Genomic DNA, 57,671 nt, shown 5'->3' with positions numbered 1-57,671 from the left:
TGCGCTGCGGAGAGTTCATCAGATCGAATGCCTGCCCGACCAGCACCGGCGCGACCGAGAAGAGCGCGGCCTCGGAGATGCTCGCAAACACCACCACGATCGGCAGCCAGGGATAGCGCACGAGGTGCGCTATAATCCAGCGTACCGGCGAGCGGTAGTCGTAGCGATACGTTCCGGCGATCGTAAATTCGCTGTTAACCAACAACAGCCTCCTTGTCCACTTGCTTGATTGTTGGCATACAAGAGCCGATCCGCGCGTGCTGAGTTGCATGTCACCGGATCGGCCTAGAATGCAGCGGAGCCGTCGAATGTTGAGATGAGAGCGGCTAGGACTCGGTATGTGTATGATACCCCTATTCATGCGCAGCCGCATCCACCTTTCGGACAACTTAAGGTATCCCTTTGGAACAGCCACCTACCCGCGCTCAACTGTGCTGACTTGAGCATAGCTGCGCGGTGTGACAGCTACCGCCACACACAGCAAAGCGCTGTTCGGCGGTTGCGAGCCATGCTATGATAAACAAGCGATACCAATCAAACTTCGATTTTTACAACCGTCCGGTTGTGCTATAAACTCTTAGATCAATCAGAACACGTACAGGCTGTACGCGGAGCAAACCATATGCGAACACAAGTCACTGAAATGGTTGGTGGCGAGCCGTACCATTACTATCCCCTTGGGCAATACGTCGTCCGGGCGATCGGGGTTTGTGGAGAGCGGCCAACGTTCAAATATACACGCATCGAAATTACAGGCGTGCTTGAGCGCCTGACGGCTGGTGAAACAATCGACGACATCGTGCAAGGATTTCAAGGTCGCGTCTCGCGTGAGGCAATCGAGGAGGCAGCCCACATTATGACAACACACTAAGTGTTTACCGAGGTTAGACCCAGCCGCATGATCGTCCTTCCTTCCTATCGATCATCCTAACGTACAAACGCTGGCTGAGTGATCGGCGCTGCTAAACCAAGTACATGCTACCCTCAAACCTGGCCCGTACACCTCGATCTTGTCTGCCGTGTGACAAGCGTTATAAAGGTTGATCTATGCTGCATCGTGCGATCCGCTTCGCTATTTTGTGCCTGGTCGAGCTATTCTATCCCCGCATCGAGATCCGGGGCCGCGAGCGCGTGCCGGAGAGCGGCCCGGTCATCTTTGTGCTCAACCATCCCAACGGCCTGCTCGATCCGCTGCTGCTGATGGTGCAGATCAGGCGTCCGATCTCGTTTCTCGCCAAGAGCACCTTTTTTGCCAATCCGCTGGGACGGCTCTGCATGGATGCGTTCGGCGCGCTGCCGGTCTTTCGACAGCGGGATCGCGGTCTTGCGGGCGGGCCGCGGGGCAATAGCCTGGCGAGCAACGAGACGACCTTCGCCCGCTGTCGGGGGCTGCTCCGGCAGCAGAAGGCCCTGGCGCTCTTCCCCGAAGGCACGACGCACTCGGAGACGCGATTGCTGCCGCTGCGGACAGGCGCGGCGCGGATCGCGCTGGGCGCAGCGGCGGAGGCTGACTGGCAGCTTGACGTGCGGATCGTGCCGGTCGGGCTGTGGTACCAGCGCAAAACACAATTTCGCTCGGCGGCGCTGCTGGTCGTCGGAGAGCCGTTCGGCCTCGCCGAGTACGCGGCCACGTATGCAGCACAGCCGCGCCAGGCGGTCCAGGCGCTAACCGAGCGTATCGGCGCGAGTCTCGCTACGGTCGTGTTGCAAGCGGAGAACGCGGAGCTGCTGACGGGCATGCCGATGATCGCCGCCTGGACCACGCCGGGCGGGCCGCCGCTCAGCCTGACGCAGCAGCACGAGCGGGCCGCAACCTTGCTCGCGGCCTACCGGCGGCTGGTCGCGACCGATCCGGGGCGGGCGGCGGCGCTGGCGCAGCAGGCGCGGCGCTACGTGCGCACGCTCCGCACGCTGGGCATCGACGATCCGTGGGATCTGGAGCTACCTGCGGCACGGCCCCGACGAATCATCAGGCAGATCATGTTCTTGCTGCTGAGCCTGCCGCTGGCCCTGGCGGGATCGATCCTGAGCTACGGCCCGTACCGGCTATCCGGCTTCGTCTCGCCGCCGATGGTTGGACGCCACGATACGCTGCTCGGCACCGGCAAGCTGATCGTCGGATCGGCGCTGGTGCTGCTCGGCTGGCTGCTCGCGGCGATCCTGGTCGGTTTCTTCTGGGGCTGGCTTGCGGCCATGCTGCTGTTCCTGGCAGCGCCGCTGCTGGCGTACTGCGCGCTGCGCTGGGGCGAAGCCTGGCGCGAGCTGCGCGAGGCGCTGGAGTCGAACTGGATCAGAGCGCGGCACCGCACGCTGGCCCAAAACCTGATCGCCCGGCGGCAGGCGCTGGCAGCCCAGATCGTCGAAGCGCTCCAGGTCGCAGCAAGCCCATCGCCGGAGATGCTCTCGGAGCCACCGATTGTAGCGGCGCAGCGGCCAGAGGCGGCGTAGCCAAGATCGACAGGTCCAGGCAGCCGACACTCCCTGAGTCTTTCTGCGCGCTACTGCTGGCCGCCCTTGGAAAGCTCACGGATATGGGTGACGACCTGCCAGATCTGCTCATCGCTCAGATCCTCGCCAAACGCTGGCATGACCGTGCCGGGCTTGCCGCTCTTGATCCAGCCGAAGATCTCAGCGTCGGTGTGCGTCACGAAGTGCTGCTGCGTGAAATCGGCGGGCAGCCCCGGCAGCGAGCGCGCCGCGGGTCCGTCGCCGCGCCCGGTTTCGCCGTGACAGCTCACACAATTCTGCTGGTAGATCTGCCTGCCAGCCGCCAGCACCTCAGGCGTCGCGCTCAGCGGATTCTCGGTTGCGGTAGCGCGCGCAAAGTAGTATGGCAGCGTCGTGGCGATAAACGCGCCGCCGATCAGCGCGAGGCTGCTCATCTGAAGCCGCCCCTGCCAGCGTCGGTGGAGCGGCAGTTGGCTGAGCGCCGCCGCCATCAGCGCGATCACCAGCAGCACCGCCCAGAGCGCAGGCCCGGCGCTCGGCGCGGAGTCACGCTTCAGCGTGGTCGTATCGACCGTAAAGGTATGGCGCAGATCGTTCATGCCGCTCGCGCGCACGATCGTCTCGACACTCCACGCGCCCTGCATCGTCAGCAGCGCGGCCCGCCCGCCCCAGCGCCCCGGCTCGACCTCTCGCAACTGGATCTCTTGCTCGCCCATGCCGTGCGCGGGCATCGACGCGCGGACAAAGACCTCCGGCTGAACGCCTGCGGGAAGGTCCCGCACATCGACCGCATAGATGTCGCCCGCGACATTGCCGCGAACAACCTGTAGCGTCACGGCTGCCTCGTCGATCGCGGCGCTGGCGATATACCCCGGCGCCTGACTCAACACATCCCGCGCCGGTGTCGCGCTGGTCAGCACCCCGACTGCCAGCAGCAGCGCCACGCCTGCCCCAATTTCGATCCGCACGCTTCGCCGCAGATGCGCCAGGCCGGCAGGTAATCCCCGCTCAGCATCATCCACCACGGGCGCGACACGCCAGCGGTTATACCCGCCGAGCAGCAGCAGCAGCAGAAACAGGCCGAGCTTGATCGTCAGCGCCAGGCCGTAGGTCGTCGTCCACAGCTCGCGCACCTGCCCGATCTGCTGAAGCGCCGCGTAGCTGCCGGTCGCCGCCAGCACGATCACGGCGGCGGTCGCCAGAGCGGTGAAGCGCGCGACCAGCAGCGTTGGGCTGGCCCGCTGCGTGTCCTGGTCGCTCCGTCGCATGAGGAGCAGACCCAGCAGCAGCGCTGGCAGCGCACCGACCCAGGCGGCGGTCGCCAGCAGATGGACGAAATCGAAGGCAATCGCGAGGCCGGTAAAGATGCTGCTGACCGCTGGGTTATCCTGCGTGCGCGGCGCGGCGCTGTGGCTCAACAGGCTGATTGTCAGCAGCGCGGCGCAGCCAAGAGCCAGCGTGAGCGCCCGGCGGGATCGAAGCTCCGGCCAGAGCGCTACAACCAGCGCCAGCACCAGCCCAAGACGGAGCGCCAGGATCAGCCCAACGCGCGAGCCGCCAATCAAGTCCATAACCCCTAGCCCGGTCCTGCTCGCCGCCAGGGCCAGCATCCCGATCGTCCCCAGCAGCGCAAGCAGGGCCGCTCCGATCTCCAGCCAGCGCAGCATCGCCCGGAGCCGCTCTGAGACAGCATCGCCTGCCGCGATCGGCTGCCAGACCAGCCAGCCAAAAATCGCGCTGCCGACAACCAGCGATAGGCCCAGCACCGTCAGCCAGCGGCTTGCTACGTCCAGGGCGGGCGGGAGCGCCTGCGGATCGGGCGGGGGCGGCGGGAGCAGCAGCGGCGCGTTTGCTGCCGCCGGATCGCCGATCGCGAACGGCACCACACCCTCCAGCGTATGCCCATCCGCCGAAGAGAGCGTGCGCCATTGCAGCACATACTGCCCTTCGGGAAGCGCGGGCAGGTCGAGCAGCAGCACATACGAATCGTCGGGCGCGACCCGGCTCTGCGCGGTGCTGACGGGGCCGCGCTCCACGTTGAGCAGCACCACGCGGCTATACGACGCTTCCAGCGGCTCGCTAAACCGCAGCCGTGCCGTCGCTGGAGCCTGCGCGATCACGTCGTTCGCCGCTGGAGTCGACTCGACCAGATTAGCGTGCGCTCGTGTGCTGTACGGGAAAAAGATCGAAAGACAGAGGAAGCTGCCAACCAGCACAAAGATCAATCGTCGCATCAAAATATCACCAACAAACCTTTATCGAGGACAAACCGGCTCGTGCATATGATCAATCCCTCGACCGGTCTATAACTCGGAATCGGGTGCGCGGCAGTGCTTTGTTCCTGCCGCACACGTACCAGCCGGATTGACAAGAAACTGCTGCTACCGCGACGACCGCGCGATCGAGGGATCACTCACCACGGCGGATGCGCGACGACCGCGCAGCGCCATGAACGCCACGGTCAGGCTGATCAGGCCAAGCAGCAGACCGCCGCTGCCCAGCAGCGTCGCGGTGCGCAGCCCGGTTTGAGCCTCCGTAAGTTGGCTGCCAAGCTCGGCATTGAGGGGAACCTTGGCCGGAAATTGCAGCGCGGCGGGAGCCTGAACCTCGTTGAAGCCGCCGGGCTTCGACGTAAACTTCTCGTCGATCTGCGCGCCTTCGAGGTCGCCAAAGAAGCCGAACGTGTACGCGCCCGACTTTGTGGGGTAGAAGTGAGCCTTATAGTGGCCCGGATCTCGGAAGACCGGCGTCAGCTCCATGTCGCGCTGCTCCGCGCCGAAGACAAGCTGCGCCTTGAGTGTCTTCTCCAGATTCTCGACCGGCCGCTTTGTCTCGGCGTTGGTGATTCGCACCGACAGTGCGTTGAGCTCGCCTTCAAACGCGGGCTCGCTCAGAAAGCCGACAATAAACTCGTACTTGCCAACCTCACGACGTTCGTGGGCCGAGGCTTGCGTAGCGCCGAACAGTCCGCCGACAAGCAGGGCGACCAGCATCAGGGCGCGGGCATAGTGTGCGTGCTTCATAAGGTTACTTCAATAGCTTATGTGGACCGTCGGATCAGTCCAACGATCAAGGATATGAACGACGAGGTACGGGCGCAGCGCGCCTGGAAAAACGTAGCCGACTATCCGAAGCTATTGGCGATACGGGGAGGATCGCGGGGTGGCGGTAGTGAAAGGAGGCGGAGACGCGGTGCCAGATCCAGCCGCCGCAGACCGATGGCAAACATCTGCGGTATGAGGCTGATCGCCAGTACCACGCCGATCGTCAGCGCGCTGGGCAGCAGCTCCGACGACTGGCCCATCAGATCATCACAGAGCGCATGATCGCCGCGCTCGCTGGTCGAAACTACCCGTCCATGGTCATCTGCGGCACGCACAGCGGGCACATGATGCGACGCGCGCGAGTCATGCGCGGCGTGTGTCTGCCCGGCGATGACACAATGGACAAAGCAGGCCCACGGCCCGCTGCCGACCAGCATGCCGATCAGCAGGCACAGACCTACGGCCCGGAGCGTTCGCGCGAACCACTGGTAGCCGATCTTGGGTAGCTCAGTTGTGAGTGGGTGAAACACAGCGGCTATATGATAGCAGAATCCAGCTAAGCGATCACTGATCCATTGTAGTGAGTAGTTAAAGAAAGTAAACTAAGAATTTACTGAGAACCGGCTTCACCCGATCGCAGATGTCGTTCTGTGGCATCTGCGATCGGGCAGAGCGATGCGCGGGCGCTAGAAGGCGCGTTTCAACAGGGCCAGCGCGCCCTGCTTCCACGGCACCCGATGCGAAATCCCCGATTGCGACTCGAACTGCGCGCGGTTTTCGATATACCACTTAAAGTTCCGCAGCAGCGCATCTTTGTTCGAATACTTCGGTCGAAAGCCCAGTTTGCGCTCGGCCTTCTCGATCGACACGAACGAATCCTTGGACGCCGTCTCATAGACCCACTTGTAGAGCGGCGAAACCCGCAGAAACTCAAGCAGCCGCAGCCCCCAGATCGCCGGAGCCGCCGGGAAGCCGATGATCCGCTTGCCAAAGCCCGCGTAATCCAGCACCGCCTGATAATCCTGTTTCATCGTGCCGAACTCCGCCGCGCCGATGTTGAAGGTATCGTTAACGACATCGTCGGGCAGCGTCATCGTCAGATAGATCGCCTCGCACAAATCCTCCACGTCGAGCAATTGGTAGCGATTGTTGCCGCTGCCGATCATCGGGAAGTTCCGCCCATCAAGCGCCCAGTCGTACAGCAGCGCGAACACGCCCAGCCGCTCTGGCCCAATAAACGATTTGGGCCGCAGAATCGGCACAACCAGGCCCCTGGCGCGATAATCCAGGCAGACCATCTCGGCCTGAATTTTGGCCTGCCCGTATGGACCCACGCCCTCCAGCCGATCGTTCTCATAGAGCGGATGGTGATCGGGAATGCCGTACACCGCCGTCGACGAGATATGGATCGCCCGCTGGACATTGTGATGCAGCGCGACTTCCAGCACCGTGCGCGTGCCGATCACATCGGTCGTGTAGATATCGTCCTTCGAGTAGAGCGGCAGCGCGGCAGCCGTATGGACGACGAAGTCCACGTCCTGCATCGCCTGATCGACCGTCGCCATGTCGCGAATATCGCCCTTAATCGCCGTGATGCGGTCGCGCATATCGGGATACGTGAACTCCTCAAGATCCAGCGACACCACATCATAGCCGCGCGCGACAAGATACCGAATCAGATTGATACCGAGAAACCCCGCCCCGCCGGTGACGAGTACCTTTTGTTGCGCCATTAATATGCCTCCATAGCACGATCTCCGTGATATATGCAATGGTGCCCGATATGGTGAGCACCCAGGTAACAGCCCCAGACACCGCGATCCGCGATGTCATGTTAAACCAAGTTGAACATTTTATCACAGCTCAATGACTTTACGTTTAGTACTGAGCATCAGATAGTACCAATCCACGTCTTGACGGTCGAATAGTCCCTATGGTATAGTCTGATCAATAAAGAGGAATAAACTTGTGAACGATACCACTCGCCAATATATTTACTATTATTCCTACTTTAGCGGAGCAGGGAGAACTGCGGCACGCTGGTAGAAGGTGCTCACAACTGTGTGAAGCAAGGAGCGTGTGGCAGTATAGCCCACGCTCCTTTATTAATCCTCTCGCCCCACCAAAGACGCTGGCCGAGAACCTCTCGCTATCAAAGACGCTGGCCGAGAACTCTTACCACTAACCGCCTACTCCCATCGAGCATCTTTACTCACCGGAGGCTAGGATGACCATGTATTGTCGTGGCATTCGTGGGGCTACCACCTGCGAAGCCAACACCCCCGAGGCAATCCTACAAGCGACCAGAGAGCTGCTGGTGCTGCTGGTCGAGGCGAACGACATCAATCCCGAAGACATCGGCAGCGTGATTTTCTCCGCCACTCCCGACCTCAATGCCGAATTTCCGGCTCTTGCCGCTCGCGCGCTCGGCTGGCATGATGTTGCCCTCATCTGTACCCACGAGATGCAGGTTCCCAAAGCGCTACCCCGCTGTATTCGGATTCTGATCCATTGGAACACGCCGAAATCTCAGGCCGAGATCAAGCACGTCTATATCCGTGGCGCGACAGCACTACGGCCTGAGCGGGGGGTTGAGCTAGCGCCTGCGATCTAATACCCAATGCGCGCTGCGCCAGAATATTAGGCCCGGCAGAGGCATTTACTTAGATATGTGCCCCAGGCAGCATCGCTTTATCCCAACGCGCGTCCCTGATCAGATTGCATGTTTTGGGCTGTAGCCGTCGATGGCAACAGCTCGGCCCATCATAAACAGAGCTTAAATTAAGAATCCATTAAAGGAGCAAACAGATGATCATCGCAATGAAAGCTGGAGCTACTGCCGTACAGGTCGCGGAAGTGTTACGTCGCTTGGAGGAGATGGGCCTTTCCGGGCAGGTGTCGCAAGGCGAAGAGCGCACCGTGGTCGGCGTGCTCGGCACGCCGATTCCATCCGGCCTGGGCGCGGCCATGGAAGCTCTGCACGGCGTCGAAAAAGCGCTGCGTGTCAGCAAAGGGTACAAGCTCGCCAGCCGTGAGTTCCAGCCAGTCCCGACGATTGTGCGGGTCCGCGATATTGAGATCGGCGGTAACGAGGTGATTGTGATGGCTGGCCCGTGCTCGGTCGAGAGCGAAGAGCAGTTGCTGCGCACCGCGTACGGTGTGCGCGATGCGGGCGCGAAGCTGCTGCGCGGCGGCGCGTACAAGCCCCGCACGTCGCCCTACGCCTTCCGGGGAATGGGCGAGCGCGGCCTGGAGCTGCTGGCAGAGGCGCGGGAGCAAACCGGTCTGGCGATCATCACCGAGGTGATGACGCCGTCCGACGTGGCGCTGGTCGGTCAGTACGCCGATGTCTTCCAGATCGGCGCGCGCAACATGCAAAACTACCTGCTGCTCGAAGAAGTCGGGCGGACCAACACGCCGGTGCTGCTTAAGCGCGGCCTGTCGGCGACGATCGAGGAGTGGCTGCTGGCGGCGGAGTACATCATGGCGGCGGGCAACAAGCAGGTCATGCTCTGCGAGCGGGGCATTCGCACCTTCGAGACGGCCACGCGCAATACCTTCGACCTCAACGCGGTAGCGTATGCCAAGCGCATGACGCATCTGCCGATCATCGCCGATCCGAGCCACGGCACGGGCAAGTGGCGTCTGGTGACACCTATGTCGCTGGCGTCGATCGCGTGTGGCGCTGACGGATTGATCATCGAAGTCCATCCCGATCCCGATCGCGCAGTTTCCGACGGCTCGCAATCGCTCACGCTGGAGAACTTCGAGCGGCTCATGGAGCGTGCCAGTGCGGTTGCCCAGGCGGTGGGTCGCTCCACCACCTACGAGCAGATCACGCTGCAATAGTCGGCCTTTAATTGCAAGATGGCAAACGTAACGTGATTAATGTTTCAATCATTGGGCTAGGCTTGATCGGCGGTTCTCTGGGCCTCGCGCTCCGAGAAGCGCCGGTTAAGGTCGTGGTCTGCGGCTGGGATCGTGATCCGGCAGCGGTGACAGGCGCGTACGAGCGCGAGGCGATCGACCGTCCGGCATTCACGCTGCCCGAAGCGCTCGACAGTGCGGATCTGGTCGTCGTGGCAACGCCCGTCACGGTGGTGCAATCGATCTTTACGTCGATCGCGCCGCATCTCAGGCCGGGCACGATCGTCAGCGACGTAGCAAGCACTAAAGCGCAGGTGATGGCCTGGGCCGAGGATCTGCTGCCGCCTGACGTCTCGTTTGTCGGCGGGCATCCGATGGCCGGATCGGAGCGGCACGGCATCGGCGCGGCACGAGTCGATCTGTTCCGCAACGCTGTGTACTGCCTCACGCCGCACGAGCGGGCAGCGCCTGAGGCCGTGGCGACGCTGGAAAAGCTGGTAGCCAGCATCGGAGCGCGTCCGCTCTGCATCTCGGCGGAGGCGCACGACAGCTATGTTGCCGCAGTGAGCCATCTGCCCTTTTTGCTCAGCGTTTCGCTGGCGCAGCTTACCACCGCCGATCAGCAGTGGCCCCGTATGCGCTCCGTCGCCGCGACCGGCTATCGCGATCTCACGCGGCTGGCATCGGGCGATCCGACCATGCATCGCGATATTTGTCTGACCAACGCCGAGGCGATCCGCCCGTGGCTGCTCAGCATGGCCGACTTCCTGCGCGGCCTGGCCGACAGCTTGAACGATCCGGTCGCGCTTCAGATGCTCTTCGAGGCGGCCAAGCAGCAGCGCGATACGTGGCTGTACGAGCGCGAGGAGCCCGAACGCGAGCCTCGGCTGGTCGAGCAGTGAGCAACGTTTGGGACACGTCGGATGGGGCGTATTGCGATACGCCCCACAGCAATGCTGTGCCCTGGGTGATCTGCCTCTACAGGATCACAGCTCCTCATCCAGCGCGGCAGGCGCGGGCTCGGCCTCGCCGTACCAGAGCCGCTGCATCTCCTCGCACGTCAGCAGCAGATGGTCGAGCGTGCCCTCGGCCTCGACCCGGCCATCCTTGAGCACGATGATATGATCGGCGCGTCGTAGGGCCGCGCGCCGATGCGACACGACCAGGCACGTGGCCTGTCGGTGCTCGAAGAGCCGCTCCCACAGCACCCGCTCAGTCTCAACATCAAGCGCGCTGGAAAGATCGTCAAAGACCAGCAGCTCGGCGTCGCGCACGAACATGCGCGCCGCTGCGGCTCGTTGAATCTGGCCGCCGGAGAGCTTCACGCCGCGCGTTCCGACCACCGTTTCCAGGCCGTCTTCCAGCGCGGGAATATCCTGCTCCATCACCGCCAGCCGCACGGCCAGATCGAGGTCGGCGCGCTGCTCCGGCAGGCCCATCAGGATGTTATCGCGCAGCGTATCGCTGAAGAGACGCGGCACCTGGGGCGTGTACGCGCTGCGCGGCGGCACAAAGAACGAGGCCGGATCGTCCACCAGCGTATTGTTCCAGCGGATCGTGCCCGATGCTCTGGGCAGCAACCCCAGCAGCACGCGCAGCAGCGTCGTCTTGCCTGCGCCGATGCGCCCGGTGATCACGGTACATGATCCGCGCTCCAGGCGCAGGCTCACGCCCTCAATGCCACGGCTCGATCCTGGGTAGCGGAAGGAAAGATCGTCGACCGTCAGCACGTCGAGGCGATGCGCGCCGGTTTTGGGCGTGTGCGGCACCTCCGGCAGCGGCCCTTTGATATAGGTCGGCGTGTGCTCGACCAGCGCGGCGGGCGCGGTGCCCTCCAGCAGCGCCGTCAGCCGGTCGATCGAAACCGATGCCTGCTTATGACGGGCCAACTGTCGCCCGACCCAGCGCGGAAAGCCCGCGATCCAGCCGATATAGCCCGCGAAGAGCGTAAAATCGCCGATCGTAAAGCTGCCCGCCTGTATCGCCTGAGCCGAGAGCAGCAGGATCAGGCCGATGCCTAGGTTCGCCGTGTTCAGATTGAACGAGTCTAGAATCTCGGTGAAGAGCCGGTCCTTGAGCGCCGCCTTCTGCCGCGCCGCACTCAAACGATCGAAGTGGTCGATCGCATGGTCCTCTGCCGACGCGACCTTGAGCGCCTGCACGCCGCCGAATATCTCGCCGATAAAGCCGGTGATCCGCCCCGTCGTCTGGCGGTTGGCGCTGCGGTAGCGCTTGATGCGCGTGCTCATGATATGCGTCACCGCGACGATCCCGACCAGCGGCAGGAGCACCACGACAGTGATCAGCCAGTTGATCCGCATCATGATCGCCAGCGCGATCAGCGCGAAGATACCCTGACCTGCCAGATCGAGATAGTTGTCGAAGTAGATCATGAACTCCTCGACATCGTCGCGGAAGCGGCTGACGATCTCACCCGGCGAGTCGGGCAGCACGCGCGATCCCGGCCCCTGCACGATCCAGCGCATCACGTTGCCGCGCATCAGCGCGTGGGCAGCAAACCAGAAGGCGATCCAGACGAAGAGCGCCAGGGCGAATGTGAGAATGCGCATGCCCTCGCTGCCAACCACCAGCGCCAGCAGGGTCCACACGCCGAGCGTCGCGGGCGCGTCGCCGGTCAGGGCGTTAAAGATCTCGCGCGTCAGCAGGCCGGTCGCCAGCGGCAGCAGGTAGAACGAGAGCCACAAGATAAAGCTGATAGTGTAGTGCCAGGGCCGCCAGCGGATCAGCCGCCAGCCGCAGATTAATGGATTCATGCCAGCACCTCCGCCATGCCGGTCTGTAACAGTTTGAAGAAGCGCGACTCGGGATCGTCGGCTAGCTGCGCCCGCGCGCCGTGCTCGACGATCCTGCCGCGCTCCAGCAGCAAGATCTCGTCGGCGCGCTGTACCGTGCTCAGACGATGCGCGATAATGATGCAGGTGCGACGGCTGCCATCAGGGCGCAGCAGCTTATCGATCGCCCGCTCGATCCGCGCTTCCGTGGCCGGGTCGAGCCGCGACGACGCCTCATCGAGGATCACCAGGCCGGGATCTTTGAGAAACACCCGCGCGAACGCCAGCAGTTGCGCCTCGCCCGCCGAGAGGCCGCCGTTGCCGGATGCCAGCTCGGTATCCAGGCCGCCGGGCAGGGATTGGAGCCAGGGCATCAGCTCAAGATCCGCTAGCGCCTGCATAATCCGGTCGTCCGAGATCGTGGGGTCGAAGAGCGTGAGATTATCGCGGACGGTCGCCTGGAAGAGCTGCACATCCTGCGTGACGATCCCGATGCGCTGGCGCAGATCCGACAGCCTGGCGTCGCGCAGATCGACATCGCCCAGGTGGATCGTGCCAGCGTCGATGTCGTACAGCCGGAACAGCAGCCGGGTCAGCGTGGTCTTGCCGCTGCCGGTACGGCCCAGCAGGCCCAGCACCTTGCCCGGCGCAAGCCGAAAGGTTATCTCGTCCAGCACAGGCGCGTCGTCGCCGTAGCCAAACGTCACGCCCGCGAACTCGACCGCCAGCGGACCCGCAGGAAAGGCCGCGCCGGGGCCGTCGGCGATCGTCCGCTGGATCGCGAACATCTCGCGCACCCGCCCGATGCTGGCGCTAGCCCGCTGAAACTCCTTGAGCTGCTCGGAAATCTGCTCAAGCGGGCGGCGCAGCATCTCGGTGTACTGGAAGAAGAGATAGACCGTGCCGATCGAGATCGCCCCCGCGCTGTAGAGATACGCGCCCATACCGAGCGCTAGCGCGTAGCCGAGCGCGAAGAGGCCCATCGTGAGCATCCAGACCGTCGAACTCATCATCACCGCGCGCAGACCCTTGTGCGCTACGTCGCGCATGGCCTGGTACAGCCACCGCATCACATAGCCGCCCGCGCTGTTGGCCCGCAGATCGTCCAGCCCGGCCAGACGCTCTTCCAGAAAGCCAAACAACTGAGCGTGCGCCTGACGGTCGGCGGCCATGCTGGCGACGGCGAAGTTGCGGCTGCCGATCAGGACCAGGAGCGCGAAGAGCGTAAAGGCCGTGAGCGCCGCGCCGATGCGGGGATCTTCCAGAAACAAGACGATCAGCACGCCGATCAGGAGAATCATGCTGCCGAAGATCTTGATCACAAGCTGGGAGAAAAAGGTGGAGAGCGCGGTCACGTCGCCGTCGATGCGCTCGATCAGCTCGCCGGGCGTGCGCGTGTGATGAAACTGCATATCGAGATGCAGGCTGTGGCGAGCCAGATCGCTGCGCAGGCGATTGGTTGCGGTCCAGCTCACCTGCTCGCCGAGATACGTCGCGCCGACCGCGACGGCCTGCGAGACGAGCGTCACGACGATAAACAGAGCGGCCAGGCCGATCAGATCGCGGATCGTCCCCGCCGTGCCATGCGCGCCGGTTGCGCCGTCGATGAACGAGCGCAAGATCTGCGGATTGAGCAGTTGCAGCCCGATGCTGCCGAGCAATAATACTGTCAGCGCCGCAACTTTGATCCGCTGCGGCCTCACGTAGGTGACAAGCAAGCTCCGGTGGTGACTCAGCGAATTGTCCATGCCTTGTCCTTTCGTCGCCGTCGTTCTGCCGGGGACGCACAAAAGCCGTGGATCTCGAAGCTCCCACGGCTCACGGCAGCGCGCTGTACCATCGGCTAGCGCAACAAAAAGACCGTGGGAGCTACCGAAGTGCCCCACGGCCAGTGATGACATTGTGATACAGGCTACGTCTGGCGGGCGCACTTCTCCCATGTATGAGCGAATGGCGGTGTCGTCATCGCCCATGCACATACGGTTGTCGGGATTGCGCTCATCAACAGCGTCTCCTTATCGGCTAACTGTCAGCGAGTATAGCAGCGGCTATCGGCCATGTCAATCAGGCAAAAGTCGGAGAATTGGAGTTGCGGCCCTCATCCCCGACCATCAGCCTAGCGCGTCCGAGCCACACGCCCGCCGCCCGCAGCCGCTTGCTGCCCCGGCACGACGCACGTCTCGGCGACGAGCAGCTCCAGCGCGGCGTCGGCCTCGATCCGGCCTGTCTTCGACCAATGATCCAGCTCCAGCAGCCGATCGTGAAGCTGGAGCAGCGTATCGGACTGGAAGCGCGCCGCCTGCTCGACCGCCTTGCGCACCACGAACGGCTTCTGGCCCAGCTCCGACGCGATGGAATCGGGGCGCATGCGCTGATCGGCCAGCTCCTTGACCTGCAACAAAATGCGTACCTGGCGTGCGATCATAAACAGTAGATAGGTCGGAGCCTGGCCCTCGTCCAGCAGATCGTGCAGCAGCTTCAGCGCGGGGCCGAGCTGCCGGGCCGCGAGCGCATCCACGAACGCAAAGACCGAGCTTTCGCCGGTATCCTGCACCAGCAGCCGCACGTCGTCACGAGCGATCGTGCCGCCGATTCCGGCATACGCCGCCAGCTTATGTAGCTCGTTGAGCAGCGAGCGGCTGTCGTTGCCCGCAAGCTCCACCAGCAGCGCGCCCGCGTCGGGCATGAGCCGCACATCGAGCAGTTTCGCCCGCTCCTGAAGCCAGCGCTGAAGATCCGCGCCCTCCCTGGGCAGAAACTCGCGGACGGTCGCGGCCTTCTTGAGCGCGGTGTAGAGCGCTGAGCGCTTATCGAAATCTTCGCGCTCGACAAAGACCAGATCGGTCGTCTCCGGCACGCGCGGCAGGTAGGCCTTGATCGCGTCGCGCAGATCGCCGGACTTGATCTGCTTGAGCGCATCCTCGACAATCACCAGTCGGCGGTCGGAGAGAAACGGGATCGCCTCGCAGGCCGCAGCCAGCGCATCGACCTTGAGCCGGCGTCCTTCTAAAACGGTCAGATTGAGATCGGTCAGATCGGCGGGAATGGAGGCTTTGAGCGCCGCGAGCGCCTCTGCCCGCGCAAGCTCATCGGCGCCATAGAAGAGATAGAGCATAGCGGCGATCCTTGGGTAGGTGACGCGCACAGACCATAGAAAAACCCCACCTGAAGCAGGTGAGCGTGTTTTGAAGCCTACCTCACGGTAGGTGGGTGCCAGCCGTCAGGTGCAGTGGGCGAACCACATTCCCGTCCGAGTCTGAGCTCCCCTTCAAAACCAATGTAGACTCAAAACATTGGACTCACCTGCGCACAGCGTAGGGTAGTGCTATTGTACCGACCCAGTTACGAAAAGGCAACACTTGCGCCGCACGATCAGATGTATGATAGCTTGAGCCCCAGATTCCTTTGCTCAGCTATGAGTCGAAAGCTGGACGCCAGTCGGAAAGGCGGCAGATCGGCACCGCGCGGAAGGGCGTCGAACCTGATAGCCAGCTCATCCCCATCCAAGCCCCATATCACACGGCTATGATCGGCTTCGACGTGCAAAAGGCATATAGTGCTCCTGTCGCAAACAGAAGTCATCACAGGAGGACAACCATATGAACGGTCAGTCTCGTCAAGCATGGCGGCGCTGGGGCGCAGCGGCCCTGATGGGCTTCGCCGCCCTAGCCGGAGTCGCGCCCGCGCGGGCCGGGCTGTGGGACGGCAATCACCGCTTTCAGTTCGCCAATGAGACATTTCTCAACGTCTGGCGCGCCAGCGATCAGGCCGTCATGAACGGCACTGCCAAGCGCTCCTACACCTGGGGTCCAGGCCCCTGGTTCGGCTACAAGGAATACTACCAACAGTCGCCCAACGGCCTGCGCCAGGTCCAGTACTTCGACAAAGCGCGCATGGAGCTGAACAATCCCAACAATGCCACCGTGCAGGGCGTCACCAATGGCCTGCTGAGCGTCGAGATGGTGTCGGGCCGCGTCAAGATGGGTGATGGCACCGGCGAGGATCAGAATATCCAGCGCCAGCCCGCCAACGTTCCGGTCGCGGGCGATCCCGGCACCACCAACCCGAACGCGCCGACCTATGAATCGTTCAGAGGCGTCGCGACCGTCGACAACGGCTACCGCGATCCCGACCGGACCGGCCAGCGCGTCGGCGCGGTGCTGGATAAGGCGGGCAATCGTACCAACAACGCCGATCTTGCCCGCGATCCGGCGACCGAGATCGTGACCTACAACACGATCACCGGCCATAACGTGCCGCGCGTCTTCCGCGACTTCATCCAGAACGGCCCGGTCAACGGTCTGTTTGCCTTCGGCTACCCGATCACCGACGCCTACTGGGTGCGCGCCAGGGTGGGCGGCGTCGAGAAGGACATTCTGGTCCAGCTCTACGAGCGGCGCGTCGTCACGTACACGCCGTCGAATCCGGCGGCCTTCCGCGTCGAGATGGGCAACGTCGGCCAGCACTACTTCCAGTGGCGCTACCCGCACCTGGGACAGCCCTGGCAGGGCGGCCTCGACAATCCGCCCGATCTGCCGATCGCCTTTGCCTCGCGGCTGGCCTCCGCCGACCACTGGGAGACGTTTCTGATGGACGCCAACGGCTTCAACCTGCGGCAGATCACGAGCGGCACGCAGGAGACGGTGCCCTACTCGTGGCGGCGGAGCTACGTGGAGGGCGAATCGCCCCGGCTTATGACCGACTCGCGCCGTGACGGCGGGCTGCGCCAGCTCTTCAGCATCAACCTGAACAATGGCGCGGATGTGAAGCAGCACACGGCGGGCAGCGAGTTCGGCAGCAACGCCTTCAACGCGGCTGTCTCGCCCGACGGAACGCAGATCGCGGTGATCCACCAGCCCGGCAACCTGTCGTCGATCGCGATCATGCCGTTCGGCGCGGAGCGCGTCACGCCCAGCGTCGCCATGCCGTACCGCGACAACTGCGTGTATCAGTCGCCAAGCTGGCTGGCGGACGGATCGGGGATCGTCTTCGCAGCGAACTGTGAGGGCAAGTTCGCGATCTACCGCGCCGACATTCAGTACACCTACACGCCGAGCGACCAGTACATCCCGGCGAATCTGGTCAACATTCGTCCGATCGTCAAGCAGGCCAATGCCGACAACTACTTCCCGCGCGTCTCACCCAGCGGCGGCAAGATCCTCTTTGCCTCCAACCGCAACGGGCAGGGCGATGTGTATGTCGCCAATATCGACGGCAGCGGCGAGCAGCGGCTGACGACCAGCGGCGCGGACGACGGCGCGGCCTCGTGGGCCAGCAACGGCTTCGAGATCATCTTCGACTCGAATCGCGACGGCGACTACGAGATCTACAAGCTGAGCATCGACAACCCGGCGCGCGTCACGCAGTTGACCAACAACACGGTCGATGACCGCTGGCCGCTCTGGCACCAGTAGCGCAAGCACGTTCAACCTTTGTACGCAAAGAGGCGATCATGCAAGGGCGACCTGCATGGTCGCCCCTTGCGGATCGGCGGCTCCGCCCGTATCATGCGGCGTATGCACTTTTTACACGTCATTCAGCGCTACTATCCCTACGTCGGCGGCTCCGAGGGCTACTTCAAGGAGTTGAGCGAGCGGCTGGTCGCGGACGGGCATCGGGTCACGGTACTCACAACCGACGCCTGGGATCTGGATCATTTCTGGGCAGCGCGCCGCAAGACGATCTCCGAGCCTGAGACGATCCATAACGGCGTGTGCATCAAACGCTTTCCGGTGCAGCGCGCGCCCGGCCCGCCGATCGGCTACCCGATCCTGCGGCGGCTGATGGTCGAGCTGGGCCGCCTGCCGGGCACCACGCCGCTGCTGAACCGAATGGCGCTGCTGACGCCGCGCGTCCCGGCGATGTATCGCTACCTGGCGACGACCAGCGAGCGCTTCGATCTGGTCCACACCACCAACATCACGCTCGATTTCACGATCCTGCCCGCTCTACGCTTCGCGCAGCGCCGAGGCATTCCGCATCTCTGCACGCCATTCGTCCACCTGGGAGAGCCCGGCAATCGCCAGATCGTGCGCTACTACAGCCAGCGCCATCACCTTGCGATCTTACGTCAATCAAAATATGTGATGGTCCAGACCGAGCTCGAAGGCGATTACCTGCGGCAGCGCGGCGTGCCCCAGGAGAAGCTGCGCACGATCGGCTGCTGGGTGCGCCCCGAAGCGCTGGTCGGCGGCGATGCCCAGCGCTTCCGGCGCGAGCACAACGTCGGCGGCCCGGTTGTCCTGGCGATCGGCGCTGCGGCGTTCGACAAAGGCACGATGCACACGATCGCGGCCATGCAGCGGCTCTGGCAGGGCGGCAGCGACGCGACGCTGGTGCTGATCGCCGCGACGACGCTGGCGCAGTTCGAGCAGTTCTACTCAGCGCTGCCGGAGTCGACCAGACAGCGCATGCTGCTGCTGCGGGCCGCGCCGCATCAGACGAAGCTGGATGCGCTGGCCGCCGCCGATCTGTACGTCATGCCCTCGCGTACCGATTCGTTTGGGATCGTGTATCTGGAAGCCTGGATGTACAATCTGCCGGTGATCGGCGCGCGGGCAGGCGGCGTGCCCGCCGTGATCGACGACGGGCAGAACGGTCTGCTGGTGGATTTCGGCGACGTGACGGGGCTGGCCGAGCAGATCCGGCGCTTGCTTGCGGATCGCGCGCTGGCCGAGCGGCTGGGAGCCTGTGGTCGGGCCAAGGTGCTACGTGAGCTGACGTTCGATCGAAAGTATGCCTCGATCCGCGCCGTGTACGAGGAGGCGCTGGCGGAGGACCAAGCGCCGAGAACCGAGAACTGAGAATCAAACAAAGAACAAACGAACCAAACGCTCAACTTCGTTGTTCCTTGTGCTATCGCGTGTTCCCTTGTTCCTTTATTCCCTTGTTTCTGCGTTTCCTGTTTCTGCGCTGCCTTATCCCCGCACGAGGCGCTAATCGTTCATCGAGAGCAGCGTAGGGCCGTCCAGCAGCACAATCGGCTTATCTTTGGCCCAGCGCGCCGCGCCCTCTTGAAAATCCATCGAGGTGATGACCACGCCCTTCTTGACGCCCTCTGCCTTCATGCGCTGCGCCAGCTCCTGGGCAAAGCCGGGCTTGACTTTCTCAGCGGTGGTCACGCGCAGCAGCCACGGCTCACCCTCGTAGCTTACCTGGAAATCGAGCCGCTCCTTCTCGAAGCGATAGTCGTTGATCAAGAAGCCGTGCTTGCGGAACAGATCGGCGACGTAGCCGCCCAACTGCGGCAGCGACAGCGCGCGCAGATCGTCAATGGAGCGCACCCGACCAGGCCGATCGAGCCGCCCGCCGCGCTTCTCGTTTTCTTCGCGGGCCGCGCGGAGCCGCTGCTCGCTGCGCGACGCGGTGATCACGCCCAGCGCCGGAAAGATCGGCAGCGTCAGGATCGCGATGAACAGGATTTGCGCCGTCTCCTCGGCGAGTACCTGACGAGTTGACAGGATGATCGCTCCGGCAACAGCAGCCGCAATCGTCGCGATCAGGCTCAGGAGCACGGCGTGCCAGACGATATGCCGCTGTACACGACGGCCCACAAGAATGCCAGCCGTCACCGGCAGCAGCCCGGCCAGGATTTGCAGCGGGCCGCCGTCCACGATCACAAAGATCCAGAGCGCGCCCAGGCCAAGCCCAACGACCAGCAGAGTCAGCCAGTCCAGCTCACGGAGCACCTGGCCGAGCGGCGGCCTGGCTGCGCGCGGCGCTTTCTCTTTCGCCGCTGCCCGCGCGCGCTTCGCCGGAGCTTCGGTCGTATGATCGGTTGTCTCAGGTGTTTCGTCCATCACAGGTGGTTGAGTTGGCATGCCATCCTCAAAAATAGCGTCAGCAACCATGCTGACGCGCAAAGAAAGATCGTTATGAGTTGAGTAGCGTTACGGTGTCGTATTGCGCAGCGCATCCATCGCCTCGCGCAGCTTGCCCACGTCGTTGAATGCGCGGTAGACCGAGGCAAACCGGATATAGGCCACCTCGTCGACCTCGCGCAGCCGATCCATCACCAGATCGCCGATGACCACCGTGGGCACCTCCGGCAGATCGCAGGCCATCAGCGCGGCCTCGACCTCATTCACGATCCGCTCGGCGGCGTCGGGCGCGATCGGTCGACGATAGAGCGCGGTCTTGATCCCGCCGAGCACCTTCTCGCGCTCGTACGGCTCACGATTGCCGCTCTTCTTGACGACCAGCAGCGACGGCGGCTCGATTCGCTCCACCGTTGTAAAACGCCGTCCACACGCCTCGCACCGCCGCCGACGCCGAATCGTGGCGCCCTGATCGAGCTTGCGTGTATCCAGCACTTGTGTATCGTTCGCCTGGCAATATGGACAGCGCATACACAGGTATTATAGCACACCGGCTTTCCTTGACGATGCCCATGTCATCCGTTATACTTTCATGCGTCGGGGTGTGGCGCAGTTGGTAGCGCACAGCGTTTGGGACGCTGGGGTCGTAGGTTCGAATCCTATCACCCCGACCAGCCTGCGGGAGTAGCGCAATGGTAGCGCATCTGCCTTCCAAGCAGATGGTTGCGGGTTCGAGTCCCGTCTCCCGCTCCACAGCACGCCAGATAGGGACGACGTAGCGCTACGTCGTCCTTTTTGGCGTCTTTTCCCCACTGGAGCCTCCACACGGGGCGGAAAACTCGAAAACGCACAACTCAAAACCGAAAACCGGAGATTACGTCAAGCGTCAGAGATGGCGAAGCAGAGACAGCGGAAGGGTGTACGGATCTCCTGGAGAAGACCGCCGATAAAAACCCTTTCATGATCCGATGTGGCACTGCTGTTCGGCAGAGATAAACCGGCGGCGCCGCGATGTCCGTCCCGAACAATCTGGATCGTGCGCAGGTGGCACGCGCTCTGCGCCTGCCAGCAGCAGCGCCAGTACGCGGCGGCGCAGCGACAGCGGGATCGGGCTTGCTAGCGCCGTCTGCGGCACGCGCCACGGCTAGGGACGCCTCCGCGAAGCGAGCGCGGGATGGGGAGATCGTGGGATAACAGGTCTTTGCAGCCGTCTATCAACACCGCCTGGCCCCCTCACCCTCCCCACGCACCAACCACCCCGATCCCGGTGATCGGGGTGGTTCGTTACTGTTGACGCCACCCGCTCTACAGACGCGCCTGCACCACACCGGCAGATCTCCATCGCGGATGCGATCGCACCGGAGCTATCCCGCACGGTGAGCATCATGCTGACATATGTATCGGGATCGCAGCTACGCATCGTATGAGTCGCCGTCGAGAATGAGCTGAGCCAGGTCGGGATAGCACCTCTCGACCTGCTTGCCGCTTGGAAGCGGCGGGGTGAATGTCTGCTGCATAGATTCCTGGGCCTCCTCATGGGTGATGGTCGAGCCGCAGGAGCGCAGGAGGCGCGCTCCCTCGCTCAGTCCCGGCAGATCAGCAAGCTTAGGCCAGTGCTGTACCGGTTTCCCGCCGAGCAATCCCGAAGACCTTCCCGCTGGTCGGATGCGGAATCTCCTGGCCGCCGCACTTGGCTTGAGTCGTCGAGTTCAATGCCAAGGACTGGTCGAGGGGTGACGGGATCGCACAGGAGAAAATCAATATGTTTTTGGGCAATCCGATTTAAGGCCGCCCGGTTTTCATGGGGACGTGCCACAAAAAACATCGGCAGGCCGGGCTTTCATACAGATGATGGCTCGACCTTGGACCGCCTGAGCGAGAACCTGATAAATCGCACCCTCAGTTGGCGATAGAAACTGATCGCGGACGCCTGGACCTGGCGTTCCGTGCTACCAGCCCAGCCACCATAAGGTGCCGACGCCCCCCGCATACACCATGCCGAAGTAGAAGAGTAAGCGGGTAGCCGACAGACGTCTCCGAGAACCGCCACGCATCAAGGCGCGCGCTCGCGTTTGAATATCAAGGGTCGTCCGCTGTGCCGCTTCCAGTTCGCGTAAGTAGGTCCGTAAAAAGTCCGTGTAGATGTTGAACCGGGAGAACACCAGATAGGCAAACCAGTAGATAATTAAACCAGACAGGCGGGCGACGTGGGGCAGGGGTTGGCGCAACTGCTCCTGGAACGAAAAGCCAAAGATCGCAAAGCTGACGCTGAGGAAAAAGGTGGCAACGGTCCAGCGCGTATTCGTATGACCTTGCTCGATCTCCCAGATTTTCAGGTACGTCTCGTCATCGATCTGGGGCTGCGGAGGAAACGAGCTGCTGGGCAACGTGTCATGGCGAGGAAGGGTTGGGTTGTCTGTACCTGCCAATACGTCATGTAACACCTGCGAGTCCTTCATAGGATGTGTGCTCCTAAGCTGGCTTAATCATGATTGTATCCGATGGGGCAAGGGTGCAATGTATGGTACACCCCAGCCCGCCCACCAGGATGGTTGGCCTACAGCATCCGATTCTCATTCCCGGTGGCACCGTGTTCAGCGCGTGTGGCAGCCCTCCATCACGTCGCCCGGCGCAGATCACGGAACCTACTCCCCCACGATCACCGGCCAGCGCACCTGACGCTGGCCCCGCCGCCCGCCCTCGGACGCAGCCTCATTTGCCAGGACCGCGTCCGCGCGACACGTTCGCTGCCGGTGGCGATGGCCGTCACTCGTCCACCGTGAAGCCAAGTTTGACGGTCACTTGCCAGTACGCGATGCCGCCGTTCTCGATGTAGCCCCGCGTTTCGACCACTTCAAACCACCGCATGTTGCGGATAGTGGCCGACGCTCTACTGAGGGCGTTCGCAACCGCGTCTTCGATCCCCGTCTTTGATGAGCCAACCAACTCGATCACCTTGTACACGTGCTCGCTCATACTGGCCTCCGTTACTCCGCAGGGTTACGCATCACCCACCCGCTGTGCGGCTGTCGAGGATGCTAGCGTAAGATGCCACGAGGTGCATGCTGCCGTGAGTATAGCCACGGACGCGGCACCTGTCGAGTCGGGTGGCGCACAAGAGGATGGGCATGAATCAGGGCGTCCCCACCACCGCGCTTGGGGAGGATACACTACGGCGGGAGCGCGTGAATCGGCGGATGGCGTGGGACCGACACCGCTCAAGGTCGGACAGCGACTCTGGTCGAAAGTTCGGTTGCACGCGCCGTCCCCCCCACTACAATGGGCGTATCTCGGAAGCTCTGTGTCCATCGCACGGACGTGTGGTGGGAGGCTATGGAGGAACGCTGATGTTCACAGTACAACGAACGGTGGTCGTGGCGGTAACGGTGCTCACGTTGCTCGTGGTGGGCGTGGTGGCGGGAGCCCCCGCCTATGCGACCCCTGGGAGCGGTGCCATTCGGATCAGCGATTCGAACTGCCATGACGACGATGGCTATACGGCATGCATGACGGCTGAGGGCGTGGCGAATGAAACCTTTACGCCCGCCGGCCATGCGATCTACACCGGGCAGGTCCGTGCGACCTTCCGCCTGACCGACCCGGCTGGGGCGCTCGTGTATGAGGGAGAGTCCACGTCCCACTTCCAGCGGCTGGAGAAAGACGAACTGCTGCACCTGCTCAGCCAGCAGATACGTTCGACCACGACGCGGGCGGACGGTGTCACGTGTACCTTCACCTATACCATGCATCTGGTCAACGGAGAGATTCAATTCGATCGCAGCGAAACGGAATGCCAGTGAGCGTGCTCGTTCGCGCAGACCTTTCGGGTGCGCGGACGAGCTGGTTCTGATGCAGCGGTCATCCAGCGCATGATGCGCGCGTCGTTGCAGATGTGCGCCGCCGCTTACTCCACCGCTGGTGCCGGTCGCAGCGTGTCCACCTGAATCATGATCGCCGTCATCCCCGTCTCGCTTCCTTTCGCGTGCAGCTCGCCACGGGGAAAATAGGCGGCGTGTCCAGCCGACACCGCGACCCGTACGCCGTCGGGACCGCTGACCCAGCCCGCGCCGTCGACGATCAGAAAGAGCTGCCCAAAGCCCGTCGGATGCGGTCCAATAGCGCCGCCCGCTTCAAACCGGACACAATAGATGTGGGCGTGACCCTCGCCGTCTCCAAGATGCACGCTGGATGCCCCAATGCTAGCAAACTGGGTAATCGTGGTGGCCCGGTCCGCCGAGAAATCAAGCATGCGCATACCCCACCTCACTCATCCAACATCCCACCGGCGTGCGGAGGGCGGGTGCATCGAGAAACCCGCCGAACGCCACACCGCAGCATTCGCGCGTGGTTTCCAGCACGTTCTTCGGCGGCAGCCGCACCGCACGCCCTCGAGCTCCATGCAGCGTCACACGCCCTCACTCCCCGCGACGCTCCCCCTGAACGATCGCTATGATCCAGGGTGTATGTTCGTCATAGTGGTGAGCGGTGTTGCCCAAAATGTACTCGTAGATCAGGCTGCCTTCCTGTCCCGTAAAGGGTGCGACGAAGTGCTCATAGGGTGCCGACAGGTCGCTGTCGGCAAGGGCGTCCACCGCTGCGGCCACGCGCTCGTGGGCCGCGACGAGCTGGGCGCGGGCGGCAGCCGGGGTCAGGTGATGGTGCTGGCGTTGGATCTGGGCGTTGAGGACATCGTACTCCGGTTCTGTGTCATCGGCAGGGTCAAGCACCAGGCCCATGGCGGCCCAGCGATCGTCACGACGGAGCAGCGCCGCAATCCCGTCGGCCCAGACGGCCAGATGGGTGAGATGATCGCGCACCGACCAGCCGGCGTCGTCGTGGGGGATGAGCAGGTCATCATCGGAGAGCGCATCGATAACCGCTAAGAATTGGGTCAAGCTGGCGTCCATCTCGGCGCGCAGCGCGTGTTTGGTTGGGAGGGCATCGCCATCACGCATCACGGAGGCTCCTTTTGCATAGTAGCGGGACGCGCACGGGGCTGGTTTCGAGAACATCAAACCGCGCCGCCGCGACCAGTATAGCAGGATACGCCACCGAGCCTGCCGACCGACAGCGCTTTTTGCCAATCGTGTGATTCTTGCGGAGTTGTCGCATCGATCGTGGCGCGTGAGCGATGCGACAACCACTGCTACATCTTGATATATTCGGCACTGCCCTTTTCTAACCTCGCATGTGCATACCGTGAGGTCGTCTCTAGACTCGCATGACCAACTAGTTCCTTGATCAGGTGCGCTGGTGCGCCTGCATCGAAGGCGTGGGAGATAGGCGCATCCAGCGCGGTGATACATCGTCCTCAACCTCCGGCACCACGCGCGCCGAGCTGCATCGCACAATGCGAAAGACCTGCTGCCGCCCCAGCGCTGCCTTTCTATGAGCGAAAGACCGGATCATCCAGCCGCGTATCTCCTATGAGCGACATAAGCTATCCACACTGCGCCGCCGTGAGCTTCCGCCGCGCACCGTCGCCGCAGCAGGGCGTTCTCAGCGGTTCACCCTTGCACCCTACGACAGCCCATACGCGCCCGACCGCAGGGTCGTAAGCGCATGCGCCTCGATCTGCCGGGTGCGCTCGCGGGTGATGCCGAAGACCGCGCCAACCTCCTCAAGCGTGCGGTTTCTGCCGTCGGTGAGGCCGTAGCGCAGCGCTAGCACCTGCTGCTCGCGTTCCGGCAGTGCCGCAACCAGCGCGCGGAGACGGGCGTTGCGATCCGCCTGTTCGGCCTGCGCTTCCACCGATCCAGGCGCGACCAGACGATCAGCCAGCGTCGGCGCGTCGTCCATGTCCTGGCCCCGGCGCAGCGGCGCATCGAGGGACGACTCCGCGTGCAGCGCGTCCAGGCAGACCTGCACCTTCTTAGCCGAGACACCCAGCGCGGCGGCCAGCTCCGCGACGGTTGGCTCGCGATCGAGCTGGCCGATGAGCGCTGCGCGGACCTTGCACGCCCTGACCGCCAGGTCGTGGAGATGCACCGGGAGGCGGATCGTTCGGCTCTGGTCGGCCAGCGCGCGCAGCACAGCCTGCCGAATCCACCACGTCGCGTAGGTCGAGAAGCGATGGCCCTGCTCAGGATCGAACTTCCGCGCGGCTTTCACCAGCCCGACATTCCCCTCTTGCACCAGGTCGGTCAGTGCTAGCCCGTGGCCCTGATACATTGCCGCGATCGAGACGACCAGGCGCAGGTTGTGCTCGATCAGCGCGTTGAGGGCCGCGTCATCCCCGGCGCGGTAGGCGCGCGCCAGGCGCTGCTCGTCGGCAGCGCTCAGTAGATCATGCGTTGCGCTCGCGATGTACTGATCCATACTGTCGATGTAATAGGCGTCCATCGATCCATCCTTGCTCCGACGAAGCAGGCCGCCGGGGAGCAGCGGCCTGCCGAACAAATTATGATCGATACGCCCCAGCCTGCCGCGCTGGACTGGCCGGACGCGGGAGATCGTCGGTCGTGTCGCGTGCGGCCTGGCGCTCCTCATACGCCTGCCGCTGCGCTCCACGCCGGACTCGCTCGACCCGAAACTGATGCGCCTGGAGGTAGTCCCGGATCTCCAGGCAGATGATCTCCAGGTCTTCCTCCGGCAGACGGATGCTCACCTGGGTGTGCGGCTTGCCGACGGGCGAGTAGCCGCCGGTGACGGTGCGCTTGCCCTGGCCCGTCTCAATCGTCAGGCGGTAGGGAAACTTTGCAAACTGGCCGTTTACGGTGTCATGCTCGAAGCGGAAGATCCGGCTCTCAATCGCGCCATCCCGCTCCGAGCCGCCGAAGCTCTCGAACTTCCAGCCTATGGCGCGACCACTCAGCGCCCGATGCACAAGCAGCTTGGCCCGGCCAACATCGAGCCAGCAGACAGCAGACCGGACGTGTCTGCGCTGCTCGCGGTTGTAGTCGACGATCTCCAGCTTGAGCTGATCGATCTGGAGGTAGCTGTACACGTTGAAAAATTGGCGGTTGGTCGCGTACTCGTAGATCGCGTAGGGAATGCTCTGGTTCGGTGCCTGTTCCATACCTCGTGCCTTTCTGTGCTCTACCTATACCCGGCGGGCCTGCGCGGGCGTGCTGGTGCGCGGCTTGACCACACGCGGGCGCTGCTGCCATTGGCCGCCTCGCGCTTAGTGAGCGTGAGCAGATTCACCATGCGCTCGGCGGCAAACGCGGCCAGCCGCTCATTCGTCCAGCCCAGCTCCGTGAGCAGGTGCTCCATGCACTGCCGCTGCTTCTCGCTGGCCGGGGTGTCCGGCTCGCGGATCGAAACCGGCGCGGCGGTCGCCCGCTCACGCAGCACGCGGGTGACAGATGAGGGTTCGGGTGTCCCTGGCATCATCGCCTCATCTCATTGAGCGCCGGGCAGCGCGGAGGGGTTCAGGGCGCGCAACCCGACATATCTAGTATCGCTGATCCGTGTGGCAGCTACCGTCACACGCGACGGTGATACCGGGAAGCGTTGGGGGTGCGCCGACGGGTATCGAGCGCACGCAGAGGCGCCAGCGCGGTGCTAGGCACTCGCCTGCTGGTCCTGAGACGCTCGTGCGCGTCAGGGAAGCACGCTCAAACTGATGGGGTTGGGGGTTGGTGCGCTCGATTGGGGATCGGGTGCGCTGGGCGGCAGCGCCTCGCGCGCCCCTAGGGCGCTGGCTCGCAGCTTGACGCGGCGACCGTATCGGTGCAGATCCATCCATCGTCGGTGATCGTGGTGGTAGTGAACGCCGCGTCGTTCGGCGTGACCGTCGCAGCGGGGCGGCTGAAGGCGAGGCCAACGCCGGCGAGCAGCAGGACCATAGCGATCAGGACGATGATTTTGTGGGACATCTCAATCCTCCTCTCAGGGACAGAGCCAGGCGGGTGCGATCAGAGCAGCGCGCTCGTACTGATTAACGGGCATGAAGCCCACAACATCACGGATGATTCCGCGCAGCTCGTCAAACACCTGCACCGCGATGGCTTCCGCTGCGTCGCGGTGGTCGTCGCGCCAACCGCCAACCGGCACAGCAAGTTCCCGGCCACGCTCGACGATAAGGGCGCTATTGGTCGCGATGCGCTGTCACCTGCCGGGTGGGAGGAGAATCGGCGCATCCCATCCTCAGGGAGGCGGGCGATCGTGCGCCCCGGCCCGATAGCCTGCTCCTGCGTGGACCCCTACGCGGTGTGCCGCGCCTTGCTAATCATCGAGGGTAATGTGCTTCCAGTTTCCACGGTGGCACGGGATAAATCGTGAACGTCTGATGCGATGCAAAGCTGTGGTCTGCTAGACAGACGTTCGGGAGGCCGGAGATCGTCCCACGGGTGGGGACCCAAGCAGATGGCTGTGGGTTCGAGTCCGTCTCCCGATCCAAGACAAGCAAAAAAGATCGAGCCGCAATGCTCGATCTTTTTTTGCTGCGTTTCCCCACCGAAGTCTAGATGTTCGTGCCGATGCTCGCGATCGTCCTCTATAGCACCCGCGCGCTTAGCCGGTAATGCGTAGCCCAAACTGCGAGAGGGCATATTCGATACCCGCCTTCATATTCGATCTGGTCCTGATCGAGGACAGGTCGGCACCAAGCTGGACGATCGCCTGGGCAATCTCCGCGCTAATACCCACCAGCACAACCTGCGCGCCGAGCAGTTGCGCCGCGCGTGACGCCTGCAAGAGGTAATGCGCCACCGTAGTGTCCACAATCGGCACGCCCGTGATGTCGACGATCACCACCTCGGCCTGGTGCTCGCTAATGCCATTGAGCAGCGTTTCAATGATCTGCCCAACGCGGTACGAATCGATCACGCCGACGAGCGGTAGGGCCAGAATGCCATCGTGCAGCGGAACAATCGGCGTGGACATCTCACGAATCTGATCGGCCTGCGCACGAATCACGCGCTCACGAACAGCGATAAATATCTGCGAAAGATAGATCACTCCGGCATACACAATCGCATGAAGCCGACCCAACCACCACATCTGGAGCGGCTGATCGCTCGCAAACCGCTTGGCGACAAAGGCATGCAAAAGCTCTTCGCTGAGGTAAACGGCCCGCAGCAAGTCCTCAACTCGCGACCCCTGTTCGGCGCGCACTTCGGCGACGCGCTGCCAGTACGCCGCAAATGCAACTTCCTGATCCTCGGACAGATCGCGCAAAAAGGCTTGCAGCGCCGCAGTAGCCATATTCAGCAGTTGTTCTTGCGAAAAGCCCATGTAGCTTTCAAGCCGAGCAGCTAGCAGTGCATCGACGATCTGCTGAGCAAAGTGAGGCACGTGTTCTGACAGTGCCTGGACAATAGCCTCCCGACTCATAGGCTATCCTGCATCTTCCGCTTCATGATGCTCTCCCCTTGCGATTAGTGCTACGATCCAGCATAAGCTGAGAGCACCCCTTCGTCCAGTCACATCATGGAAACCTGAAGTGGTCATGCTCAGGAAGTACCTATAGAAGCTAACGTGTCAGGCTGCATACGAGGTAGAGGGTCGCGATCCTGCCGAAATGAGGCTACGCGCACGAGAGTAGCCCTCCGATTAGGGCTGCGCTCTTCATGGTTAAGGCCGAGATCAGCACATACATTTCAGGGCACAAGCTCAGCGAAGCGGGCATGCGCTGCCGCTCCTGCCGCGCGCTCATCGTCGCTCCAATCGTCGTCCAGCAGGCGCATGCCGGTCTGCCGCTCAAGCGCCGTCTCGAAGCTCCGGCTTACCTCGGCAGCCTCCACCGCACGCCCGCACTGCTCCTCCAACCCCACAACCCGCCGCCCCAGCCAATCAGTCAGGATAGCGCGCTCGGATGGTGTCACCGCCATCAGCTCGGCTGTACGCTCCGGCCTCCAGCGCAGATGAATCGCTGCCTGGAAGAGCACGCCACCGCGTCCACGTAGCTGCGCCAGCCCGACCACTTTGCGCTGCGCGGACACAACCTCATACGGCGACAGCCCCGCGAAGCAGACGCGCTTGACCAGCGGTTCGAGCGTCTGAGCATCGGCGCGAGCCTCCGCAACCGGCACCAGCTGCGCATCCACGCCCAGCTCAGCGAGCGTCGCGGCCCAGGCGGTGCCAAGCCACTGGTAGGACGCCGTAATATCGCTCAGTGCGAGCGGATGCCCGCGTGGAAACGCCAGGTCGAGCATCAGCAGCGCCTCATCACACAGCACAGCCCCGCCGCCACTCGCCCGCCGATGGACAGGAACGCCGCGCGCAGCACAGGCTGCCAGGTTGACCTCGTGCGGCTGTTGGGACACGCCCAGCACCAGCGCGGGCGGCGCAATGCGATACCAGCGGATCGCGGGCAATCCCGTCTCCGCCGCTCCCGCGACCAGCGCCGCGCTGTGCTCAAGCTCTCGATCCGCCGCTGCCTCGCTCCAGGGCAGCCGACGGGCGGTGTTGTTATGATCCGAATATATCATGGTAGCTCATCGCGGCATCGCACTCACGCTGATTGCGGATCGTCCTGGCTGGTGCAGAGTCACGGAACCCTCTTGGAAACGTGCTCCTGCGACTCTGCCTGAGCACAGGCATCTCTGGAAGACTCCCACAACCTCCGGCTGACGAGGCGCTAGGGAACTTGCACGCCGCGCGCCCTCAGCACCTCAGCGCCCAGCCGACCCAGCAGCACCTTATACGGATCGGGGTTGGTGGGATGATACTCGAAGCGCGCGCGCTCGAACCACTGCGTCAGCACCTCGCTGCCGTCGGGATTTTTCTCGACCCTGGGCATCGTCAGCGGCAGCCCAAAGAGCGCCAGACTCTCGTTGAACGACGTGCCGCGCCGTCCGTCGAACTCAAGACCATGCGCGCGCCAGTATTGCAGAAACGGCCCGCACACGCTCCGCTGCTGCCCGCCCACGCTGAACGTCTGGCAGGCGCTATTGGGAAACGGATTATTGGGCGCGTCCTCGTTGCGCCAGTCGCGGCCCTGCGACCTGAGCAGCTCATCGCCGAGCCGACCCAGCAGCACGCGATACGGCTCGCGATTCTCAGGGTGGAACTCGAAGCGCTCACGCTCGAAGTACTGCGTGGTAAAGTCCTGGCCCAGATCGACGTTGCGCTCGACAAACTCCTCGCTGAGCGGATAGCCAAAGACTGCAAGGCCGCCGTTACGCTCCCAGAAGCGCTTAAACTCGTAGCTCAGCGCGTGGCCTGTCTCTGGAAAATAGCGCCGCTGCGCCGAGTCGGGAAACGGCGCGATCCGATCGAAGGGTGATGGTCCCTGGCTGGGACACGCCGCCAGGCCCGTCGAGACGCCGAACCAGTTGTCGACCGCCGATGGGTTGCCGGTGAAGACGCCGCGCGTCGTGCCTGCGTAGATTGCTGTTCCCACGCGCGGAGCCGACGTGGTGATCAGATCGAGCACCTGCGCGCCTTCAAGGCCCTGCTCGTAGCGCCGGAAGGCGTTCGCGCCGCCTCCGATCGGCCCGACGAAGACGCCCTTCGGCCCTGCGATAACCATCGTGTCGGGATACGTCGTCAGGGCACTGATCCCGCCGGTCTGCACGTCGGCGGGGATGCCGACCTCTTCCAGCGTGCTGCCTGTCGCCGCCAGACGGTAGAGCCGATTGGTCGGATCGTTGGGCTTCGATGCATGGATATAGAAGCTGAAGGTTCTCGAATCGAAAAAGATGCTGCCAAGCCGCAGGCGTATGCTTGGGTCGGCGCTCGTCGGCAGCTCGCCCCAGGTCGCGCCGCCATCCAGGGAGCGCATTAGCACGGAGCCGCCCACGCGACCGCTCAGCCCGAAATCGAAGAGCACCACATCCTGGCCGGTCGTGATGTCGCGCGCGACCGCAAGATCGAAGGGCGCGGCATCGGCGGTGGTGCTGGTGAGAATCCGCCAGGTACGACCTGCATCGTCGGAGCGGAAGACGGCATAGCTGCTGCTGCCAGCCAGCATATAGACTCGCTCACCCGTTGGATCGACGGCCAGCGCCCGCGCGCTGCCAACATCGATATTCGCCGCCTGCCAGGCCTCGCCCGGCGCGCGACGAAAGACCTTCCCGCCGCCGATCGCCACCAGCGCATCGTTCTTAAGCTGCACCAGATCGACGATCTGATCGTCCAGCCCGCCGATTTTCACCCAGCGCCCGTCTCCAACGGCCTGCTCGTACGCGCCGCAGATCGTCCCAGCATAGACCCGCCCCGGAGTCGTCCCGGCGAGCTTGACCACGGTCGGCGGCGCGGCGGTCTGCGCATGCGCCCGGATCGGCAGCAGAGCCAGCAGCAGGCCGCAGAGCGCAAGATACCATCGATACATCAACACATGCTCCTTCTAAGCACTACGTCTGGCAGTATACGGATCGCGGCGGCACAGGCAATGGGGCGCTCGGATGAGCGCCTGCTCCAACTTTGGTCCAATCAGAGGGGATAAGCTGAGCGCTGAGCAGCGGGGACGATGTTACAGCTCACTCCGGCATCAGCTTCTTTTGCGTGGCCTGCACCTTTTGCGACTCGGATCGCTCAGGCGTGGCGGGTGTGGAGCGATCCGACTCAGTCAGCGCGTAGTCGTGCAGCGCCCAGAGGCTAAACAGCCCGGCGATACTCGCGCCGAGCGTATCCATGATCAGGTCGTCGATAATATCATCGATGCTCTCGACCACCTCCGAGGCGACGAAGAAATCGCTCAGCCACTCGGCGATCTCCCAGAGCGCGCCGATCGCGATGCCAAAGCAGGCGATCGTCAGAACAAAAAGCAGGCGCTGCGCGTGGAAGCTGCTCAGCATGCGATGATAGGCCAGATAGCCAAACGCCAGCGTCACGGCGAAGGTCGTAAAGCCGTGGGCGATCTCGTCGTAGGGGCCGAGCGTGTTGTACCACTTGAAGGCCCAGCCGCCCGCGTTGAGCAGCGCGGCGATCACAAACAGCAGATCGAACAGCGTCGGCAGGTAGGCTTCCAGCTTGATAAACAGCACCGCCGCAGCCGTAAAGCCGACAAGCGGCAGCGCCATCATCCACTGGCCCTGCGCCCCAGTAAACACAATCGCCGCTACCAGCAGGGCTACTCCCAGCCACGCGGCCATACGATAGCCTCGCCAATTGCTATTCCGCATAGATCGACTCTACCTCCTGCTGCGCCATCAGTCCGGGGGATTGGGAGTCCCCCAACCATGTCACTGCTCTTGCAGAATCGCACACCCTGCTTCCCAAACACGCACGTTGATTCTGCACTGCTGCGCTCTGTATAGCAACGCGCGTGCCGCACCCCTGGCCTCGCGATTGGCAGCCAGCGACAGATCCGCCTCCGAGGCCATGAATCGAAGCGCGGCTGGCACGCTTGCGCATACCCAGCCGCGCATTCTAGCCCTGGCTCGTCGTCAGCTCGCGGCGTGCTCGCCCACGGCCCGCTCCTGAGCCGCTGGCTCGACAGTCGGTTGAATGGGCGGCGGTGGAGGCTGCGATAGATCGATGCTGGTCGGCTCGATCGGCGCGGCGAGCGGCGACGCCTCCTGCGCCTGGGTAGAATCCTGCTCAGCAGCGGGGCGCGCGCGGCGGAAGAAGAGGTAGATGCCGCCCGCGATCAGCAGCAGCGGCCCGACGATGCCGCGCAGCAGGCTGTTGGTCCTGCCGCTGATGTCGATCACCAGCTCGAAGAATGTGATGCCGACCAGGAACATGATCAGGCCGACGCGCACCAGGCCCTTGCCGCCCTCGATGCTTTTGGGCAGATCTCTGATCGAGCCGTCGATCAGCATCCCGACGCCAACTGCGGTGGGGATCAGCGTCCAGGCATAGGCCCACGACTCGAAGTGGTTGGTGATCGTCTGGTAGAGCAGGATCAGCCCTACGGTGGTGATGATGCTGCCTGGAATCGCCAGCGGCCCGGCGCTGCGCCCGCCCAGGAACATCGCGACAAAGCAGAGCAGGCCGGGAAGAATCACGAAGAAGGGCCAGGCCACACCCCAGATATTCAAGTCGAAGAGCTGAGCGACGAGGAAGAGGCCGCCAAGCACCACCAGGATCGCCCCGACGATGCCGAGCGCGTCATTCCTTCTGGTACTATCAATCATGGTACGCCTCCTAAAGAACCAGAGCAAGAGCCACGGGAGAACCTTGACAGCGCATACAACATGTCATGCCGACGGATCAGCGAGACTGATCCGTCGGCTGATGGAACTTTCGTGCGCCTACACTGCGCGTATCCGGCAGACGCTTATACCACCGGCTCGCGCTCGACCTCAATCGTGCAATCGGCAACCAGGGCGGCGATCGCGCCTACTGCCGCCAGCATCGGAGCAAGGACCGCGCCCACCACGCCAACGGTCAGCGGAAACTCGACGATGGTATCCTCGCCTTGCTTAATGACCACGCGGCGGACGTTGCCCTCATGGATCAGGGCCTTGATGCGATCGATCAGCTCGCTCCCCTTGACCTGGATGGATTCCATTTCGACCGGCGCTTGCATAGTCTATCCTCCTTCGGGAGGAGATCAGGTTCCGGGTGCAACGCAATGCTACGTAGCCGACGATCTCTCATCCTCGCCTCATGATACGCCCTTGAAGCGCCGCGTAGCGGAAAGAACGCGCGGCGCTGCGTGAAGAAGTATTCACCGGGGAGCGTGGGGAGAACACAGCACCAGGCACCAAGCGCGGGAAACTTTGAACTGAAAGATCCTGCACCATGCTAGTTAAAATATGGTAAAATTAAGATCCAGATCTAGCCCGGCGTTTCGTGTGATGCCCCATCTCCAGAAGATCGCGAGCCGTGTCCAGCGCTACTCTAGCACCAGCGCACTTCTAACCTCTATCGGAAGACCGCGCCGGAAAGGAAGCGACGATGAATCCGATCAAGGCCATGCTCCAGGCGGTTATCTGCGGCCTGCTCCTGATTACGATCCTCACGCCCTGGAGTACCCAGGCGGTAGGAACCGACACCTGGCACAACGTCTACGAGCCGAACACCAGCAACAACAATTTTAAGTTCAACAACACCTGGCCGTACGTCAACACCAGGCTGTGGGAGAACGGCAATCAGCACATCGATCTGAACATCAGCAAGGTGTCGATTCGGACGCTGACCGGCAGCTTCAGCGGCAAGATCTACGCGCATGTCATGCCCTGGTTCGACGGCAACAATCCCTCGAAGCATCTGCTGCCGGGGTATCACTCAGCCGATCCCGCCGTCGTCGACCGTCAGATCAGCGACATGATCAGCCGGGGGCTGGACGGCGTGATCATCAACTGGTACGGCCAGGGCACCTATGCAGACCAGACCACGCTGGTCTGGCGCGACCGTATTCTGGCGCGGGGTCTGGGCAATCGCTTCGTGCTGTCGATTATGATCGATAAAGGTGCGCTCTCCGGCTGTAGCACCGATTGCACCAGCCGCCTCAACCGGCATATTCGCGACTATATCATTCCGACCTATGAGAATAGGATGGGCAGCGCCTATATGCGCGACGGCGCGGGCCGCCCGATCATCTACTTCTTCGACGTGCAGCAGAACTATCCGTCAATCGACTGGGCCAGCGTGCGCTACTGGGCCTCTTCGCGCAGCGGCGTCAGCGACCACATCTTCATGTACGAGGGGTCGGCGGGCCTCGACCCGACGCGCGTGCCAGCCGAGCAGGCGGATGGCGCCTTTGCCTGGATCGATGTCAACACGACCTCCTACAGCTATCTCCGCTGGTGGTACGGCCTGAGCCGCAACGGACGCATCTCGATCGGCTCGGCCTACAAGGGGTTCGACGACGCGCCCGTGCTGTGGGGTCCTGGCGGTATCCGGCGCTTCGTGGACCAGCGCTGCGGCCAGACCTGGCTGGACTCGTTCAAGGCGCTGCGTGAGGCTCCGACCGCAGCGACCGCCTTGCAGCTCAACACCTGGAACGACTACGAGGAGGGCACCGCGCTTGAGATCGGCATCGACAACTGCTTGAGCGCGATCAACATCAGCCGCAGCGGCAGCACCGTAAGCTGGACGCTCTCCTGGAACGGCGGCAGCAGCAGCACGATCCACCATGTTACTGTGTGGGCCAGAGCCGCCAATACCAGCACCATGTACAACTGCTCAGGCGACCTGCCGACCTCCGTCGCCTCATACAATCTCGCCAACTGCGCGCTCCCGGCGGGAACCTACCAGATCTATGTCCAGGCGGTCGGACAGCCGTTTATCAAGAATAAGCTCTCCCCGGTGCCGTCGCCGGTGAGCTATACCCGCTAGCTGCATGATGAGCCAGCGCGCCGCGCCTGCGGATCACGGTAGCGACAAGTTGGCAGGCTTTATGCTATGCTTGTTAGTGCGCTTCGACAATTACCCGACTCGAACGACGATAGTTCTAACAGGGAGTGTCAAGATGAGCAACTCGATGAAGAACCCGATCCGGGTCGCGGCTGTGGCGCTGCTGGCGTTGAGCGCAATGCTGCCCGCGCTGACGCAGGCCGGGCCGCAGGACAACCGCCTCAGCGTGCAGCAGCAGCGAGTGCTGCGACAGTACGCCGTCGATACCTGGCAATCGTTCGTGGCGATGGTCGATGAGCAGACCGGCCTGCCCGCCGACAACATCAACGCCGTGACACACCAGGTATCCGCCTACACCTCGCCGACCAACATCGGCGCCTATATCTGGAGCACGCTGGTGGCGCGCGATCTCCAGATCATCACCCCCCAGGAGGCGCGCGAGCGCATCGCGCAGACGCTCGAAGCGCTGGCGGAGCTGGAGCGACACGAGCCGAGCGGCATGTTCTACAACTGGTACAATCCCGCGACCGGCGAGAAGCTGACCACGTGGCCGGTTGATCAGAGCAGGGTCTATCCATTCCTCTCCAGCGTCGATAACGGCTGGCTGGCGATGGCGCTGATGATGGTGACGAACAGCGTGCCGCAGCTCCGCGATCAGGCCCAGGCGATCGTCGGGGAGATGAACTTTAGCTGCTACTACGATCCCGCCGCCGGTCTGATGCGCGGCGGCTTCTGGGATACCAGCCCGCCGCCAGGCAACTGGCCGCTCGGCTTCTACTGCGGCGGCGGCCCCGATGTCTTCTACACCGGCCACCACTACGGCGCGCTCAACACCGAGCCGCGCATCGCGAGCTACATCGGCATCGCCAAGGACGGCGTTCCGGCGACGCACTACTTCAAGATGTGGCGCACCTTCCCGCCGACCTGCGATTGGAGCTGGCAGGAGATGCAGCCGCAGGGCGTCTGGCGCAACTATCTTGGCGTCGATGTCTTCGAGGGACACTACACCTACCGGGGCATGGACATCGTGCCAAGCTGGGGCGGCAGCATGTTCGAGGCACTGATGGTGCCGCTGTTCGTGCCCGAAGAGGAGTGGGGCGCGCGTAGCTGGGGCATCAACCATCCGCTCTACGTCCAGGCGCAGATCGAGCATGGCATGCAGGAGGCGGGCTACGGCTACTGGGGCTTCTCGCCGTCGAATAATCCGGCGGGCGGCTACCGCGAGTACGGCGTCGATCCGATTGGCCTCGACCCGGCGGGCTACACCTCCGACCAGGAGCGCACCACGGTCGACTATGGCTGGTCCGATCCGGGCTGCCCACGACCGGCCAGCATCCCCACGGACTATGGGCAGGGCGTGGTCACGCCGCACGCCTCGTTCCTGGCGCTTGAGTTCGCGCCCGACGCCGCGCTGGAGAACCTGAGCAACCTGCGCACAGACTTCGGCGCCTACGGCTGGGGCGGCTTCTACGACGCGATCAACGTCACAACTGGCGAGATGTCGCGCTACTACCTGGCGCTCGATCAAGGCATGATCATGGCGGCGCTCGGCAACGCGCTGCGCAACGATCGGCTTCAGCACTACTTCGTCCACGGCGAGGTCGAGCAGGCGATCCGGCCAATCCTGGCGATCGAGGAGTTTACCGCCGGTCGCTAGCGCCCCGATCGAAGAACAACGGAACAAGGAAACAACGGCTTAACGTCCGTGTTCCCCTGTTCCGTTGTTCTCTTGTTTCCACATCCCCCGACCCTGCCACAGCGGATTGTACCCCCGGTCTAAATAAAATTTTAATATCCTCCCCTAATTTTTCAGCCCGTTTTCAGACCCATCTGCTACCCTCTAACGAAGAACATTTTGAACACAACGGAGGAACCGCTGTGGGAAACACCACTCGCCGTCAGTTTCTACGGAACGTTGCGCTAGGTGCTGGCGCGCTCGCTGGCGGACTGACCCTTGAGCCACTGCGCGTATTGGCGAGCAGAGCAGGGCTTTCCTCGCTCGATCTGGCGCCGGGTGTCGCGGAGTTCATCGCCGACACCTATCTGTTCCATGCCGCCGACTTCCCCGACCCGAACGAAACCGTCGATGCGCTCCGGCTCTACCTCGACGGCAACAACCTGCTCTGGCGGGCGGATGATCTCAACGGCGCGATTGCAATCTTCAAACAGGCGATCAAAGCCTATCCCAACCAGCGTCACTCGCACGCTGGCCTCGGCTGTGCCCTCTGGCACCGCTACGAGCACAGCGGCGCTCAGGCCGATCTGCGCAGTGCCGCCCTTCATCTGGCGCGGGCTGCCGATATGGCGATGGATCACGGCAAAGTGCGCTATACCGATCTGCTGACCGAGGTGCTGCCGAAAGCCGGAGAGCAGGGCCTCTTCGAGCGGCTCTTCGAGCGAGCCTTCGACCTCTCCAGCCGTCCCACCGTCGGCAATCGTCCGTTCCTCGTCTCCCTGGACTATGCCAGGGGGCTGCGCGCCTTTGGCGACGCGCGCGCCGAGGGCTTCTTCCAGCAGGCGATGAGCCAGCGCCCCGACGGACATATCGACCCGCTGACCGGCTACGCGGAGTGGCTGATCGACCAGGGCCGCTATGAGGAGACGGTCGCGCTGATCGACGCCGACGAGCACAAGGAGTATCCGCACTTCCTACGCGGCTTCGCGCTGGAGCGCATGGGCCAGCACGGTGCGGCGCGCGCCGAGTACGAGCACTTCCACAGCTTCAGCGCGATGTTCCCCGCTGCGGCCAGGTATCGCATAGCGGGCAGCCGCGCGCAAGAGGGCGTGCATTTCGAGGATGAGGTCGGCGCGCTGACGCACTGCACGGGTCATAGCCGCCTGGCGATTATGATCTACTGCGAGGCGCGCGGCGAGAACGAGGGCGGGCAGCGGCTGTGTGGCTGGACCGCTCGGCGGCGCGTCTCGCGGGGCACCGTCTCAGGGTGCATCTCGGTGGACAACTCAGGAAGCGGCGTGTGCGAAAAATATAACAGCGTGCTCACGCAGCCGTACCAGTTCTATCTGGGCTGCGGAACCAGCAGCGATCAGACGCGGCACGTCTCGACCGACATCTGGTATGGTCGTGCTCCCGACTATATGGCTGGCAACCGGTGCCCCGGCGGATGCGCACCATCCAGCGGCAACAACTGCTCGGGCACGTTGAGGCACTGCAACTGTGACGATACGATCGGGGCCTTCTCGGAATCGCCGATGTTCTTCGACCTGGGCTGTAGCGGTGGTGGCTGCAAGCATAACCATGGAACGCTCTGCGGCAACGATAGCGTCGGCAACGACCACTGCTTCTACGCGGTACACGCCTGAATCCAGTAATGTCGCGTGAGAGATGCCGTTCGGGAAGCGACCGCTCCCGGTTGTACCCGAACGGCGCGTATTGATTTGAGGATCGCATATGGAAATACGATTGGTTCAGCGCCGTTGAGGGGACGATAGTCCGGCTCGTGCAGCCGGTCAGATCGACTATGCCTGTCGGCTGAACGACGGCCTGAAGGTGGTCAAGCGCTCGGCCTACTACCGACGCATCCACTCGGAGCTGCAAGCGCCCGTGCCGTCGGACGTATGGAACGAAGCATCCTGGGGCTTCTACGTTTTCGACCTGCGCCACACGGATCAGGAGCAGGCCGAGGCGAATACACGGGTGGTGATCTTCGCCGTGGAGCTGGAGCAGCAGACGCTGGAGGCGGTCAAGGTCGTGTCAAGCGGCCCCAGCCCGGACGAGGCGGAGATCGAGGATCTGATGGAGCGGGGCGAGCGCCTTCTGGTGCCGCTGCCGGTCGATTGGGCGTAGCGTTTCTCCGCCGCCAGGCTACTCCTTGCCAAAGACCATATCGAGCACATGGCCGGTCATCGCACCGTAGAGGGCGCGGAGGTCGGGATCGATGCCAGCCGGAGCTGTGCCCATCTGCCGCAGCAGGCCCGCCTCGACCTCTGGCTGGCCGATCGGCACGACGAGCGCCGTGAGATCGGTGCCCGCGTGGTAGAAATCGTCGAGCTGATCGGCGAGCGGCACGGCGGGCTCGGACGGAGCGCCGATCGGCTCGGCGGTGTCGCCGAGGGCGGCTGCCCGGCGGCTGCGCAGGGCAGCGATCAGTTGCTCGCGGCTGCGGCCTCGTAGATGGAAGATCAGAAACGGATCTTCGTCGAAGCGCTCGCCGAGCAGGTAGTACACGGCGGCGATATGCTTGCACGGATTGGCAAAATCCGGGCACGAGCACTGCGTTGCGAGGTCGCGCCCGCTCCTGGGAAAGAGCGCCAGGCCCGCCGCCGTAAACGCTTCTTCGATCTCCTGCGGCATCTCGCCGCTCAGCAGCCTGGCGGCAAAAACGGCCTGCTGTGCCATCGCGTCGATCGCGCGATCCCAATCGGCATCTTTGAGCGGCGGGATCTCGATCTTGACGGTGTAGGGCCGTGGATCTGAGCCCTGCACCCTGGCCTTCACCAGCCCGATGCCCATGTCGATGCTGACGACCTGACCTTTGCGCGCGTACGTTCGCCCGCGCTGCAAGCGTGTGCCCCAGCCGAACGACTCCAGCACGCCGATCCAGCGCTTGGCCCACCACGACGAGCCGAACGCGCCGCTCTTGCTCCTGGCCTTGATGCCATCCTTGACCTCGATCGGACGCGATGGCGGGTAGTACCAGAAATCATCGCCGTAAGCACCTTCGTAACGGTCGTCATCATCGTCATACTCGTCATCATCGTCATACTCGTCGTCATACTCGTCGTCATACTCGTCGTCATCGTCGTCATCCAGGCGATAGATTGTGATTCGTACGGGCATTCAGGCCTCCACCACATCCGCTCGTCGCAGCGCAACCAGATCGCGAAGCTGGTCGGTATTCAGCTCGGTCAGCCAGCTCTCGCCGCCGCCCAGGACACTCTCGGCCAGCGCGCGCTTGCTCTCGATCAGCTCGTCGATATGCTCTTCCAGCGTGCCGCCGCAGATAAACTTGTGTACCTGCACGTTGCGCCTCTGGCCGATGCGAAAGGCGCGATCGGTAGCCTGGTTCTCAACCGCCGGATTCCACCAGCGATCGAAGTGGAAGACATGATTGGCCGCTGTTAGATTCAGGCCGGTGCCGCCCGCCTTGAGCGACAGGATGAAGACGCGCGGGCCTTTGGGTGCCTGAAACCGCCGCACCATCCCGTCGCGCTCTTTGATATGCGTGCCGCCGTGCAGAAACAGCACATCGTCGAAGAATGCCGCGCTCAGGTGGCTTTGCAGCATCGCGCCCATCTCGGCGAACTGCGTGAAGATCAGCGCTCGGTCGCCCTCGGCATAGACCTCCTCCAGCATCTCGACCAGCCGCGCCAGTTTGCCGGAGCGCCCCGGCAGCGGGCTGCCGTCCTTCAAGAACTGCGCGGGATGATTGCAGACCTGCTTGAGCTGCATCAGCATCGCCAGCACCTGGCCGCGCCGCTGGATCGCGTTCTCGTCCTGCTCGGCCTGGTTGATCTGCTCAAGCGCATCCTGCACCACTGCCTCGTAGAGCGTGGCCTGCTCAGGCGTGAGCGTGCAGTAGACGTTCATCTCCAGCTTCTCCGGCAGATCAGAGATGATCGCCGGGTCGGTCTTCAAGCGCCGCAGGACGAACGGAGTCGTCAGCTTCCTGAGCCGCTCGGTCGCCTGTGGGTCGGCGGTGCGCTCGATCGGGCGGGCAAACTCGCGCCGGAAAGCCGCCTCGCTGCCGAGGTAGCCGGGATTGAGGAAGGTCATGATGCTCCACAGCTCGGTCAGCCGATTCTCGACGGGCGTGCCCGTCAGCGCCACGCGATGCCGCGCCGTGAGCGCACGCGCCGCCTGCGCCTGCTTGGCCGAGGCATTCTTGATGTTCTGCGCCTCGTCCAGCACGACGCTATCCCACCCGACGCTCGTCAGCGTCTCGCGGTCGCGCGCCAGCAGCGGAAAGCTGGTCAGCACCACGTCATGCTCGGCGGCAGCGCGCTCGAACGCCTCGCCCTGCCGCCGGTCCGCGCCCTGATGGATCATCACCCGCAGCGCCGGAGCGAAGCGCTGAAGCTCGCGCAGCCAGTTGCCGATCACCGATGTCGGGCAGACGATCAGCGCGGGCGCGGTCACGTTGAGGCGCTCGCGCTCGTGGAGCAGCAGCGCGAGCGTCTGGGCGGTCTTGCCAAGGCCCATGTCGTCGGCCAGACACGCGCCGAGGCCGAACTGCCGCAGAAAGGCCATCCACGAAAAGCCGCGCGACTGATACGGACGCAGCGTGCCGTGAAATTGGCGCGGCTCCGGCTGCGGCTCAAGACGCTGAAGATCGGAGAGCGTCGCCAGCAGGTCGTGCAGCCAGCCCTCAGCCTCCAGACCGGCAAACTCAACGCCCTGGGGCGTCACCGCGCCATCGGCGCCGAGGCCCATACGCAGCGCCTCGCCCAGCGTCAGCGTGCCGCCGCCCTGCTCAAAGAGCCGAAGCACGCGGTCGATATGCTCAGGGTCGAGCGCGATCCACTGGCCGCGCACCTGCACCAGCGGCAGCTTTAGCTCGACCAGCCGCTCGAACTCGCTGCGGTCCAATGGCTCGCCGCCGATCGACAGCTCCCAGTCGAAGCTGACCAGCCGCTCGAAGCTGAGCACGCCCTTCTCGTTGGGCTTCGGCGCTGTCGACTTCGCGCGTGCTCTGGCCTGGATACGCGCGCCACGGCCCTGCCACCAGGCCGGGATCAGCACGCCGAAGCCGCTCTGCTCAAGCAGCGGCACGGCCTCCTTGAGAAAGGAGAACGCCTTGGTCGCGGAGAGCACCGCGCGCTCCGGCGCGGCCTGACGCAGACTCGCCTCGATCGGAGGAAAGACGCGCGCGGCGTAGCCGAGTCCCGTCAGCAGGCGCTCCTGGGGCTGCTCGAAGCGCCGCTCAAGGTAGGTGTAGGTCTGGCCCTGTTCGCGCCAGATGCTCGCTGCGGGCACCAGCAGGCTGGGATCGTCGGTGGCCTGGAGCAGGTAGGTCAGCAGCCACGGATCGGCCTCGTCGTCGGGCGGCTCAAGCCGAAAGGTGATGCGAAACTGCTCATCGCCCGCGACGTTGCCCTGACCGGCCCACGCCTGCCAGCTTTTGAACAGATCATCCGCCGCAGGGCCGCTCAGCTTGAGGATCGGATCGGCGCCGAGCAGCGCACGCAGCCATGTACCGCCGGGCGTGGTCGTCGGCAGCGTGGTCTTGAGCGCAATCGCGCGGATCGTGGCATCGACCGCCGCCGCGAGAAAGTCGTCGAGCAGCGCGCGGGGCGCGGGAGCGCTGGCTGGATCGTCGACCGCCGCGCGGCAGATCGGCGGAAGGCTGCGCGACAGCAGCGCCACGGTCTGCGCCGTCTCAGGATCGAGACGCGGCTGCCAGCGCGCCCGCAGGTGAAAGCCGTCGCGCTGCAACACAGGCACCACCTGCTGCCGGGCAATCAGGCGCATCGCCACGAGCGCCGCAACGCGCCACGCTTGCAGATCCGCGCCGGTCGCCTGCGCCGACGAGAGTGCCAGCAGCAGGTCGAGCGCGGCGTCGACCGGCAGCAGCAGACCTGTCACCTGCCAGGGAGCTAGCTCGACGTGCTCAGCCTCCGGCAGCGACGCGCCCATCTCCAGCAGCTCCGGCGACGGCAGCGGCGAGCCGTTGGCCGAGGGCAGCCAGATCGTCTGCGGGTGCTCGGCTGCATCGGCCTGCTTGAGCGCAAGCTGATCAAGGCGCTCGCTGATCGTCTCCGGCGCGCTCTGGTATGGGTGGCGCGGGATCCTGGGCTGGCGTCCTTTGCGGCGCGGCACCTCGACCGACTCGCCCCACATGAAGAGGCGCTGCGCGGCTGGCAGCCAGGTTGCGTGGAGCACGCTGTCGCTCATGGGGTTAGCATATACCTCACCAGTCCGGCGCTTTGCGCTGTAGCTCAAGCGCCATGAACTGATCACGAACATCGCGCAATGAACCAGCCCAATCTTGCCGCAGCTTATGAGCAGGCTTGCGACAGAATACACATACCACAGGTGAAGAAGGCACGTCAAATCTGGCATGTGCAAAAACAATGATCATCAATGCCATGCGCCCTTAACGGCGACAGCCAGGCGACAATCGTCGTCCTGGCTGCCCAACTAAAATACAAGTGCAATCCCGGCAGACAAACGGATTTCGATCTACTCCACGATCTCAAGCTCGAAGGCAAAGACCGAGCCCTCGCCGAGCGCCGAGGAGACGCTGAGATCCGCGCCATGCGCCTGCACGATCCGCCGCGAGAGATACAGGCCCAGGCCGACGCCGGCCACGCTCCCGCCGGACTGATCGCGGCCTCGACCGAACTTCTCAAAGATGCGCCGCAGATCGTCGGGGTGGATGCCCGGCCCGTGATCGACCACCTCGATCCGCAGCCGCTTGCCCACCGAGAAGGCGCGCAGCTCAATCGGCGTGCCAGGGGGCGAGTACTTGGCGGCGTTGCTCAGCAGGTTCCGTAGCACCTGCCCGACGCGCCCAGGATCGACCAGCACCGTCGCCTTAGTCGCGACATCGAGCGTCACCGGATGCGCCCCCGGCAGCGTCTCGGCGAACGTCGCCGCCGAGGCGAGCAGCGCGCTGACGGGCATAGGCCGCGCCTGGATCGCGAAATCGTCGCGCTCGATCGCCGCCGAGGCGCGCACATCGGCCACCAGCGACGACAGCATCTTGGCTTCGCTCTGGATCGCGGCAAAGACCTGCGGATACTGGTCGGGGCGCACGTTCCCGCCGACCAGCAGATCGGCGAAGATGCGGATCGCGGCGAGCGGCGAGTCCAGCTCGTGCGCGACCATCGCGGTAAAATCGGCTTTGAGCGCCGCCAGCTCGCGCAGCCGCTTCGAGTGCTCCTGCTCTGCCGCCAGCAGCACCGCCCGCTCAAGCTCAGCCTGCTTGCGCTCGGTGATGTCGGTGTTGATCTCCAGCACGCGGATCGGCTCGCCCTGCTCGTTGCGCTGCACCACCCAGCGGCTCTCCACGGTGATCTGCGTCCCATCGCGCCGGGTATGCCTCAGCTCGCCCTCCCAGCGCTCCGTTTGCATCAGCGTGGCGTTGATCTCCTCAAGCGGCTGTGGCGGCACAGCTTCCAGCAGCGTGTGCGACACGTGGCCGAGCGCCTCAACAGCGGTCCAGCCGTACATCGTCTCCGCGCCCTGGTTCCAGAAGATGATCTGGCTGGTCGCAATATCGCGCACCAGGATCGCGTCGCGGGCCAGATCCAAAAGCTGCGCCTGCCAGTGCAAAGTCTCCGTCTGGCGCTGGATCATCGTCTCGGTCAGCCTGCGCCTGCTGATGTCGCGCATAATCCCGGCGAAGAGCAGCCCCTCCGGCTCCTGCACGACAGTCACGGTCAGCTCCAGGGGAAACTCCGCGCCATCCTTGCGCCGCCCGATCATCTCCGTCGTGCGGTGCAGCCGCCGCAGCTTGCCGGATTCAAGGTAGCGCTGCAAGCCAGATGCATGTCGCTCGTGGAGGCCCTCCGGCATGAGCAGCGTCAGCGGCTGCCCGATCACCTCGGCGGCGCGGTAGCCAAAAGCACGCTCGGCACCATGGTTGAAGGATTGAATGACGCCATCCGCCGCCATCGTGATGATCGCGTCCGAGGCCGTATCGACCACGGCGCGATAGCGGGCCTCACTGCGGCGCAGGGCATCTTCAGCGTGCTTGCGACGAATCACCGAGCCGAGGTGCGCCGCGACCGTCGATACCAGCGCCAGGAGATCCCGATCTTCAAACCGCTCCTCGAAGACAAAAAACTCAAGGACGGCTACAACCTCTTGGTCGGCCAGCACCGGAATCGCCATCGCCGCCCGGATGCCAACCTCCTGCGCGAACGCGCCGCGCGCGAACGTCGGGTTCAGCGTCACATCCTGGCTCCATACCGCCTGCTTCTCGGCCCATGCCTCGCCGGGAAGACCCGCGCCCGGCGTAAAGACGAAGCGCTGGCTGATCGTTCGGAAATGCTCCAGCCGGGGATCTCCGGCGTACCACGCGGCGTAGCACTCAAGCGCCGAGCCGTCAGGCCGGGGCAGCCAGGCCTGACCAAAGACCCAGCCGGTGATCTGGCATACGCCACGTAGCACCGCGCTCAGCGCAGTATTCAGATCCTCTGCCTCGTGGATCAGCAGCGTGACGGACTGTAAAAGACGCAGGGCTTCTTCTGTGCGATGGGACGCGATGCTGTCGTCGGCAAACTCCGCCATAAGAACCTTTCCGAGATCGATCGTCAAGCTGATACGACGTAGCGACGAAGCAGGAGCGCGCGTTCGGCAAGTGGAATGCTGGCAAGATCGGCCCACGCTTGATTCGCGGCGGCGGATCAAGCGCCATGCGCGAAACCTGGCGCAGCGCCATCTGTTACGAACCGTATACCCTAGAGCGATCTCGATGGTAGGTCGATGCTCACGTACAGGCGCAGAATGTGATCGCGAAGAATGGTTGAGGCTGGGATGCTGCGAGCCGCGCCGGTGATCCATGCTGTCCGGGCTGCGGATGCTCATCACTCTGGCAGCATGTCACGTTTCTACTTGTATAAACGCATGACCTGCGAAAAGGATTCGTGTGCGATCGACCAACTATACTGGATGGTACGGAGCATACGTTTCTGGCAAGCAACCTGCTGACAGCATCGCCAATTGCAGATCGTGGAGCAGAGCATGACACAGGATCACTGGTGGCAGCGCGGCATCATCTACCAGATCTACCCGCGCTCGTTCATGGACAGCGACGGCGATGGCGTTGGCGACCTGCGTGGGATCGCCAGCAGGCTAGATTATGTCCACTCACTCGGCGTCGATGCGATCTGGCTCTCGCCGATCTTTCCCTCGCCGATGGCCGACTTCGGCTACGACGTGGCGGACTACACCGGCATCCATACGCTCTTCGGCACGCTCGCCGACTTCGACGCGCTGGTAGCGGCGGCGCACGAGCGCGGGCTGAAGCTGCTGCTCGATTTCGTGCCTAACCACAGCTCGGATCAGCACCCGTGGTTCGTCGAGTCGCGCTCGTCGCGCGACAGCCCGAAGCGTGACTGGTACATCTGGCGCGATCCGGCTCCCGACGGCGGCCCGCCCAACAACTGGCACAGCGTCTTCGGCGGCCCGGCCTGGACGCTCGATCCTGCTACCGGACAGTACTACTATCACGCCTATCTCACGCAGCAGCCCGATCTCAACTGGCGCAACCCGCAGGTACGAGCCGCGCTGCTCGACGTGATGCGCTTCTGGCTGGATCGCGGCGTGGACGGCTTTCGGATCGATGCGCTGCGCCAGGTGATCAAAGACGAGCAGTTCCGCGATAACCCGCCCAATCCCAGCTACAACCCGGCAAAGCAGGGGCCGTACCACGCGCTGCTGCCGGTCTACACCACCGACCGTCCCGAAATCATGGCGGTCATCGCCGAGATGCGGCGCGTCGTGGATCAGTACGACGATCGGCTGCTGATCGGCGAGCTGTATCTGCCGATCGAGCGGCTGGTAGCCTACTACGGCGAGAACGGCCAGGGCGTTCACCTGCCCTTCAACTTTCATCTGATCCTGACGCCCTGGAGCGCGCGCCAGATTGCCGCGTTGATCGCGACCTACGAGGCCGCGCTGCCGCCCGGCGGATGGCCCAACTGGGTGCTCGGCAACCACGATCAGCATCGGATTGCCAGCCGGATCGGGGCGCGGCAGGCGCGGGTGGCCGCAATGCTGCTGCTGACACTGCGGGGCACGCCCACGCTCTACTACGGCGATGAGATCGGCATGCGCGATGTCGAGATCCCGCCCGATCGGGTCCACGATCCCTTCGAGAAGAACGTGCCCGGCCAGGGATTTGGCCGCGACCCTGAGCGCACGCCGATGCAGTGGGACGATAGCGCCAGCGCAGGATTTACCACGGGCACGCCCTGGCTGCCGATCGGCGCGGACTACACGCATGTCAACGTGACGCGCGAAGCCGATGATCCGACCTCGATGCTGACGCTCTACCGGCGGCTGATCGCGCTGCGTCGCGCCGAAGATGCGCTGGCGGTCGGCGCGTACGAGCCGCTGCCCGCGTCCGGCGATCGGCTGGCCTACGTCCGCCGCCACGGCGCGCGTCGGCTGCTGGTGGCGCTGAACCTGGGCGGGCAGCAGCACCGCATCGATCTGACGACGATCGGGCCGGGCCGCGTGCTGCTCTCAACGCATCTCGACCGTGATGACGAGGCGCTGCACGACGAGCTGCTCCTACGCGGCGACGAAGGCGTGATCGTGGAGCTGTACGAAGAATAAAGAACGGGCGTCCTCTGGGCACACAAAGGGAGCACCAAGAACCGAGGATAGCAACTTGAAACTTGAAACGTGAAACTTGAAACTCAGAGCACGCTTCTCAGCACCTCTGCCACGCTCCACGCCTGGGCCATGCAGCCCGCACCGAAGCGCGGCGGCTCGGCGTCGAAGACCTCGGCGATCGTGCCCAGGCCACCATCCCACAGATGATCCAGCAGCGCCCGAAGATACGGCTGTCGCTCAAGCTCTGGCTCAAGCTGCCGCCGCGCGTCGAGGTAATGCCCGATCAGCCACGGCCAGATCGTGCCCTGGTGGTAGGCGCTATCGCGCTGGACCCGACCGCCTGTGAAGCGCGGCTGGTAGTCGGGATGTCGCGGATCGAGCGTGCGCAGACCGTCCGGCGTCCACAGGTAGCGCGTCACCTGGGCCAGCGCCGAGCGCCGCCGCTCCTCCGACAGCAGCTCAGGCGCGACCGAGAGCGCGAAGATCTGATTTGGCCGCAGCGTGGCATCGTCGCCGCCGGGCGTGTCGATCACATCATACAGGTAGCCGCCCTCGGCGTACCAGAAGCGGCTGAAACTGGCCCGAACCTGCTCGGCCAGCGCGGCGTAGTCGGCGGCGGGCGCAGCCGCGGCGTAGCGCACCGACCAGCGAGCCAACAGGCGCAGCGCGTTGTACCAGAGCGCGTTGATCTCCACCGCCTTGCCGTGGCGCGGCGTCACGACCCAGCCGTCGATCCGCACATCCATCCAGGTAAGCTGCGCGCCTGGCTCGCCTGCCCGCAGCAGCCCATCTGAGGCATCCACCTGAATCCCGTAGCGCGTGCCGCGCAGATGCCACGTGACGATCTCGGCCAGCACCGGATACAGATCGGCCAGCAGCGCGTCGTCGCCCGTGGCCTGGTGATAGCGCTCGATCGCATGGAAATACCACAGCGTCGCGTCGACCGTGTTGTACTCCGGCTCCTCGCCCACGTCGGGAAAGCGATTCGGCAGCATGCCGCGCGAGACATAGCGCGCGAACGTGCGCAGGATGCGCGCCGCCACATCGTAGCGCCGCGTGCTCAGGCAGAGGCCCGGCAGGCTGATCATCGTGTCGCGGCCCCAGTCGCCGAACCAGGGATAGCCCGCGATCACGCTCTGCCCACGCTCGACACGTCCATCCGCCACCAGATTGCGCTCGACGATGAACTGATCCGCCGCCAGCACAAGCTGCCGCACCGGCAGCGGCGCGTCCTCGGCAGCAGCTCGCGCGATCAGCGCCGCCTGCCGTGCCTGCTCGGCCTGAAGCGTCACCACCGGATCGCGCTCGATCTGGGTCGGCGGCTCGGTCGAGGCGACCAGCGTCCACGACGCGCCCGGTAGCAGATCAAGCTCGATCTGGCCCAACACATAGCGCTGCTCGACAGAATCCAGCCCGCGCTCGGCCTCTACCCGGCGGTAGAGCGGCGCGCTCCACTCGTGGATCGGCGTCAGCGGCACGTGCGGCAGCGTCAGCAGCGACCACTCATGCGCTTCCCAGCTATCGCGGGCGATCCTCCAGCCGCCGTCGGCCTCGGCGCTGCGCCAGCTGTTGCCATCGGCCATGCGCGTGCCGTGATGATCGCGATCGTTGACCGAGATGCGGATGCGCAACCGTACCGGCGCGGCGGCATTCAGCAGCGTGTAGCGGATATAGGTCGTGTTCTGGCCGTGAACCATCCAGACGCGCTTTTCGAGCCGTCCGTCGCCGAGCGCATACGTCCAGATCGGCAGCGTCCCATCGAGCGCGAAGCCATCCAGCGCTGGAACGCCCGGACGATCGCGCCAGTCCTGGGGCGTGCGCGAGCCGTCGGCCCACTCGTCGGCGCTGAGCGGCCACGCATCCTCACCCACGACGATGCGCTCGTCGAGGTGTTGCAGCAGCAGCGTGCGTCCGACAGGTGGTGTGGTCGCCGCGATCAGGTAGCCGTGATAGGCGCGGGTATTCGCCCCGGCGACCGAGCCCATCGCGTAGCCGCCGACGGCATTCGTGACGAGCCATTCGCGGCTGATGGTCGCATCCCGGTTGCGGCATAGTCCAGATGCGAGGGTCAACATAGGGTCCATGTCGTCTTTACCTAGCGCCGAGTTTCAAGTTCAATGTTGCATGTTCCACGCTTTTAGCGCAGCACTGTACCATAGCTGTGCCAATAGCGCGAAAGCCGGAACCCACGAAACTTGGAACTCGGAGTGCAACGTGAGCGATGTCGTCGGTATTCTTCTCCAGATCTTTTTGTTGATTGGGCTGGGGCTGCTGGTGCGCTGGCGCAATATCTTGCCGCGTGATCAGGCCGTCTCGATTTTCAACCAGGCCGTGATCAACCTGACGCTGCCGGCGACGGTCTTCCTGGGCCTGATGAATATCAAGGAGTTCTCCTGGCAGTTGATCAAAATCCCGATCGTCGCCGTGCTGGTGATCATTGGATCGGGCTGCATCGCCGCGTTTATCGCCCACCGGCTGCGGCTGCGACGCGCCACGGCGGGCGCGGTGGTCATCACCAGCATGTGTGGCTCCACGGGCTTCTTCGGCACGCCGATCTTCGCCGCGCTGGCGCGGAGCAATCCACAGGACTACGGCCAGACCGTGGGCATGGCGGCGCTCTACAGCGAGATCGGCTCGCTGATCCCGCTGCTGACGATCGTGGCGATCGTCGCGGCGACCTACGGTGAGAAGCAGCAGCTCACGCCGCGCCAGGTGATGATCGGGCTATTCCGCTTCCTGCCGTTCATCGCGCTGCTGCTCGGCTTTTTGTTCTGGCCGGAGACTCACGGCGGCAACTTTCCCGCCTCGATTCGCGGCACGCTCGGCTTTCTCAGCCAGGCGACGGTCATGCTGGCGATGCTGGCGCTCGGCATGACGATCACCATCCGCGACTTCTCGCAATACCTGCGCTCGGTGCTGGCGGTCAATGTCGTCAAGCTGGTCTGCGCGCCGCTGCTGGCCGTGGTGCTCAGCGCGATCTTTAGTCTCGATCCCCAGGCGCGCTTCGTGGTCATCTTCGAGTCGGCGCTGCCCGCGATCGTGATCGCCATCGCCTACGCCAACCAGTATAAGCTGGACGTGGAGCTTGCCAGCACCGCAGTCTTCACCACGTTTGTCTTCTCGCTGCTCACGCTGCCGATCTTCGCCTACATCGCCGCCTGAGCCGCTCATCGATCCCTAGCCCATATTAAACGAACAGGTCAGGCATAATTGCCTGACCTGCCGCCCGCTCCCCTCGGTGTGTTCCGAACCAATCTCCACTCCAGCGAATTGACTGGGGGACGCCCCGGACCGAGGGCACCCGCCCCGGCCTATCGGCGCGCTAGCGCCACAGCCGCGCGACGCCGCGCGTGACGCCCGCCACCAGCCCGATCCCGCCGATCAGCGCGCCCGCCACCAGCCCGATCAGGCCGCCGGTCGTCGCCGCCGCGTACTGCCGGGTCTTGGCCGCCGCAAGCTCCTGCTCCCGCTGGCGCACCTGACGCTCCTTGTTGACGGTAGCGGCCTGCACCATCAGCGCGCTCTCCCTGGTAATGCCCCGGCCTGGCAATCCCTCAGCCACGCGGCTGCCTTGCGTGCGGGCATAGACCTGCGTAAACTCGCCGCCGAAGAATAAGATCTGGCTGGAATAATAGACATAGACCAGGAACGCCAGCACGCCGCCGATGATGCCGTAGCTCGTAAAGCTCGACGAGAACGAGAAGTAGAAGCTCAGCAAATACTGGCCGACGATCCAGAGCAGCGCGGTCAAAATGCCGCCGGTCAGCACATCGCGCCACTCGACCTCGGTATCGGGCAGGTACTTGAAGAGCAGCGAAAAGACCAGTGAGATGATGCCGAGCTGCACGACAAAGTTGACGAGCAAGAAGAGCCAGGCGGGCGTGAAGTTCAGCGCATCGGCAAAGCCCTTCAACGTGAAGGTGATCACCTGCGCGACCAGCAGCAGGAACGCAACGCCCAACACCAGCGTGAACGAGAAGAATTTGGACGTGATAAAGCCCCAGATGCCTGAGGGCTGCTTATCCTTCGGCACGTCCCAGATAATATTGAACGCCGAATCCAGCTCGCCAAAAACACCGGATGCGGCAAATAACAGCGTGAGAAAGCCGATGATACTGCCAATAATGCCGCCAGTTGACTGATTTCGTTGTGCGCCGGTCAAGCTTTCGGTGAGCTGCGTGGCGAACTGCTCATTTTGGATCGTGCTGGCGACGTAATCAATCATCTGCTGCTGATAGCGCTGTCCTGCGTCAGTCTCTGCCAGAAAGATGCTGATCAGCGATGCGACGACCAGCAGCAGCGGGATTAGCGAGCCGAGCGTGTAGTACGACAGCGACGCGCCGAGCCGCGAGCAATTATCGTCCACGAACTCGCTGAATGTATTCTTGATCAGATCGAGCCATTTTTTCATATGCGCGCTCCACTCCCCTGTGCCCCAAAAAACCAATGCGGCGACGAAATGCTCGTCACCGCATCTATAGCAACCAGTATGCCAAACAGGTTGGGGCAAGGGAACAAGGGGGAGAGGCGCAAACAAGGGAACAAGGAACTTAAGCCGTTGTTCTTTTGTTCTTTCGTTTGGTTCTCGGTTCTTTGTTCTCGGTTCTTTGTCCTATTCTCCAACCTGCCCCGCCAGCCACGCCTCGAAGTCGCGCTCAAGCGTCGCCAGATCGACGCCGAACGCCGCCTGCGCCTGCTGTGGGGCGAGCTTTTGCGCCAGGCTGCCCATCGACGACTCCATCAGGCTGCCCTCGCCCGCGCGCGGCAGGTCGTTGCTGATCGCGTCGAACGGCACATCCGCAAACGAGTCGTAGAAGCTGAAGAACGCATCTTTGCCGTAGGTTTCGACCAGATACCTCGTGAGGAAGGCGGAGTAGGCGTAATCGATCGAGGTCTGCTCGTCCAGCCCGTCGTGCTCGCCGAACGATGTCTTGCCGCTTAGATCGGCCAGGCTCATCGTCTCCGGCCCCTGCTCGCGGTACCAGTCGGCGATGATCGGCTGCGGAAAATCGTTGGACACAAACATCGCCGCGCCCTCCGACACCCAGGCAGGCGTGTAGGGCATCGTCTTGGGCGAGAGCACCAGATGCGTCAGCTCGTGCGTGATCGTGCGCTGGCGATCCTGCTGCGGGTCTTGCTCGAACGCGGCGCTGTTGATGAAAAACGCCTGGCTGGTGATGGTGATGCCCGCTTTTTTGATGCGGAAGCGCGCCGAGGCCACGCCCAGAAAGCGCTCGCCGCTGCGCTCGGTCAGATCGGTAAACTCCTGCTCGGTCGCCGTCACGCGCATCAGGTTGACTGGCCTGGCCCGGTTTGGGAGCGCCTCCGTCACGCGATCGAGCGCCTGCTGCGCCTCCTGCTCGATCTGCGGCAGCTCCGCCGCCGCTTCTGGCCGGTAGAAGATCCAGAACGCGCCTGAGCGCCGGGCTTCGGTCGTGTCATAGGCCCAGAACGGCACCTGCCCGCCGACCGCCGTGATGATCCAGCGACCATCCCGGCGCTCCAAGCTATACTCGACATTGGCGTTGAAGACGTTTGCCGGATCGATGTCGCGCACCCGCCACGACAGCTCGGCCTGGTAGCCGTCGAGCGCGGTCTGGTCGCCGTTCAAGACGCCGTTCTCCTCCACATCGCTCGGCTCGACGCGCACATCTTCCAGCGGCAGCCCGGCGATCTGATCGAAGATCCTGCCCTGCTCCTCGTGAAGCTCCGGCGCCAAGGCCGCGAGATACGCATCACGGTTACGCTCCGCCAGCGCCTTCGTCATCGTCACCAGCAGATCGCTGACCTCCTTGCGCGCCTGGGATTCCGGGCCAAGCGGCGTTGGCGTTGGAGTAGCCGTCGGTGTCGGGCGCGGCGCGGCGCTGGGCGGCAGATCAGCCTCGGTCGCGATCGTCGCCTTGCCGCCCGCCTGGAGCGGAAGGCGCACCCGTGGATAGCTTGGAAACTGAAACAGGATCGCGTCGCCGGATGCTGGCCGTGGAAACGTCAGCGTGCCGCGATTGGACTCGCCCTCGCCCCACACGCTGCCTTCAGGCTCGATCCCGTAATCGAGCGTCTGCTCAACCTGGCCGGGACGATACTGCTGCCAGAGCGCATCGAACATCACCGCGTCCGCGCCTTTGACCGTCGAGGTGAAGGTAATATCGCTCTCGTTGCGGTTAACAAACGCGATCGTCAGCAGCAGAGCATCGCCCTGCACCTGGGCCTGCTCGATCCGCAGCGCGATATTTTCCAGCCGCGAGCTGCTGACCTCCAGATCATAGCTGTAGGTACCCTCCGGCGGCGGAGACTCCTGCGGCGCGGAGGCCATCGGCTGATCCAGGTTCAGCTCAACGGCGGGAAAGCCCGGAAACTCAAGGCTGAGCGACGTGTCATGCGCTCCCGCAAAGCTGAGCGTCCCGACCGTCGCGCCGCCGTCCAGCCAGCCGTCGTCGGGATCGATGCCTGTGTCGAGCGAGGTGCTGTGCGCGGTCAGGCGGTGGGTGCCCGACGCGCCCACAAGCCGCGCGTCTTCGACGTTCGCGCCGCTGACGTAGGCCAGATCCTCGCCGCGATTGTTGTAGAACGATAGATGGATCACTGTGCCGTCGGGCGTGCGCTCCACATAGCGCACATGCAGGTCGATGCCGTCGATCTGTGGCGAGCGCACCAGCTTATCGATCAAAAATAAGCCGGATTGAGCGCCCTGCTCCGGCGCTCCCCCGATGGCAGGCGACGGCGAGGGAGCGAGCGCGCCGAGCGACGGTGCGGGACGGGCACTCTGCGCAGGCCGCGATGCTTTATCGCCGCTATTCGACACCGACTCGATGCTGCAGCTCACCAGCAGCAAGACGATCAGCATCGACCAGCCCAGCCTATGATACCAAGCAACCCTCACAGCAACCTCCACTAACGACGCACTCGCTCTCGGCTACAAACCTGAGATCTAACTCAGGTATGCGGATCGGTAAAAATACAACGCGCACCTGAGGCGAACAGGTGTGCCCAACGGTACACTACCAGCGTCGCTGGTGAAAACCAGGACGGAGGGCGACTGGTGCGGGGCCAGTCGTCCTTCATCACATTAAGCCTCGATCAATCCCCGGCGGATGGCGTAGCGCACCAGCTCGGTCCGATCATGCAGATTGAGCTTATCCATCAGGTTTGCCCGGTGCGTCTGCACGGTTTTGATACTAATGTTGAGCTTCAGCGCGATCTGCCGGTTAGTCATGCCCTCGGCGACGAGCGTCAGCACCTCCAGCTCGCGGTCGGTGAGCGAGTCGGGCGTTTCATCGCTGCGCTCGACCTGTCGCACATAGTCGCTGATCAGCGTGCGGGTCAGCGCCGGATCGAGGTAGGACTCGCCCCGCCGCACGGCATGGATCGCCCCGACCAGCTCTTTGGCGGCGGCGCGCTTCAGCACATAGCCAGCGGCCCCGGCCCGTAGCGCCTCGCGCAGATACTCCTCGCCCTCATGCATCGACAGTACGACCACCTCGGTTTCGGGGTAGCACTCACGAATCGCCCGTGTCGCGTCGAGGCCGTTGACCTCCGGCATCGCCACATCGAGCACCGCAATATCTGGCCGCAGCTCCTCGACCAGCCGCACTGCGTCGCGGCCATTGTCGGCGGTGCCGACAACCTCAAAGCCGGGATGCGATTCGAGCACCATGCGCACGCCATCCCGCAGCATCGCATGATCGTCGGCAAGCAAAATACGTATATGTGTCATTTTAAGTACTCCCGGTCAAGTATACGGATCGTACCAGTTCTTGGGTCGAGAGACAATGCGCAGCCGTGGCGCACCATGTTACAATGCAACCAACCAGTTCTCGGCAGCACGCCTTCCAACCACACGCAGGATGAGGAATACAGGTCATGCCGCAGCAGCAGCAACAGCGCAGTGAGATGTGGTGGCGCGGCTATAACGACGCGCTTGCCGGTGATCCACCTAATGAAAGCTATTACCACTACTACTATGATTATAAACTGGCCTACGATAAAACGCGCCGCGAGCAGCGCCGCACGCGCCGCCAGCGCACGCTCACGAACTTTGGGCGTCAGACTCTCCGCGCCTGGCCGCTGGTCCTGATCGCGCTGGGATTGCTCGGCTACAGCGGATGGTTGCTCTACCAGCCCGATCGACCGTCTGCCAGCGAGGCCGCCGCCGTGCCGACACGCACGCCGCGCCCGACGCCCCGCCCAACCCTCACCCCGATCCCGCCGACGCCGGAGCCGGTGCTGCGGGCCGAAGGATTTGCGGTGATCACCGGCACCGATGGCGCGCCGCTGCGCGCGCGGAGCGAGCCCGGCACCAGCGCCCAGATTCAAACGCGCTTCCGCGAAGGCCAGAATGTGCGCGTGCTGGAGGGGCCGCAGAGCGCCGACGGTATGGAGTGGTGGCGCGTCGAGGCCGACGGCACAAGCGGCTGGGCTGCCGCTCCCTTCCTCAAGCCGATCGAGGAGCCGAAGCCTTAAAGACCCATCCACACATCCCGACCAGCGGCCAAACCGTTGGCCGACGCGACGAGCTACCCGCGCTGGTTGACAAACGATCACCCGTGGTATATATAGTAATCATTCGTTGATCAGGCAACATTCTCACGGATTTGACAAATCCTGGTTGCGGCGTACAATGCAGAGCAGCTAGTCCAGGTAGACTAGCTGCGAAGAAGAGCGAGCCGTCTACGTGTACGGCAAGCAAGCCGTCTACGTGTACGGTGACAAGTCAAAAGGAGCATGTCTGATGACAGTCCGACCACGTGTTCAACTGTCTATACTGGCCCTGGCCGCCATGATGCTGATATTATCCGTCCTATTTATCGCGCCTGCTGCCTCAGCATCCCCTGATCTCAACCGTGTGATTGTGCTGACCAACGAACATCGTCGCGCCGCCGGATGCGGCAACCTGCTGTGGAATCCCGCGCTCGGCGCGGCAGCACAGCGCCACGCGGACGACATGGCTGCCAGCAACTACTTCAGCCACAACAGCCGCAACGGCAGGAGCTTTGCAACGCGCATCCGCCAGGCCGGGTATCGCTATCGGTTGGCCGCCGAGAACATCGCCGCCGGGCAGCAGAGCCCGGAAGAAGTGGTTGCTACGTGGATGGCTAGCCCAGGCCATCGCGCCAACATCCTGAACTGCCGCCTGCGCCACATCGGCATCGGCTTCGGAGCAAACGGCGGGAGCGCCTACGGCACCTACTGGGTCCAGGATTTCGGTACTGCACGCTAAAGACCGAAAACATCGCCTTCTACAGCACCGGCTCGTGAGCCGGTGCTGTTTTGTTTGACTCCCTGATCAGTAGTAGGTACACTTTTTGCTATCTCCCCCAAT

General features: G+C 63.5%; 48 protein-coding genes and 2 tRNA genes (1 of these 50 running past the window's edge). 18 read left to right on the top strand and 32 right to left on the bottom strand.

The window, feature by feature from the left end; translation table 11 throughout:
* Positions 1–202 carry the beginning of an ABC transporter ATP-binding protein gene (locus VFZ66_23930; GenBank protein HEX6292258.1) on the bottom strand. 1,604 nt of this gene lie to the left of the window's left edge, so 202 of the gene's 1,806 nt are visible here — the first part of the coding sequence; the start codon lies at positions 200–202; its stop codon lies off the left edge, out of view.
* A 420-nt stretch (positions 203–622) separates the two neighbouring features.
* Here VFZ66_23930 and VFZ66_23925 point away from each other — a divergent pair, with 420 nt between their 5' ends.
* Together VFZ66_23925 and VFZ66_23920 are read left to right on the top strand one after the other, a co-directional pair.
* Positions 623–871, top strand: a complete 249-nt coding sequence (locus VFZ66_23925; GenBank protein ID HEX6292257.1) for a DUF433 domain-containing protein — start codon at positions 623–625, stop codon at positions 869–871.
* A gap of 176 nt (positions 872–1,047) precedes the next feature.
* Positions 1,048–2,448: a lysophospholipid acyltransferase family protein gene (locus tag VFZ66_23920; protein HEX6292256.1), complete on the top strand. Its 1,401-nt coding sequence runs from the start codon at positions 1,048–1,050 to the stop codon at positions 2,446–2,448.
* 50 nt (positions 2,449–2,498) lie between these two features.
* Here the strand turns inward: VFZ66_23920 and VFZ66_23915 are convergent, their stop codons facing one another.
* The 4 genes from VFZ66_23915 to VFZ66_23900 all read right to left on the bottom strand — a co-directional run bounded on the left by VFZ66_23915 (position 2,499) and on the right by VFZ66_23900 (position 7,225).
* Complete coding sequence (locus VFZ66_23915; protein HEX6292255.1) at positions 2,499–4,682, bottom strand: CopD family protein; 2,184 nt, start codon at positions 4,680–4,682, stop codon at positions 2,499–2,501.
* 147 nt (positions 4,683–4,829) lie between these two features.
* Positions 4,830–5,471 carry a hypothetical protein gene (locus VFZ66_23910; protein HEX6292254.1) on the bottom strand — a complete coding sequence of 214 codons (642 nt, stop codon included), beginning with the start codon at positions 5,469–5,471 and terminating at the stop codon, positions 4,830–4,832.
* Between the two features lie 101 nt (positions 5,472–5,572).
* The gene (locus tag VFZ66_23905; GenBank protein ID HEX6292253.1) at positions 5,573–6,022 is read right to left on the bottom strand and encodes a hypothetical protein; all 450 of its coding nucleotides are present in this window, start codon (positions 6,020–6,022) and stop codon (positions 5,573–5,575) included.
* A gap of 156 nt (positions 6,023–6,178) precedes the next feature.
* Entirely contained in the window at positions 6,179–7,225 is a 1,047-nt protein-coding gene (locus tag VFZ66_23900) for an NAD(P)-dependent oxidoreductase (GenBank protein HEX6292252.1), read from the bottom strand.
* Positions 7,226–7,719: 494 nt separating this feature from the next.
* On the opposite strand from VFZ66_23900, the gene aroH reads away from it, so the two are divergent.
* From aroH to VFZ66_23885, 3 genes are all read left to right on the top strand, one after another.
* A complete protein-coding gene (gene aroH, locus VFZ66_23895; GenBank protein HEX6292251.1) occupies positions 7,720–8,106 on the top strand; it encodes a chorismate mutase in 387 nt (128 codons plus the stop codon).
* Between the two features lie 194 nt (positions 8,107–8,300).
* Positions 8,301–9,341, top strand: a complete 1,041-nt coding sequence (gene aroF, locus VFZ66_23890) for a 3-deoxy-7-phosphoheptulonate synthase (protein HEX6292250.1) — start codon at positions 8,301–8,303, stop codon at positions 9,339–9,341.
* Between the two features lie 32 nt (positions 9,342–9,373).
* A complete protein-coding gene (locus VFZ66_23885; protein ID HEX6292249.1) occupies positions 9,374–10,261 on the top strand; it encodes a prephenate dehydrogenase/arogenate dehydrogenase family protein in 888 nt (295 codons plus the stop codon).
* A gap of 84 nt (positions 10,262–10,345) precedes the next feature.
* On the opposite strand, the gene VFZ66_23880 is transcribed toward VFZ66_23885, so the two are convergent.
* The 3 genes from VFZ66_23880 to holA form a co-directional block, all read right to left on the bottom strand.
* Complete coding sequence (locus VFZ66_23880) at positions 10,346–12,133, bottom strand: ABC transporter ATP-binding protein (GenBank protein ID HEX6292248.1); 1,788 nt, start codon at positions 12,131–12,133, stop codon at positions 10,346–10,348.
* Positions 12,130–13,899 carry an ABC transporter ATP-binding protein gene (locus VFZ66_23875; protein ID HEX6292247.1) on the bottom strand — a complete coding sequence of 590 codons (1,770 nt, stop codon included), beginning with the start codon at positions 13,897–13,899 and terminating at the stop codon, positions 12,130–12,132. The genes VFZ66_23880 and VFZ66_23875 overlap by 4 nt, the downstream gene beginning before the upstream one ends.
* A gap of 368 nt (positions 13,900–14,267) precedes the next feature.
* Positions 14,268–15,266, bottom strand: a complete 999-nt coding sequence (gene holA, locus VFZ66_23870) for a DNA polymerase III subunit delta (protein ID HEX6292246.1) — start codon at positions 15,264–15,266, stop codon at positions 14,268–14,270.
* Between the two features lie 484 nt (positions 15,267–15,750).
* On the opposite strand from holA, the gene VFZ66_23865 reads away from it, so the two are divergent.
* A complete protein-coding gene (locus VFZ66_23865; GenBank protein HEX6292245.1) occupies positions 15,751–17,565 on the top strand; it encodes a hypothetical protein in 1,815 nt (604 codons plus the stop codon).
* A gap of 102 nt (positions 17,566–17,667) precedes the next feature.
* Positions 17,668–18,954, top strand: a complete 1,287-nt coding sequence (locus VFZ66_23860; GenBank protein ID HEX6292244.1) for a glycosyltransferase family 4 protein — start codon at positions 17,668–17,670, stop codon at positions 18,952–18,954.
* A gap of 132 nt (positions 18,955–19,086) precedes the next feature.
* Here the strand turns inward: VFZ66_23860 and VFZ66_23855 are convergent, their stop codons facing one another.
* On the bottom strand, positions 19,087–19,971 hold the full coding sequence (locus VFZ66_23855; protein HEX6292243.1) for a restriction endonuclease: 885 nt from the start codon (positions 19,969–19,971) through the stop codon (positions 19,087–19,089).
* A gap of 69 nt (positions 19,972–20,040) precedes the next feature.
* Complete coding sequence (nrdR, locus tag VFZ66_23850; protein HEX6292242.1) at positions 20,041–20,499, bottom strand: transcriptional regulator NrdR; 459 nt, start codon at positions 20,497–20,499, stop codon at positions 20,041–20,043.
* Positions 20,500–20,566: 67 nt separating this feature from the next.
* Between nrdR and VFZ66_23845 the strand changes: the two genes are divergently transcribed.
* Positions 20,567–20,642 (top strand) — tRNA-Pro (locus tag VFZ66_23845).
* A 4-nt stretch (positions 20,643–20,646) separates the two neighbouring features.
* A tRNA-Gly gene (locus VFZ66_23840) sits at positions 20,647–20,721 on the top strand.
* 1,196 nt (positions 20,722–21,917) lie between these two features.
* Here the strand turns inward: VFZ66_23840 and VFZ66_23835 are convergent.
* Positions 21,918–22,427 (bottom strand): hypothetical protein, encoded by a 510-nt coding sequence (locus VFZ66_23835; GenBank protein HEX6292241.1) that lies wholly within the window; start codon positions 22,425–22,427, stop codon positions 21,918–21,920.
* A gap of 307 nt (positions 22,428–22,734) precedes the next feature.
* Entirely contained in the window at positions 22,735–22,944 is a 210-nt protein-coding gene (locus tag VFZ66_23830; GenBank protein ID HEX6292240.1) for a dodecin, read from the bottom strand.
* 371 nt (positions 22,945–23,315) lie between these two features.
* On the opposite strand from VFZ66_23830, the gene VFZ66_23825 reads away from it, so the two are divergent.
* Positions 23,316–23,768, top strand: coding sequence for a hypothetical protein (locus VFZ66_23825; protein HEX6292239.1), 453 nt, complete (start codon positions 23,316–23,318; stop codon positions 23,766–23,768).
* 104 nt (positions 23,769–23,872) lie between these two features.
* On the opposite strand, the gene VFZ66_23820 is transcribed toward VFZ66_23825, so the two are convergent.
* The 13 genes from VFZ66_23820 to VFZ66_23760 all read right to left on the bottom strand — a co-directional run bounded on the left by VFZ66_23820 (position 23,873) and on the right by VFZ66_23760 (position 34,333).
* Entirely contained in the window at positions 23,873–24,223 is a 351-nt protein-coding gene (locus VFZ66_23820) for a cupin domain-containing protein (protein HEX6292238.1), read from the bottom strand.
* A gap of 160 nt (positions 24,224–24,383) precedes the next feature.
* Positions 24,384–24,923, bottom strand: coding sequence for a ClbS/DfsB family four-helix bundle protein (locus tag VFZ66_23815; GenBank protein ID HEX6292237.1), 540 nt, complete (start codon positions 24,921–24,923; stop codon positions 24,384–24,386).
* A gap of 565 nt (positions 24,924–25,488) precedes the next feature.
* Positions 25,489–26,310, bottom strand: a complete 822-nt coding sequence (locus VFZ66_23810; GenBank protein ID HEX6292236.1) for a sigma-70 family RNA polymerase sigma factor — start codon at positions 26,308–26,310, stop codon at positions 25,489–25,491.
* 58 nt (positions 26,311–26,368) lie between these two features.
* Complete coding sequence (locus tag VFZ66_23805) at positions 26,369–26,986, bottom strand: hypothetical protein (GenBank protein ID HEX6292235.1); 618 nt, start codon at positions 26,984–26,986, stop codon at positions 26,369–26,371.
* A 20-nt stretch (positions 26,987–27,006) separates the two neighbouring features.
* Positions 27,007–27,303 (bottom strand): hypothetical protein, encoded by a 297-nt coding sequence (locus VFZ66_23800; GenBank protein ID HEX6292234.1) that lies wholly within the window; start codon positions 27,301–27,303, stop codon positions 27,007–27,009.
* Positions 27,304–27,602: 299 nt separating this feature from the next.
* Positions 27,603–27,788 carry a hypothetical protein gene (locus tag VFZ66_23795; protein ID HEX6292233.1) on the bottom strand — a complete coding sequence of 62 codons (186 nt, stop codon included), beginning with the start codon at positions 27,786–27,788 and terminating at the stop codon, positions 27,603–27,605.
* Positions 27,789–27,801: 13 nt separating this feature from the next.
* Positions 27,802–27,966, bottom strand: a complete 165-nt coding sequence (locus tag VFZ66_23790) for a hypothetical protein (protein ID HEX6292232.1) — start codon at positions 27,964–27,966, stop codon at positions 27,802–27,804.
* A 459-nt stretch (positions 27,967–28,425) separates the two neighbouring features.
* Entirely contained in the window at positions 28,426–29,247 is an 822-nt protein-coding gene (locus tag VFZ66_23785; GenBank protein HEX6292231.1) for an STAS domain-containing protein, read from the bottom strand.
* A 266-nt stretch (positions 29,248–29,513) separates the two neighbouring features.
* Complete coding sequence (locus VFZ66_23780; GenBank protein ID HEX6292230.1) at positions 29,514–30,344, bottom strand: hypothetical protein; 831 nt, start codon at positions 30,342–30,344, stop codon at positions 29,514–29,516.
* A 149-nt stretch (positions 30,345–30,493) separates the two neighbouring features.
* Positions 30,494–32,188 (bottom strand): hypothetical protein, encoded by a 1,695-nt coding sequence (locus tag VFZ66_23775; protein ID HEX6292229.1) that lies wholly within the window; start codon positions 32,186–32,188, stop codon positions 30,494–30,496.
* Positions 32,189–32,336: 148 nt separating this feature from the next.
* A complete protein-coding gene (locus tag VFZ66_23770; GenBank protein ID HEX6292228.1) occupies positions 32,337–32,981 on the bottom strand; it encodes a hypothetical protein in 645 nt (214 codons plus the stop codon).
* Between the two features lie 264 nt (positions 32,982–33,245).
* Positions 33,246–33,938, bottom strand: coding sequence for a hypothetical protein (locus VFZ66_23765; GenBank protein HEX6292227.1), 693 nt, complete (start codon positions 33,936–33,938; stop codon positions 33,246–33,248).
* Positions 33,939–34,081: 143 nt separating this feature from the next.
* Positions 34,082–34,333: a DUF4342 domain-containing protein gene (locus tag VFZ66_23760; protein HEX6292226.1), complete on the bottom strand. Its 252-nt coding sequence runs from the start codon at positions 34,331–34,333 to the stop codon at positions 34,082–34,084.
* A 371-nt stretch (positions 34,334–34,704) separates the two neighbouring features.
* Between VFZ66_23760 and VFZ66_23755 the strand changes: the two genes are divergently transcribed.
* From VFZ66_23755 to VFZ66_23740, 4 genes are all read left to right on the top strand, one after another.
* Complete coding sequence (locus tag VFZ66_23755; GenBank protein ID HEX6292225.1) at positions 34,705–36,087, top strand: hypothetical protein; 1,383 nt, start codon at positions 34,705–34,707, stop codon at positions 36,085–36,087.
* A 133-nt stretch (positions 36,088–36,220) separates the two neighbouring features.
* Positions 36,221–37,762: a glucoamylase family protein gene (locus VFZ66_23750; protein ID HEX6292224.1), complete on the top strand. Its 1,542-nt coding sequence runs from the start codon at positions 36,221–36,223 to the stop codon at positions 37,760–37,762.
* A gap of 221 nt (positions 37,763–37,983) precedes the next feature.
* Positions 37,984–39,426: a twin-arginine translocation signal domain-containing protein gene (locus VFZ66_23745; protein ID HEX6292223.1), complete on the top strand. Its 1,443-nt coding sequence runs from the start codon at positions 37,984–37,986 to the stop codon at positions 39,424–39,426.
* 187 nt (positions 39,427–39,613) lie between these two features.
* A complete protein-coding gene (locus tag VFZ66_23740) occupies positions 39,614–39,910 on the top strand; it encodes a hypothetical protein (protein HEX6292222.1) in 297 nt (98 codons plus the stop codon).
* Positions 39,911–39,928: 18 nt separating this feature from the next.
* Here the strand turns inward: VFZ66_23740 and VFZ66_23735 are convergent, their stop codons facing one another.
* The 3 genes from VFZ66_23735 to VFZ66_23725 all read right to left on the bottom strand — a co-directional run bounded on the left by VFZ66_23735 (position 39,929) and on the right by VFZ66_23725 (position 46,300).
* Positions 39,929–40,903 carry an SWIM zinc finger family protein gene (locus VFZ66_23735; GenBank protein ID HEX6292221.1) on the bottom strand — a complete coding sequence of 325 codons (975 nt, stop codon included), beginning with the start codon at positions 40,901–40,903 and terminating at the stop codon, positions 39,929–39,931.
* Complete coding sequence (locus VFZ66_23730; protein HEX6292220.1) at positions 40,904–43,957, bottom strand: DEAD/DEAH box helicase; 3,054 nt, start codon at positions 43,955–43,957, stop codon at positions 40,904–40,906.
* Positions 43,958–44,245: 288 nt separating this feature from the next.
* A complete protein-coding gene (locus tag VFZ66_23725) occupies positions 44,246–46,300 on the bottom strand; it encodes a PAS domain S-box protein (protein ID HEX6292219.1) in 2,055 nt (684 codons plus the stop codon).
* 453 nt (positions 46,301–46,753) lie between these two features.
* Between VFZ66_23725 and VFZ66_23720 the strand changes: the two genes are divergently transcribed.
* Entirely contained in the window at positions 46,754–48,352 is a 1,599-nt protein-coding gene (locus VFZ66_23720; protein HEX6292218.1) for an alpha-amylase family glycosyl hydrolase, read from the top strand.
* Between the two features lie 83 nt (positions 48,353–48,435).
* On the opposite strand, the gene VFZ66_23715 is transcribed toward VFZ66_23720, so the two are convergent.
* A complete protein-coding gene (locus VFZ66_23715) occupies positions 48,436–50,427 on the bottom strand; it encodes an amylo-alpha-1,6-glucosidase (protein ID HEX6292217.1) in 1,992 nt (663 codons plus the stop codon).
* Between the two features lie 139 nt (positions 50,428–50,566).
* Between VFZ66_23715 and VFZ66_23710 the strand changes: the two genes are divergently transcribed.
* Complete coding sequence (locus VFZ66_23710; GenBank protein HEX6292216.1) at positions 50,567–51,514, top strand: AEC family transporter; 948 nt, start codon at positions 50,567–50,569, stop codon at positions 51,512–51,514.
* A gap of 160 nt (positions 51,515–51,674) precedes the next feature.
* Here the strand turns inward: VFZ66_23710 and VFZ66_23705 are convergent, their stop codons facing one another.
* The 3 genes from VFZ66_23705 to VFZ66_23695 form a co-directional block, all read right to left on the bottom strand.
* The gene (locus tag VFZ66_23705; protein ID HEX6292215.1) at positions 51,675–52,763 is read right to left on the bottom strand and encodes a YihY/virulence factor BrkB family protein; all 1,089 of its coding nucleotides are present in this window, start codon (positions 52,761–52,763) and stop codon (positions 51,675–51,677) included.
* 201 nt (positions 52,764–52,964) lie between these two features.
* Entirely contained in the window at positions 52,965–55,232 is a 2,268-nt protein-coding gene (locus VFZ66_23700; GenBank protein ID HEX6292214.1) for a hypothetical protein, read from the bottom strand.
* 186 nt (positions 55,233–55,418) lie between these two features.
* Positions 55,419–56,066, bottom strand: coding sequence for a response regulator transcription factor (locus tag VFZ66_23695; protein HEX6292213.1), 648 nt, complete (start codon positions 56,064–56,066; stop codon positions 55,419–55,421).
* A gap of 146 nt (positions 56,067–56,212) precedes the next feature.
* On the opposite strand from VFZ66_23695, the gene VFZ66_23690 reads away from it, so the two are divergent.
* Entirely contained in the window at positions 56,213–56,812 is a 600-nt protein-coding gene (locus VFZ66_23690) for an SH3 domain-containing protein (protein HEX6292212.1), read from the top strand.
* Positions 56,813–57,080: 268 nt separating this feature from the next.
* Positions 57,081–57,569, top strand: a complete 489-nt coding sequence (locus tag VFZ66_23685) for a CAP domain-containing protein (protein HEX6292211.1) — start codon at positions 57,081–57,083, stop codon at positions 57,567–57,569.
* The last annotated feature ends 102 nt before the right edge of the window (positions 57,570–57,671 follow it).

The sequence above is a fragment of the Herpetosiphonaceae bacterium genome (assembly GCA_036374795.1).
GTDB lineage: Bacteria > Chloroflexota > Chloroflexia > Chloroflexales > Kallotenuaceae > LB3-1.
Note: the sequence above shows the minus strand (reverse complement) of the source record. Positions and strands in the feature narration are given on the sequence as shown.

Excerpts from the sequence above, each read along its gene's own strand:
- VFZ66_23925 (HEX6292257.1), top strand. The coding sequence starts at position 623 with ATGCGAACACAAGTCACTGAAATGGTTGGTGGCGAGCCGTACCATTAC.
- VFZ66_23920 (HEX6292256.1), top strand. The coding sequence starts at position 1,048 with ATGCTGCATCGTGCGATCCGCTTCGCTATTTTGTGCCTGGTCGAGCTA.
- VFZ66_23915 (HEX6292255.1), bottom strand. The coding sequence starts at position 4,682 with ATGCGACGATTGATCTTTGTGCTGGTTGGCAGCTTCCTCTGTCTTTCG.
- VFZ66_23910 (HEX6292254.1), bottom strand. The coding sequence starts at position 5,471 with ATGAAGCACGCACACTATGCCCGCGCCCTGATGCTGGTCGCCCTGCTT.
- VFZ66_23900 (HEX6292252.1), bottom strand. The coding sequence starts at position 7,225 with ATGGCGCAACAAAAGGTACTCGTCACCGGCGGGGCGGGGTTTCTCGGT.
- aroH (HEX6292251.1), top strand. The coding sequence starts at position 7,720 with ATGACCATGTATTGTCGTGGCATTCGTGGGGCTACCACCTGCGAAGCC.
- aroF (HEX6292250.1), top strand. The coding sequence starts at position 8,301 with ATGATCATCGCAATGAAAGCTGGAGCTACTGCCGTACAGGTCGCGGAA.
- VFZ66_23880 (HEX6292248.1), bottom strand. The coding sequence starts at position 12,133 with ATGAATCCATTAATCTGCGGCTGGCGGCTGATCCGCTGGCGGCCCTGG.
- VFZ66_23875 (HEX6292247.1), bottom strand. The coding sequence starts at position 13,899 with ATGGACAATTCGCTGAGTCACCACCGGAGCTTGCTTGTCACCTACGTG.
- holA (HEX6292246.1), bottom strand. The coding sequence starts at position 15,266 with ATGCTCTATCTCTTCTATGGCGCCGATGAGCTTGCGCGGGCAGAGGCG.
- VFZ66_23865 (HEX6292245.1), top strand. The coding sequence starts at position 15,751 with ATGAACGGTCAGTCTCGTCAAGCATGGCGGCGCTGGGGCGCAGCGGCC.
- VFZ66_23860 (HEX6292244.1), top strand. The coding sequence starts at position 17,668 with ATGCACTTTTTACACGTCATTCAGCGCTACTATCCCTACGTCGGCGGC.
- VFZ66_23855 (HEX6292243.1), bottom strand. The coding sequence starts at position 19,971 with ATGCCAACTCAACCACCTGTGATGGACGAAACACCTGAGACAACCGAT.
- nrdR (HEX6292242.1), bottom strand. The coding sequence starts at position 20,499 with ATGCGCTGTCCATATTGCCAGGCGAACGATACACAAGTGCTGGATACA.
- VFZ66_23835 (HEX6292241.1), bottom strand. The coding sequence starts at position 22,427 with ATGAAGGACTCGCAGGTGTTACATGACGTATTGGCAGGTACAGACAAC.
- VFZ66_23830 (HEX6292240.1), bottom strand. The coding sequence starts at position 22,944 with ATGAGCGAGCACGTGTACAAGGTGATCGAGTTGGTTGGCTCATCAAAG.
- VFZ66_23825 (HEX6292239.1), top strand. The coding sequence starts at position 23,316 with ATGTTCACAGTACAACGAACGGTGGTCGTGGCGGTAACGGTGCTCACG.
- VFZ66_23820 (HEX6292238.1), bottom strand. The coding sequence starts at position 24,223 with ATGCGCATGCTTGATTTCTCGGCGGACCGGGCCACCACGATTACCCAG.
- VFZ66_23815 (HEX6292237.1), bottom strand. The coding sequence starts at position 24,923 with ATGCGTGATGGCGATGCCCTCCCAACCAAACACGCGCTGCGCGCCGAG.
- VFZ66_23810 (HEX6292236.1), bottom strand. The coding sequence starts at position 26,310 with ATGGACGCCTATTACATCGACAGTATGGATCAGTACATCGCGAGCGCA.
- VFZ66_23805 (HEX6292235.1), bottom strand. The coding sequence starts at position 26,986 with ATGGAACAGGCACCGAACCAGAGCATTCCCTACGCGATCTACGAGTAC.
- VFZ66_23800 (HEX6292234.1), bottom strand. The coding sequence starts at position 27,303 with ATGATGCCAGGGACACCCGAACCCTCATCTGTCACCCGCGTGCTGCGT.
- VFZ66_23795 (HEX6292233.1), bottom strand. The coding sequence starts at position 27,788 with ATGTCCCACAAAATCATCGTCCTGATCGCTATGGTCCTGCTGCTCGCC.
- VFZ66_23785 (HEX6292231.1), bottom strand. The coding sequence starts at position 29,247 with ATGAGTCGGGAGGCTATTGTCCAGGCACTGTCAGAACACGTGCCTCAC.
- VFZ66_23780 (HEX6292230.1), bottom strand. The coding sequence starts at position 30,344 with ATGATATATTCGGATCATAACAACACCGCCCGTCGGCTGCCCTGGAGC.
- VFZ66_23775 (HEX6292229.1), bottom strand. The coding sequence starts at position 32,188 with ATGTATCGATGGTATCTTGCGCTCTGCGGCCTGCTGCTGGCTCTGCTG.
- VFZ66_23770 (HEX6292228.1), bottom strand. The coding sequence starts at position 32,981 with ATGCGGAATAGCAATTGGCGAGGCTATCGTATGGCCGCGTGGCTGGGA.
- VFZ66_23765 (HEX6292227.1), bottom strand. The coding sequence starts at position 33,938 with ATGATTGATAGTACCAGAAGGAATGACGCGCTCGGCATCGTCGGGGCG.
- VFZ66_23760 (HEX6292226.1), bottom strand. The coding sequence starts at position 34,333 with ATGCAAGCGCCGGTCGAAATGGAATCCATCCAGGTCAAGGGGAGCGAG.
- VFZ66_23755 (HEX6292225.1), top strand. The coding sequence starts at position 34,705 with ATGAATCCGATCAAGGCCATGCTCCAGGCGGTTATCTGCGGCCTGCTC.
- VFZ66_23750 (HEX6292224.1), top strand. The coding sequence starts at position 36,221 with ATGAGCAACTCGATGAAGAACCCGATCCGGGTCGCGGCTGTGGCGCTG.
- VFZ66_23735 (HEX6292221.1), bottom strand. The coding sequence starts at position 40,903 with ATGCCCGTACGAATCACAATCTATCGCCTGGATGACGACGATGACGAC.
- VFZ66_23730 (HEX6292220.1), bottom strand. The coding sequence starts at position 43,957 with ATGAGCGACAGCGTGCTCCACGCAACCTGGCTGCCAGCCGCGCAGCGC.
- VFZ66_23725 (HEX6292219.1), bottom strand. The coding sequence starts at position 46,300 with ATGGCGGAGTTTGCCGACGACAGCATCGCGTCCCATCGCACAGAAGAA.
- VFZ66_23720 (HEX6292218.1), top strand. The coding sequence starts at position 46,754 with ATGACACAGGATCACTGGTGGCAGCGCGGCATCATCTACCAGATCTAC.
- VFZ66_23715 (HEX6292217.1), bottom strand. The coding sequence starts at position 50,427 with ATGTTGACCCTCGCATCTGGACTATGCCGCAACCGGGATGCGACCATC.
- VFZ66_23705 (HEX6292215.1), bottom strand. The coding sequence starts at position 52,763 with ATGAAAAAATGGCTCGATCTGATCAAGAATACATTCAGCGAGTTCGTG.
- VFZ66_23695 (HEX6292213.1), bottom strand. The coding sequence starts at position 56,066 with ATGACACATATACGTATTTTGCTTGCCGACGATCATGCGATGCTGCGG.
- VFZ66_23690 (HEX6292212.1), top strand. The coding sequence starts at position 56,213 with ATGCCGCAGCAGCAGCAACAGCGCAGTGAGATGTGGTGGCGCGGCTAT.
- VFZ66_23685 (HEX6292211.1), top strand. The coding sequence starts at position 57,081 with ATGACAGTCCGACCACGTGTTCAACTGTCTATACTGGCCCTGGCCGCC.